General features: G+C 71.6%; 59 protein-coding genes and 2 pseudogenes (2 of these 61 running past the window's edge). 40 read left to right on the forward strand and 21 right to left on the reverse strand.

Annotated features, from left to right (window positions below):
* Positions 1-569, forward strand: partial view of an SDR family NAD(P)-dependent oxidoreductase gene (locus AC5Y43_RS01760; protein WP_499968664.1) — the 3' portion only. 229 nt of this gene lie to the left of the window's left edge; only the last 569 of its 798 coding nucleotides appear in the window; its start codon lies beyond the left edge, outside the window; it ends in the stop codon at positions 567-569.
* Between the two features lie 27 nt (positions 570-596).
* Positions 597-1,367: a sulfite exporter TauE/SafE family protein gene (locus tag AC5Y43_RS01765; RefSeq protein ID WP_499969373.1), complete on the forward strand. Its 771-nt coding sequence runs from the start codon at positions 597-599 to the stop codon at positions 1,365-1,367.
* Here the strand turns inward: AC5Y43_RS01765 and AC5Y43_RS01770 are convergent.
* Both AC5Y43_RS01770 and AC5Y43_RS01775 read right to left on the reverse strand, forming a co-directional pair.
* Complete coding sequence (locus AC5Y43_RS01770; protein WP_499969375.1) at positions 1,354-2,430, reverse strand: glutamate--cysteine ligase; 1,077 nt, start codon at positions 2,428-2,430, stop codon at positions 1,354-1,356. The genes AC5Y43_RS01765 and AC5Y43_RS01770 overlap by 14 nt on opposite strands.
* A 1-nt stretch (position 2,431) precedes the next feature.
* A complete protein-coding gene (locus tag AC5Y43_RS01775; protein WP_499968666.1) occupies positions 2,432-2,845 on the reverse strand; it encodes an anti-sigma factor antagonist in 414 nt (137 codons plus the stop codon).
* A gap of 178 nt (positions 2,846-3,023) precedes the next feature.
* Between AC5Y43_RS01775 and AC5Y43_RS01780 the strand changes: the two genes are divergently transcribed.
* Positions 3,024-3,608, forward strand: a complete 585-nt coding sequence (locus AC5Y43_RS01780; RefSeq protein ID WP_499968668.1) for a TetR/AcrR family transcriptional regulator — start codon at positions 3,024-3,026, stop codon at positions 3,606-3,608.
* A 21-nt stretch (positions 3,609-3,629) separates the two neighbouring features.
* On the opposite strand, the gene AC5Y43_RS01785 is transcribed toward AC5Y43_RS01780, so the two are convergent.
* Positions 3,630-4,295 (reverse strand): DedA family protein, encoded by a 666-nt coding sequence (locus tag AC5Y43_RS01785; protein WP_499968670.1) that lies wholly within the window; start codon positions 4,293-4,295, stop codon positions 3,630-3,632.
* Between the two features lie 50 nt (positions 4,296-4,345).
* On the opposite strand from AC5Y43_RS01785, the gene AC5Y43_RS01790 reads away from it, so the two are divergent.
* Entirely contained in the window at positions 4,346-5,989 is a 1,644-nt protein-coding gene (locus tag AC5Y43_RS01790) for an acyl-CoA synthetase (protein WP_499968672.1), read from the forward strand.
* Here AC5Y43_RS01790 and AC5Y43_RS01795 read toward each other — a convergent pair.
* On the reverse strand, positions 5,986-7,767 hold the full coding sequence (locus AC5Y43_RS01795; RefSeq protein ID WP_499968676.1) for a PPE domain-containing protein: 1,782 nt from the start codon (positions 7,765-7,767) through the stop codon (positions 5,986-5,988). The genes AC5Y43_RS01790 and AC5Y43_RS01795 overlap by 4 nt on opposite strands.
* A gap of 137 nt (positions 7,768-7,904) precedes the next feature.
* Between AC5Y43_RS01795 and AC5Y43_RS01800 the strand changes: the two genes are divergently transcribed.
* Positions 7,905-8,702: an IclR family transcriptional regulator gene (locus AC5Y43_RS01800; RefSeq protein ID WP_499968678.1), complete on the forward strand. Its 798-nt coding sequence runs from the start codon at positions 7,905-7,907 to the stop codon at positions 8,700-8,702.
* Positions 8,703-8,818: 116 nt separating this feature from the next.
* The gene (locus tag AC5Y43_RS01805) at positions 8,819-10,663 is read left to right on the forward strand and encodes a PE family protein (RefSeq protein ID WP_499968681.1); all 1,845 of its coding nucleotides are present in this window, start codon (positions 8,819-8,821) and stop codon (positions 10,661-10,663) included.
* Here the strand turns inward: AC5Y43_RS01805 and phtC are convergent.
* The 5 genes from phtC to AC5Y43_RS01830 are packed head-to-tail and all read right to left on the reverse strand — an operon-like array spanning position 10,651 to position 14,186.
* Positions 10,651-11,370, reverse strand: coding sequence for a 3,4-dihydroxyphthalate decarboxylase (gene phtC / locus AC5Y43_RS01810; RefSeq protein WP_499968683.1), 720 nt, complete (start codon positions 11,368-11,370; stop codon positions 10,651-10,653). The two genes, AC5Y43_RS01805 and phtC, sit on opposite strands and share 13 nt — an antisense overlap.
* Positions 11,367-12,161, reverse strand: a complete 795-nt coding sequence (gene hcaB / locus AC5Y43_RS01815) for a 3-(cis-5,6-dihydroxycyclohexa-1,3-dien-1-yl)propanoate dehydrogenase (protein ID WP_499968685.1) — start codon at positions 12,159-12,161, stop codon at positions 11,367-11,369. Before hcaB ends, phtC begins: the two co-directional genes overlap by 4 nt.
* Entirely contained in the window at positions 12,158-12,388 is a 231-nt protein-coding gene (locus AC5Y43_RS01820) for a dihydrodiol dehydrogenase (protein ID WP_499968687.1), read from the reverse strand. The genes hcaB and AC5Y43_RS01820 overlap by 4 nt, the downstream gene beginning before the upstream one ends.
* Complete coding sequence (locus AC5Y43_RS01825; protein ID WP_499968689.1) at positions 12,385-12,912, reverse strand: 3-phenylpropionate/cinnamic acid dioxygenase subunit beta; 528 nt, start codon at positions 12,910-12,912, stop codon at positions 12,385-12,387. The genes AC5Y43_RS01820 and AC5Y43_RS01825 overlap by 4 nt, the downstream gene beginning before the upstream one ends.
* The gene (locus AC5Y43_RS01830; RefSeq protein ID WP_499969376.1) at positions 12,909-14,186 is read right to left on the reverse strand and encodes an aromatic ring-hydroxylating dioxygenase subunit alpha; all 1,278 of its coding nucleotides are present in this window, start codon (positions 14,184-14,186) and stop codon (positions 12,909-12,911) included. The genes AC5Y43_RS01825 and AC5Y43_RS01830 overlap by 4 nt, the downstream gene beginning before the upstream one ends.
* A 214-nt stretch (positions 14,187-14,400) precedes the next feature.
* On the opposite strand from AC5Y43_RS01830, the gene AC5Y43_RS01835 reads away from it, so the two are divergent.
* From AC5Y43_RS01835 to AC5Y43_RS01855, 5 genes are read left to right on the forward strand one after another with little or no spacing between them, the layout of a single operon-like run.
* On the forward strand, positions 14,401-15,336 hold the full coding sequence (locus AC5Y43_RS01835; protein ID WP_499968692.1) for a Rieske (2Fe-2S) protein: 936 nt from the start codon (positions 14,401-14,403) through the stop codon (positions 15,334-15,336).
* Entirely contained in the window at positions 15,333-15,818 is a 486-nt protein-coding gene (locus AC5Y43_RS01840) for a hemerythrin domain-containing protein (RefSeq protein ID WP_499968694.1), read from the forward strand. Before AC5Y43_RS01835 ends, AC5Y43_RS01840 begins: the two co-directional genes overlap by 4 nt.
* Positions 15,819-15,845: 27 nt before the next feature.
* On the forward strand, positions 15,846-16,592 hold the full coding sequence (gene pcaH / locus AC5Y43_RS01845) for a protocatechuate 3,4-dioxygenase subunit beta (RefSeq protein WP_499968696.1): 747 nt from the start codon (positions 15,846-15,848) through the stop codon (positions 16,590-16,592).
* Positions 16,585-17,121 (forward strand): protocatechuate 3,4-dioxygenase subunit alpha, encoded by a 537-nt coding sequence (gene pcaG, locus AC5Y43_RS01850; RefSeq protein WP_499968698.1) that lies wholly within the window; start codon positions 16,585-16,587, stop codon positions 17,119-17,121. Before pcaH ends, pcaG begins: the two co-directional genes overlap by 8 nt.
* On the forward strand, positions 17,118-18,344 hold the full coding sequence (locus AC5Y43_RS01855) for a lyase family protein (protein ID WP_499968701.1): 1,227 nt from the start codon (positions 17,118-17,120) through the stop codon (positions 18,342-18,344). Before pcaG ends, AC5Y43_RS01855 begins: the two co-directional genes overlap by 4 nt.
* 22 nt (positions 18,345-18,366) lie before the next feature.
* On the opposite strand, the pseudogene AC5Y43_RS01860 reads toward AC5Y43_RS01855, so the two are convergent.
* A pseudogene (locus AC5Y43_RS01860) lies at positions 18,367-18,899 on the reverse strand (oxygenase MpaB family protein).
* A gap of 151 nt (positions 18,900-19,050) precedes the next feature.
* Here AC5Y43_RS01860 and AC5Y43_RS01865 point away from each other — a divergent pair.
* Complete coding sequence (locus AC5Y43_RS01865; protein WP_499969377.1) at positions 19,051-20,271, forward strand: TetR/AcrR family transcriptional regulator; 1,221 nt, start codon at positions 19,051-19,053, stop codon at positions 20,269-20,271.
* A gap of 108 nt (positions 20,272-20,379) precedes the next feature.
* Positions 20,380-20,602, forward strand: a pseudogene (locus AC5Y43_RS01870) (hypothetical protein).
* 332 nt (positions 20,603-20,934) lie between these two features.
* On the opposite strand, the gene AC5Y43_RS01875 reads toward AC5Y43_RS01870, so the two are convergent.
* From AC5Y43_RS01875 to AC5Y43_RS01885, 3 genes are all read right to left on the reverse strand, one after another.
* Positions 20,935-21,156 carry a hypothetical protein gene (locus tag AC5Y43_RS01875; protein WP_499969378.1) on the reverse strand — a complete coding sequence of 74 codons (222 nt, stop codon included), beginning with the start codon at positions 21,154-21,156 and terminating at the stop codon, positions 20,935-20,937.
* Between the two features lie 156 nt (positions 21,157-21,312).
* A complete protein-coding gene (locus AC5Y43_RS01880; RefSeq protein ID WP_499968704.1) occupies positions 21,313-22,134 on the reverse strand; it encodes a class I SAM-dependent methyltransferase in 822 nt (273 codons plus the stop codon).
* A complete protein-coding gene (locus AC5Y43_RS01885) occupies positions 22,134-22,760 on the reverse strand; it encodes a DUF2249 domain-containing protein (RefSeq protein WP_499968706.1) in 627 nt (208 codons plus the stop codon). The genes AC5Y43_RS01880 and AC5Y43_RS01885 overlap by 1 nt, the downstream gene beginning before the upstream one ends.
* A 71-nt stretch (positions 22,761-22,831) precedes the next feature.
* Between AC5Y43_RS01885 and fdxA the strand changes: the two genes are divergently transcribed.
* From fdxA to AC5Y43_RS01910, 5 genes are read left to right on the forward strand one after another with little or no spacing between them, the layout of a single operon-like run.
* The gene (gene fdxA / locus AC5Y43_RS01890; protein ID WP_499968708.1) at positions 22,832-23,188 is read left to right on the forward strand and encodes a ferredoxin; all 357 of its coding nucleotides are present in this window, start codon (positions 22,832-22,834) and stop codon (positions 23,186-23,188) included.
* On the forward strand, positions 23,185-23,862 hold the full coding sequence (locus AC5Y43_RS01895) for a helix-turn-helix transcriptional regulator (protein ID WP_499968711.1): 678 nt from the start codon (positions 23,185-23,187) through the stop codon (positions 23,860-23,862). The genes fdxA and AC5Y43_RS01895 overlap by 4 nt, the downstream gene beginning before the upstream one ends.
* Positions 23,859-24,284, forward strand: a complete 426-nt coding sequence (locus tag AC5Y43_RS01900; RefSeq protein ID WP_499968713.1) for a hypothetical protein — start codon at positions 23,859-23,861, stop codon at positions 24,282-24,284. The genes AC5Y43_RS01895 and AC5Y43_RS01900 overlap by 4 nt, the downstream gene beginning before the upstream one ends.
* 31 nt (positions 24,285-24,315) lie before the next feature.
* Entirely contained in the window at positions 24,316-24,663 is a 348-nt protein-coding gene (locus AC5Y43_RS01905) for a cupin domain-containing protein (protein ID WP_499968715.1), read from the forward strand.
* A gap of 5 nt (positions 24,664-24,668) precedes the next feature.
* Positions 24,669-25,610: an NAD(P)H-dependent flavin oxidoreductase gene (locus AC5Y43_RS01910; protein WP_499968717.1), complete on the forward strand. Its 942-nt coding sequence runs from the start codon at positions 24,669-24,671 to the stop codon at positions 25,608-25,610.
* On the opposite strand, the gene AC5Y43_RS01915 is transcribed toward AC5Y43_RS01910, so the two are convergent.
* The gene (locus AC5Y43_RS01915) at positions 25,591-26,292 is read right to left on the reverse strand and encodes a helix-turn-helix transcriptional regulator (protein WP_499968719.1); all 702 of its coding nucleotides are present in this window, start codon (positions 26,290-26,292) and stop codon (positions 25,591-25,593) included. The genes AC5Y43_RS01910 and AC5Y43_RS01915 overlap by 20 nt on opposite strands.
* A gap of 94 nt (positions 26,293-26,386) precedes the next feature.
* Here AC5Y43_RS01915 and AC5Y43_RS01920 point away from each other — a divergent pair, with 94 nt between their 5' ends.
* Entirely contained in the window at positions 26,387-26,845 is a 459-nt protein-coding gene (locus AC5Y43_RS01920; RefSeq protein WP_499968721.1) for an Rv2617c family stress response/phage resistance protein, read from the forward strand.
* On the opposite strand, the gene AC5Y43_RS01925 is transcribed toward AC5Y43_RS01920, so the two are convergent.
* Positions 26,827-27,339 carry a DUF1990 domain-containing protein gene (locus AC5Y43_RS01925; RefSeq protein ID WP_499968723.1) on the reverse strand — a complete coding sequence of 171 codons (513 nt, stop codon included), beginning with the start codon at positions 27,337-27,339 and terminating at the stop codon, positions 26,827-26,829. The two genes, AC5Y43_RS01920 and AC5Y43_RS01925, sit on opposite strands and share 19 nt — an antisense overlap.
* Positions 27,340-27,396: 57 nt before the next feature.
* Here AC5Y43_RS01925 and AC5Y43_RS01930 point away from each other — a divergent pair, with 57 nt between their 5' ends.
* Positions 27,397-28,275, forward strand: coding sequence for an aldo/keto reductase (locus AC5Y43_RS01930; protein ID WP_499968725.1), 879 nt, complete (start codon positions 27,397-27,399; stop codon positions 28,273-28,275).
* Here AC5Y43_RS01930 and AC5Y43_RS01935 read toward each other — a convergent pair.
* Complete coding sequence (locus tag AC5Y43_RS01935; protein ID WP_499968727.1) at positions 28,272-30,848, reverse strand: ATP-binding protein; 2,577 nt, start codon at positions 30,846-30,848, stop codon at positions 28,272-28,274. The two genes, AC5Y43_RS01930 and AC5Y43_RS01935, sit on opposite strands and share 4 nt — an antisense overlap.
* A gap of 231 nt (positions 30,849-31,079) precedes the next feature.
* Here AC5Y43_RS01935 and AC5Y43_RS01940 point away from each other — a divergent pair, with 231 nt between their 5' ends.
* The 14 genes from AC5Y43_RS01940 (at position 31,080) to AC5Y43_RS02005 (ending at position 47,118) form a co-directional block, all read left to right on the forward strand.
* Positions 31,080-33,323 carry a PE family protein gene (locus AC5Y43_RS01940; protein WP_499968729.1) on the forward strand — a complete coding sequence of 748 codons (2,244 nt, stop codon included), beginning with the start codon at positions 31,080-31,082 and terminating at the stop codon, positions 33,321-33,323.
* A gap of 176 nt (positions 33,324-33,499) precedes the next feature.
* On the forward strand, positions 33,500-35,431 hold the full coding sequence (locus tag AC5Y43_RS01945) for a PE family protein (RefSeq protein WP_499968731.1): 1,932 nt from the start codon (positions 33,500-33,502) through the stop codon (positions 35,429-35,431).
* A gap of 18 nt (positions 35,432-35,449) precedes the next feature.
* A complete protein-coding gene (locus AC5Y43_RS01950) occupies positions 35,450-36,073 on the forward strand; it encodes a PaaI family thioesterase (RefSeq protein ID WP_499968733.1) in 624 nt (207 codons plus the stop codon).
* 65 nt (positions 36,074-36,138) lie between these two features.
* On the forward strand, positions 36,139-38,193 hold the full coding sequence (thrS, locus tag AC5Y43_RS01955) for a threonine--tRNA ligase (RefSeq protein ID WP_499968735.1): 2,055 nt from the start codon (positions 36,139-36,141) through the stop codon (positions 38,191-38,193).
* Positions 38,186-38,761 (forward strand): ATP adenylyltransferase, encoded by a 576-nt coding sequence (locus tag AC5Y43_RS01960; protein ID WP_499968737.1) that lies wholly within the window; start codon positions 38,186-38,188, stop codon positions 38,759-38,761. Before thrS ends, AC5Y43_RS01960 begins: the two co-directional genes overlap by 8 nt.
* On the forward strand, positions 38,758-39,405 hold the full coding sequence (gene pgsA / locus AC5Y43_RS01965; RefSeq protein ID WP_499968739.1) for a phosphatidylinositol phosphate synthase: 648 nt from the start codon (positions 38,758-38,760) through the stop codon (positions 39,403-39,405). Before AC5Y43_RS01960 ends, pgsA begins: the two co-directional genes overlap by 4 nt.
* Positions 39,402-40,322: a phosphatidylinositol mannoside acyltransferase gene (locus AC5Y43_RS01970; RefSeq protein WP_499968741.1), complete on the forward strand. Its 921-nt coding sequence runs from the start codon at positions 39,402-39,404 to the stop codon at positions 40,320-40,322. Before pgsA ends, AC5Y43_RS01970 begins: the two co-directional genes overlap by 4 nt.
* A complete protein-coding gene (locus tag AC5Y43_RS01975; protein WP_499968743.1) occupies positions 40,322-41,446 on the forward strand; it encodes a glycosyltransferase family 4 protein in 1,125 nt (374 codons plus the stop codon). Before AC5Y43_RS01970 ends, AC5Y43_RS01975 begins: the two co-directional genes overlap by 1 nt.
* Positions 41,446-42,474, forward strand: a complete 1,029-nt coding sequence (locus AC5Y43_RS01980) for an NUDIX hydrolase (protein ID WP_499968745.1) — start codon at positions 41,446-41,448, stop codon at positions 42,472-42,474. Before AC5Y43_RS01975 ends, AC5Y43_RS01980 begins: the two co-directional genes overlap by 1 nt.
* A 45-nt stretch (positions 42,475-42,519) precedes the next feature.
* A complete protein-coding gene (gene pdxS, locus AC5Y43_RS01985) occupies positions 42,520-43,443 on the forward strand; it encodes a pyridoxal 5'-phosphate synthase lyase subunit PdxS (RefSeq protein ID WP_499968747.1) in 924 nt (307 codons plus the stop codon).
* 9 nt (positions 43,444-43,452) lie between these two features.
* Positions 43,453-44,289: an acyl-CoA thioesterase II gene (tesB, locus tag AC5Y43_RS01990; protein WP_499968749.1), complete on the forward strand. Its 837-nt coding sequence runs from the start codon at positions 43,453-43,455 to the stop codon at positions 44,287-44,289.
* On the forward strand, positions 44,286-44,879 hold the full coding sequence (gene pdxT / locus AC5Y43_RS01995) for a pyridoxal 5'-phosphate synthase glutaminase subunit PdxT (RefSeq protein ID WP_499968751.1): 594 nt from the start codon (positions 44,286-44,288) through the stop codon (positions 44,877-44,879). The genes tesB and pdxT overlap by 4 nt, the downstream gene beginning before the upstream one ends.
* 92 nt (positions 44,880-44,971) lie before the next feature.
* Positions 44,972-46,321 carry an ABC1 kinase family protein gene (locus AC5Y43_RS02000; RefSeq protein WP_499968753.1) on the forward strand — a complete coding sequence of 450 codons (1,350 nt, stop codon included), beginning with the start codon at positions 44,972-44,974 and terminating at the stop codon, positions 46,319-46,321.
* A 44-nt stretch (positions 46,322-46,365) separates the two neighbouring features.
* Positions 46,366-47,118 (forward strand): YebC/PmpR family DNA-binding transcriptional regulator, encoded by a 753-nt coding sequence (locus tag AC5Y43_RS02005; protein ID WP_499968756.1) that lies wholly within the window; start codon positions 46,366-46,368, stop codon positions 47,116-47,118.
* 134 nt (positions 47,119-47,252) lie between these two features.
* Here AC5Y43_RS02005 and AC5Y43_RS02010 read toward each other — a convergent pair whose 3' ends face one another.
* Genes AC5Y43_RS02010 through AC5Y43_RS02030 form a run of 5 tightly spaced genes read right to left on the reverse strand, consistent with a single transcriptional unit; the run spans position 47,253 to position 50,843 of the window.
* Complete coding sequence (locus AC5Y43_RS02010; RefSeq protein ID WP_499968758.1) at positions 47,253-48,788, reverse strand: polyamine aminopropyltransferase; 1,536 nt, start codon at positions 48,786-48,788, stop codon at positions 47,253-47,255.
* Complete coding sequence (locus AC5Y43_RS02015) at positions 48,785-49,240, reverse strand: DUF350 domain-containing protein (RefSeq protein WP_499968760.1); 456 nt, start codon at positions 49,238-49,240, stop codon at positions 48,785-48,787. The genes AC5Y43_RS02010 and AC5Y43_RS02015 overlap by 4 nt, the downstream gene beginning before the upstream one ends.
* 31 nt (positions 49,241-49,271) lie before the next feature.
* Positions 49,272-49,703, reverse strand: a complete 432-nt coding sequence (locus AC5Y43_RS02020) for a DUF4247 domain-containing protein (RefSeq protein WP_499968762.1) — start codon at positions 49,701-49,703, stop codon at positions 49,272-49,274.
* Entirely contained in the window at positions 49,700-50,212 is a 513-nt protein-coding gene (locus AC5Y43_RS02025; RefSeq protein ID WP_499968765.1) for a DUF2617 family protein, read from the reverse strand. Before AC5Y43_RS02025 ends, AC5Y43_RS02020 begins: the two co-directional genes overlap by 4 nt.
* Positions 50,213-50,231: 19 nt before the next feature.
* A complete protein-coding gene (locus AC5Y43_RS02030) occupies positions 50,232-50,843 on the reverse strand; it encodes a DUF4178 domain-containing protein (protein ID WP_499968767.1) in 612 nt (203 codons plus the stop codon).
* 147 nt (positions 50,844-50,990) lie between these two features.
* Between AC5Y43_RS02030 and ruvC the strand changes: the two genes are divergently transcribed.
* The 6 genes from ruvC to AC5Y43_RS02060 form a co-directional block, all read left to right on the forward strand.
* Positions 50,991-51,545, forward strand: coding sequence for a crossover junction endodeoxyribonuclease RuvC (ruvC, locus tag AC5Y43_RS02035; protein WP_499968769.1), 555 nt, complete (start codon positions 50,991-50,993; stop codon positions 51,543-51,545).
* Positions 51,542-52,132, forward strand: a complete 591-nt coding sequence (ruvA, locus tag AC5Y43_RS02040) for a Holliday junction branch migration protein RuvA (RefSeq protein WP_499968771.1) — start codon at positions 51,542-51,544, stop codon at positions 52,130-52,132. The genes ruvC and ruvA overlap by 4 nt, the downstream gene beginning before the upstream one ends.
* Positions 52,129-53,187 carry a Holliday junction branch migration DNA helicase RuvB gene (gene ruvB, locus AC5Y43_RS02045; protein ID WP_499968773.1) on the forward strand — a complete coding sequence of 353 codons (1,059 nt, stop codon included), beginning with the start codon at positions 52,129-52,131 and terminating at the stop codon, positions 53,185-53,187. The genes ruvA and ruvB overlap by 4 nt, the downstream gene beginning before the upstream one ends.
* Before the next feature lie 150 nt (positions 53,188-53,337).
* Entirely contained in the window at positions 53,338-53,985 is a 648-nt protein-coding gene (locus AC5Y43_RS02050; RefSeq protein ID WP_499968775.1) for a hypothetical protein, read from the forward strand.
* A 50-nt stretch (positions 53,986-54,035) separates the two neighbouring features.
* A complete protein-coding gene (locus tag AC5Y43_RS02055) occupies positions 54,036-54,422 on the forward strand; it encodes a DUF1304 domain-containing protein (RefSeq protein WP_499968777.1) in 387 nt (128 codons plus the stop codon).
* A 90-nt stretch (positions 54,423-54,512) separates the two neighbouring features.
* Positions 54,513-54,901, forward strand: the 5' portion of a protein-coding gene (locus AC5Y43_RS02060) for a hypothetical protein (RefSeq protein ID WP_499968779.1). 343 nt of this gene lie beyond the right edge of the window; only the first 389 of its 732 coding nucleotides appear in the window; it begins with the start codon at positions 54,513-54,515; the stop codon falls past the right edge of the window.

Genomic DNA, 54,901 nt, shown 5'->3' on the forward strand with positions numbered 1-54,901 from the left:
GCCTCGACGGCGTCTTCCACTGTGCCGGTGTCGCCGGCGGCGGCCCCGTCCACCTGCTCGACCGCACCGAATGGGACCGGGTCATCAGCATCAACCTGACCGGCACCTTCCTGGTCGCCAAGGCCGCGCTGGCCAGGATGATCGAACAACCCCGGGTCGACGGCGAACGCGGCTCGATCGTCACCGTCGCCAGCGTCGAGGGCCTGGAAGGCACGGCGGGCGGCAGCTCGTACAACGCGGCCAAGGGCGGCGTCGTGCTGCTCACCAAGAACATCGCCCTCGACTACGGCCCGAGCGGCATCCGGGCCAACGCCATCTGCCCGGGCTTCATCGAAACCCCGATGGCCGAAGGCGTTTTCGGCCTGCCGGGGATGGAAGGCCCGCTGGCCTCCATCACCGAGGAGCACGCCCTGCAACGGCTGGGCCGCGCCGAGGAGGTCGCGGCGATGGCGGCGTTCCTGCTGTCCCCGGACGCCTCGTTCGTCAGCGGTCAGGCGATCGCCGTCGACGGCGGATACACCGCCGGCCGCGATCACGGCGTCGTCAAGCTCTTCGGCTTTCCCGAGTAGGCGCGGCCCTAGGTGCTGGCTTCGCACGTGCTCGTGATCGCCGCGGCGGGATTCGCCGCCGGCACCATCAACGCCCTCGTCGGGTCGGGCACCCTGATCACCTTCCCGACGCTGGTCACCCTGGGCTATCCGCCGGTCACGGCCACCATGTCCAACGCGATCGGCCTGGTCGCGGGCAGCGTGTCGAGCACCTGGGGCTATCGCGCCGAGCTGGCCGGCCAGTGGCGCCGGTTGCGCTGGCAGATCCCGGCGTCGCTGGCCGGGGCGATGCTGGGGGCGTTCCTGCTGCTGCACCTGCCCGCGGCGGTGTTCGGCGAGATCGTGCCGGTGTTGTTGACACTGGCGCTGGTGCTGGTGGTGATCGGGCCGCGACTGCAGGCGTGGGCGGCCAAACGGGCCGAACGAGCGGGCCGCTCCGCCGAACACGTCACCCCGGCGCGGATGGCCGTACTCGTGCTGGGGACGTTCGCCGTCGGGGTCTACGGCGGCTATTTCACTGCGGCGCAGGGCATCCTGCTGGTCGGGGTGATGGGCGCGCTGCTGCCCGAGTCGGTGCAGCGCATGAACGCGGCCAAGAACCTGCTCACGCTCTTGGTGAATGTGGTTGCGGCCGTATGCTATTCGCTGGTTGCCCCCGAGCGGATCAGCTGGCCGGTCGTCGGACTCCTCGCGGTGGGCTCGCTGATCGGTGGTTGGGTCGGGGCGCGTTACGGGCGCCGGCTCTCGTCGACCGCGTTGCGTTCCACCATCGTCGTGGTCGGGCTCATCGGGCTCTACCGGCTGGTCACGCTGGCGTGACGGCGACGACGTCAACGACGTCCCGCACGTCCTCGCGCTCTCGCCACGCCCGCAGCTGGCGCATCGCGCCGTTGCCCTGGGTGGCGATGCGGTCGAGTTCGGCTGTGACGCGGTCGTATTCGCCGAGCGTGTCCAGCGCCGGGCGCACCCGGTGCACCAGCGTGCCCAGCAACTCGCGCGCCGGAATCGCGCCGCGGCCGCCTTCCAGATCGAGCGAGCGTCCCGCCAGCCCGTCGTGGGAGGCCTTCCAGTACGCCGCCCGCAGCGCCCCGGGCGGCAGGCGGACCGGCCGATCGCCGAGCGCGGTCATCACCGCGGCGCGGATCAGCGTCGCCAGCAACACGGTTTCGGCAACGGTCGCCGGCACGTCGGCAACCCGCACCTCGACCGTCGGGAAACTCTCCGACGGGCGCACGTCCCAATAGACCATGTCCCGATCCAGGATCACCCCGGAGTCGACCAGCATCCGCACCGCGCGGTCGTAGTCCTCGAGCGACTCGAAGAACGGCGGCGGCCCGGCCACGGGCCAGCGTCGCCACAGCACGCTGCGCCAGCTCGCGTGGCCGCTGTCGGCGTTGCGATACACCGGCGAATTCGCCGACAGCGCAAGCAAAGACGGCAACCACGGCCGCAGCCAGTTGCTGGCGTGGACGGCGGCCGCGCGGTCGGGCACCTGCACGTGCACGTGGCATCCGCAGATGCCCTGCTCGTGGGCGATCATCCCGAACTCCGCGCCGATGCGACGGTATCGGGGGGTGTCGGTGACGGGAAACTCGTGCGGTGTGGCCGGCGGCAGCCCCGAGGCCAGCAGCCGAACACCCGCGGCCTCGGCGGCCTCGGCCGCCACCCGCCGCAGTCGGGTGAGCTCCGCGGCGAGCTGGTCGCTGGTCGCGGCCACGCTCGAGGTGGTTTCGACCTGGCAGCTGCTCAGTTCCCGTTGCAGTTCGACGCCGCGCCGTTGCGCCTCCTCGGCCACCGCGTCGTTGCGGGGGATGGGTTCGCCGGTGCGCGGGTCGGCGAGGAGGAACTCCTCCTCCGCACCGAACGTGGGAGGGTCGCTCAGCTCACCACCGGGCGGCCGCCGTGAGCGCGGCGTCCGCCGTCGGATAGATGGGCAGGACACTGCTCAGCCCGCAGGCGTCGACGACGCGCGCGACGGACGGCTCGTGGCTCACCAGACGCAACTCGATGCCGCGGTCTCGACACCGGTGCGCCTCGTCGGCCAGGACGGCAAATGCGCAACAACCCATGAAATCCAGCCCCGTGACGTCGACGACCAGAGGTCCGGGCGCCTCGACGACTCCGGCAGCCTCGCTGACCAGCTGCCGCCAGGTGTGCTCGTTGCACGCGTCGACCTCACCGCCGGCGTTGATCAGCACCGCCGCGCCGTTGCGGTCGGTGGTCGCGCGCAGCGTGCTGTGTGGATCGCCCAGCTCGTAGACCAGCCTCGTGCTGAGCATGAAATGTGGGCTGGACATTGGTTCTGCAACAATAACTGGACTCACGGGGACCCCCTAATCGACCGGCGCGACCGCCGGGATGGTTGCCCGTCCTGCTGTCTGAAGACGAATTCTTCGCGGACTGCGAATCTCATTTGTATAACGAGACAGGGCGGTCTGTCTACACGCCCCGGGTAAGAGTACGGTAAGGCGCGGTATGACAAGCCTGGATGTCTCGAAGGCCGCGTCCGCGCGCGATCGCATCCTGACCGCCGCGTACGAGCTCTTCGTCCGGCGCGGTATCCGCGCGGTCGGCACCGACGAGGTGATCGAGCGGGCCGGCGTCGCCAAGGCGACGCTGTACCGGCATTTCCCCACGAAGAACGCCCTCGTGCTGGCCGTGCTGGACCGTCGCGAGCAACTCTGGACCATCGGACTGGTCGAGACGCAATCGCGGCTGCGCGGCGCCGGCCCCGAAGAGCAACTGCTGGCGATCTTCGACGTCTTCCACGATTGGTTCCAAGACCGCGACGGCTTCGAGGGATGCTCGTTCATCAACGTCCTGCTCGAGCTGGGCACCGATCACCCCGCGGGGCAGGCCAGCGTCACCTATCTGGACAACATCCGCGATATCGTGCGCCAGCGCGCCGAAGCGGCCGGGCTTGCCGACGTCGACAACTTCGCCCGGTCCTGGCACATCCTGATGAAGGGCGCCATCATCTCCGCCGCGGAAGGCGATTTGGACGCCGCGCGGCGTGCCCAGCAGATGGCGCGCGCGCTCATCGGCCAGCATCGGCCGTAACGGCCGGAACCACAGGGGATTTCACACGGCGTCGGGCGCGGCGGTGCTGGTCTTGCGGTAGTGCTCGGCCTCGAGCTCGGCGACCGCGCGCGACGTGCGTTCCCGCAGCAGGATCGCGGCGGTGATCCCGCACACGACCGCGATGACCAGGCCGATCCAGGAGAACCGCTCCATCCAGTGCTCGGCGGCCATGCCCGCGAAATAGACGAGCGCGGTGGTGCCGCCGGCCCAACAGATGGCGCCCGACACGTTGGCCGCCAGGAAACGCGGATAGTGCATCTTCAGGGCGCCGGCGAGGGGCCCGGCGAATATCCGCAGCAGCGCGATGAAGCGGCCGAGGAAGACCGCCCGGACTCCCCAGCGGTTGAACAACTTTTCGGCAAGGGCGACGTGTCCGGGACCGAAGTGCTTGGGGAAGCGCCGGCCGAGCCGGTCGAACAGCGGCAGGCCGAACCGGCGCCCGATCGCGTAGCCGATCGAGTCGCCGACCACGGCGCCGATCACCGCGGCCACGCCGACGCCGACCGGGCTGACGGCCAGGTCGTGGTGCGACGACAGCAGCGCGGCACTGACCAGCACGATCTCCCCGGGAAGGGGGATGCCGAGGCTTTCCATCCCGACCACGCCGCAGACCACGAGGTAGACGGCGAGCGGCGGGATCGCCTGCAGCAGGGCATCGACATGCATGGGTCAAGGATGCCTGACCACCGGCCGGGCCGCGCCGTAATGTCCTGTGCGTGGCGGACCAAGAATTCAACCTTGCCCAGGTGTTCGGTGCGGTCGCGGCGGCCAACCCCGACCGGGATTGCATCGTGTTCGGCGATCGGCGCTTCACGTTCGCGCAGACCGCCGCGCGCGCCCGGCGATTCGCCCGCGCGCTGCACGGGTGGGGGCTGGGCGCCCACCGGGAGCGCGCCGAGCTGGCGCCGCACGAGTCGGGGCAAAGCCACCTCGGGCTGTACCTGGCCAACTGCAACGAGTACCTCGAGGCGATGCTCGGCGCGTACGGGGCGCGGGTCGCGCCGTTCAACATCAACTACCGCTACGTCGCCGACGAGCTGGTGTACCTGCTCGGCAACTCCGGCGCCGACGCCGTGGTCTATCACGCCCGGTTCGCCCCGACGCTGGCCGAGGCGCTGGAGGAGTTGCCGTCGCGGCCGCGGCTGATCCACGTCGACGACGGGTCGGGCAACGATCCGTTGCCGGGCGCGGTGCGCTTCGAGGACCTGCTGGCCTCGGTGTCCGACGAGCCGCTGGACCTGACGCCGTCGCCCGACGACCTGTACGTGCTCTACACCGGCGGCACCACCGGCATGCCGAAGGGCGTGCTGTGGCGCCAGCACGACATCTACATGAACACCATGGGCGGGCAGGTGATGGGCACGAGGGTGGGCAGCATCGAGGAGATCGTCGAGCGGTCGCGGCCGGCGGGACCGGGCTCGATGACCGTCGCGCCGCTGATGCACGGGGCCGCGCAGTGGGCGGCCTTCATCTGCCTGTGCGGCGGGCGGCCGTTCGTGATGCCCGGGACCACCACCCATTTCGATCCGGCCGAGGCGCTGGCGCTGGCCGCCCGCGAGCGGGTGATGTCGCTGTCGATGGTCGGCGACGCCTTCGGCCGGCCGCTGGCCGACGAGCTCGCGGCCGGCGACTACGACCTGTCGGCGCTGTTCGTGCTGGTCACCGGCGGGGCGGCGCTCAGCGCGCGGCTCAAGGAGCGGTTCGTCGAGCTGTTGCCGCACCTGACGATCATGGACGCGGGCGGGTCGTCGGAATCCGGGGCGCAGATGTTCCAGATGTCCAGTCGCGCGCAGCGCCTGTCGGGCCGGTTCGCCCCGAACCCCGGCGCCGTGGTGATCAGCGAGGACATGACCCGGGTCCTGGCGCCGGGCGACGACGAGATCGGCTGGCTGGCCCAGCGGGACCTGATCCCGCTGGGGTACCTGGGCGACCCGGAGAAGACGGCGCGGACGTTCCCGGTCATCGACGGCGTCCGGCATTCGGTGCCCGGCGACCGGGCCCGCTGGGACGCCGACGGCCAGATCGAGCTGCTGGGCCGCGATTCGGTGACCATCAACTCCGGCGGCGAGAAGATCTTCGCCGAGGAGGTCGAGGCCGCGATCGTGGGGCACCCGGCCGTCTACGACGTCGTGGTGACGAGCCGGCCCAGCGCCCGGTGGGGCAACGAGGTCGTCGCGCTCGTCCAATTGACCGACGGCGCGCCGCGAGAAGGGTTGGCCGACAGCATCATCGACGAGGCGGCCCGCCACATCGCGCGCTACAAGCTGCCGAAGCAGATCGTGTTCTGCGACCGGGTGCAGCGCTCACCGTCGGGCAAGGCCGACTACCGGTGGGCGAAAGCCCAAGTGGCGCAGGGCTAGTGGAAGAACCCGGACTGGTTGTCGCCGGTGTTGTAGCCGCCCGAGCTCCCGTCGCCGGAGTTGGCCACGCCGGAGCTGTAGCTGCCCGTGTTGTTGATCCCCGTGTTGTAGAGACCCGTGTTGCCCCAGCCCGACAGCGCGAAGCCCGAGTTGTAGAAGCCCACGTTGCCCCTGCCGTCGGTGTTGTGGAAGCCCGAGGTGTAGCCGTAGGCGTCCGGGGTCACGTTGTAGTAGCCCGACGAGTCGCTGCCGGTGTTGTAGAAGCCGGACAGGTTGCTGCCGACGTTGCCGAAACCGGAGTTCGCGTCGGGCTGGGTCATCCAGTTACCGCTGCCGGTGTTGACGCTGCCCGAGTTGAACAGGCCGGTGTTGGTGTTACCGGAGTTGAACAGCCCGGTGTTCCAGTAGCCGGAGTTGAAGAAGCCCGTGTTGGTCCCGTAATCGGCCGAGTTGAACATGCCGGTGTTGCCGGAGCCGGCGTTGCCGAAGCCGACGTTGTCGTAGAAAGCGTTGCCGCCGCCCATGTTTCCGTAACCGGCGTTGCCGAAGCCGAAGTTGGTGTCGCCGCCGTTGCCGAACCCGGTGTTGAGGTAACCGGCGTTCCACGAGCCGGTGTTGGTGGCGCCGGCGTTGCCGACGCCGAAGTTTCCGCTGCCGGAGTTGAAGAACCCGACGTTGTTGTCGCCGGAGTTGAAGAACCCGACGTTGTTGTTGCCCGAGTTGCCGAAGCCCAGGTTGTTGAGGCCGGCATTCAGCCCGCCGATGCCGACTTGGTTGTCGCCGGTGAGGTTGAAGCCGACGTTGTTGTTGCCATGGTTGCCGAACCCGACGTTGAAGCTGCCGAGGTTGCCGAACCCGACGTTGGAGTCGCCGTTGTTGCCGCCGCCCAGGTTGTAGGAGCCGGCGTTGCCGCTGCCGAAGTTCTGCGAGCCGATATTGCCGCCGCCGCGGTTCCCGTCGCCGACGTTGCCGGAGCCGAGGTTCCCGTTGCCCTGGTTTCCGCTGCCCAGGTTGAGGTTGCCGAAGTTGCCGCTGCCGAAGTTGGTGCTGCCCCAGTTGCCGCTGCCGAGGTTGGCGTTGCCGGTGTTGCCGCTGCCCAGGTTGGCGTTGCCGATGTTGCCGCTGCCCAGGTTCGCGTTGCCGATGTTGCCGCTGCCGGGGTTCGAGTTGCCGGTGTTGCCGCTGCCGGGGTTGTTGTTGCCCTGGTTGCCGATGCCCAGGTTCCACACGCCGTTGTTGTTGAAGCCGGTGTTCAGGCTCGCCAGCGACTGCTGCCAGGACGCCAGCTGCGACGCGGCGGCCGACGCCCCCGCGTGATAGCCGGCCATCGCGGTGACGTCCTGCGCCCACATCTGTTCGTAGACGCTCTCGGCGGCCGCGATCGCAGGTGCGTTCTGGCCGAACAGGTTTGACAACACCAGCTGCACGAACCCGTTGCGGTTGGCCGCCACCGCGGCCGGGTGAACGGTGGCCGCCTGCGCGGCCTCGAACGCTGCCGCCACCGCGCCGGCCTGCCCGCCCGCCTCGGTGGCGTGGCCCGCCGCCGCGCTCAGCCAGCCGGTGTACGGGGCGGCCGCCGCGGCCATGGCCGTCGATGCGGGGCCCTGCCAGGCCTGCGCCGCCAGTCCCGTGGTCACCGAGGCGAACGAGCCCGCCGCCGATCCCAGCTCGTCGGCCAGCGCCTGCCAGGCCGCCGCCGCCTCCAGCATCGGCGCCGACCCGGCACCGACGAACATCCGCAGCGAATTGATCTCCGGTGGTAGCACCAAGAAGGACATGACAGCCCCGCATTCTCAGAGTTCTACGACTCTGGTTATTCCATACTTGAAGACGGTATATGGCGGTTAAAAGAAAATCTCGGTTTCAGCGAACTCGCGCCGGATTGGGGGGTCCCTTCCTCGGTACGGTCACTGTCATGCGGAAAAACGCAGAGCAGCCCCTGCCGGGGGGCGACGCGGCTGCGCCGCAGTACCCGATCGAGTCGGTGGACAACGCGCTGAAGCTGCTGCTGTTGCTGGGGGAGCGGCCCGAGATCCGGCTCAGCGAGGCGACCCGGTATTTGGGCGTCGCGTCGTCGACGGCGCACCGGCTGCTGGCGATGCTGGCCTACCGCGGCTTCGTCCGGCAGGACCCGGTGTCCAAGGCGTACCTGCCCGGGCCCTCGCTGACCGGGGTGGCGTTCGCGATCTTCGGCCGCATCGACATTCAGCGATCGGCCATCCCGATTATGCGCAGCCTCGGCGAGCAACTGCGGGAATCGATTCACGTCGGCATGCTCGACGGCGCAAACGTGCGTTTCGTCGCCGCCGTCGAGGGCCCGGCGGCGGTGCGGGTGGCGTCCCGGCTGGGCCGTTCGATGCCCGCGCACTGCACCTCCACGGGAAAGGTTCTGCTCGCCCAGCTATCGGAAACCGAACTGCGCCAGGCGATTCCGCGCGACGAGCTGGAGCGCATCACGCCCCGCTCGATCGGCAGCCGCACCGAGCTGGAGGCCGAGCTGGCGCGCATCCGTGAGCGTGGCTACGCCGTCAATCGCGAGGAGAGCGAAGAGGGCGTCGCCTCGGTCGCGGTCCCCATCCCGACGCGGGCGCCGGGCCTGCGGCTCGCGCTCAACGCCGCCGCGCCCCAGAACCGCCTCGACGACTCGAGGTACCCGGCGGTGGCCGCCGCACTTGTCAAGGCGGCCAAAGAAATTGGCGATCAGCTGGGCTAGGGGCCGGAACGCGGCCGGCGGCCGAGCCTGTGACTTGACTGCTGAAATCGGCGTTTGGCGATATAAGCGGCGCAGTGAGAATACGGTTTTTCGATCGGCGATTGATCGGAGGCGTCATGTCCTTTCTCATTGCGATCCCGGAGGCGGTCTCGGCGGCCGCCAACGATCTGGCGGGCATCGGCTCGGGGCTCACTGCGGCCAGCGCGACCGCGGCGGCCACGACGACGGAGCTGTTGCCGGCGGCGGCCGACGAGGTGTCGGCGGCCATCGCCGCGGTCTTCGGCCGTCACGCCCAGGCCTACCAGGCGGCCAGCGCGCAGGTGGCGGCCTTCCACGATCAGTTTGTCCAGGCCCTCGGCGGCGGTGCCGGTGCCTACGTTTCCGCGGAGGTGACCAACGCGCAGCAGGCCGCGCTGGGTGCGATCAACGCGCCCGCCCAGGCGTTGGTGGGGCGCCCGCTGTTCGGCGACGGCGCCAACGCCGCCGCGGGCAGCGGCGCCAACGGCGGCGCCGGCGGGCTGCTGTGGGGCAACGGTGGCAATGGCGGCTCCGGCGGCGCCGGGCAGGCCGGCGGCAACGGCGGCAGCGCGGGGCTGATCGGCAACGGCGGCCCCGGCGGCGCGGGCGGCGCCGGCGCGTCCGGCGGCAACGGGGGTGCCGGCGGCTGGCTGAACGGCAACGGCGGGATGGGCGGGCAAGGTGGCGCCGCGACGGCGGCCGTCAACGCCGGCCTGCCCGGGCGCGGGGGCGACGGCGGCAGCGCCTACCTGTTCGGCGCCGGTGGTGCCGGCGGCCAGGGCGGCACCGGGCTGGCCGGGGCGGCCGGCGTCAACCCCGTGATCACCGGGCAGGCCGCGACCGGCAGTGCCGGCAACAGCATCTTCAGCAGCACGGATCGTAATTCCTTCGGCTTCAATGGCGGCGACGGCGCCGACGGCGGATTGGGCACCACCGGAGGAACCGGTGGTGCCGGCGGCGCGGCGGCCGGAGGGGCGGGCGCCACGGGGGTCGGCGGCAACGGCGGCGCCGGTGGCGCCGGCGGCAACGGGGGCGCCGGCGGCGACGGCGGAAACGCGTCGGCAGGCGGCGCGTCGCTGACCTTTGCCGCGGCCACCGGCGGCGACGGCGGCAACGGGACCAACGCTTCGGCCCCCGGCGGTACGGGCGGCGCCGGCGGTATCGGCGGGGCGGCCACCGGCTTCGGTACCAGTGCGATCGCCCAGTCGGGGGCAGGTGGCAACGGCGGCGGTGGCGCCGCCGGCGCCTCGGGCGGAACGGGTGGCAGCGGGGGCGCCGGCGGCGACGGCGGCCATGGCGGGCTGCTGTCCGGCGCCGGCGGCGCCGGTGGCGCGGGCGGTACCGGCGGCGTCGGGGGCCTCGGAGCCGACGGCGGCCAGGGCGGCGAGGGAGGCCGCGCGGCGTTTGCCGGCACCACAGTGGGCGGTTTCCAGTCCGTCGGGGGCGCGGGTGGCGCCGGCGGCGACGGCGGCTTCGGCGGCACCGGCGGCACCGGCGGGACCGGTGGGGCCGGCGGCCACGGTGGGGCCGGCGGGCTCTTCGGCGATGGCGGCGTCGGTGGCAACGCCGGCGTCGGAGGCCAAGGCGGTCAGGGCGGCAACGGTGCCCTCGGCGGTGCCGGCGGCGACGGTGGTAACACCCCCACCAACGGCCTGTCCGCGACAACCGTTGGCGGTAACGCCGGCAATGGCGGCGACGGCGGAAACGGCGGAAACGGCGGAAACGGCGGCGGCAGCGGCGTCGGCGGCCTCGGCGGTTCCGGTGGTCTGTTCGGCGAGGCGGGCACTAACGGCACCGGCGGTGCCGGCGGTACCGGAGGCGACGGCGGCAGCGGGGTCAGCGGCGGAGGCGCCGGCACGCCCGGCGTGGGACTGACCAGCGACGGAGACGCCGGCAACGCCGGCGGCCACGGAGCGGACGGTGCGCAGGGTCAGGACGGCTGATCGCCCAGCCCGGCGACCTCGTGCCGCCAGGCTGCGTCGGTGTTGAAGCCGGATCCCAAGTCCGGCAGGTCATTCCAATCGCGTGCGTCGATCTCGCGCAGCGTGCCGCCGGCCGAGACCACGCGCAGCGACATCCGCGCCAGCTCGTCGAGGCTGATCGCTTGCAGCACGGCCTGCTGAACGGTGTTGGCGGCGCTGGTGATTCCATGTCCGCGCAGGATCACCACCGGGCTGCCGCCCATCGCGGCCACCATTTCCTTGCCCAGCGCCGAATTTCGGATGAGCACGGCGCGCTCGTAGACCGGCACGCCGCCGCGCGCCAGCCACACTCCGGGGATGTCGTAGGCGCCGTAGATCGGCCGCAGCGTGATGCCGGCGAGGTCGGCGGCGACGACGGCGGGCGGGTGCAGGTGCGCGACGGCGCCGTGTCCCGCGTGCAGGGTCTCCACGTGGATGGGCAGTTCGTTGGGGACGCGGTAACCGTCGAGTTCGCCTGCGGCGCCGGCAGTTCCGTCGAACCTGATCAACCGGATGTCGCTGGGTCGCGTGTACGCGACGCCGGTATCGGTGTCGCTGCGGCAACGCACCAGCAGGCGCTCGTCGTCGACGCGAAGGCTCAGGTGGCCGAGGATGCCGTCGACCAAACCGCGGGCCGCGGCGACCCGGCAGGCCTGGGCCACCAGGGTGCGCTGCTCGTCGAGCGTCATGACCGTGCCCCGGTGCCGAAACCGCCGTCGGGGTGGACGGTTTCGGCGGTGATGCCGCGGGACCGGTCGGAGGCCAAAAACACGTAACTCCACGCGTGGTCCGCGCCGGTGAGCGCGACATTCAGCGGGGTGCGCGCCGCCAGATCTTGCGCCCGGCCGGGGCTGTCGTCGAGTCGCACGTCGTCGAGCCCGAGGCTGGCCAGGCCGCGCAGGTCGGTGTGCAGCGTGCCGCCCGGCGCCACTCCGTTGACCCGGATCTGGGGCGCGAGTTCGTGCGCCAGCGCCGAAACCAGGCCGCGCACCGCGAATTTCGACGACACGTACAGCGCGCCGCCGCGCCCGGGCTGGTAGGACGACGTGGATTCGGTCAGCACGATCGACGGCCCGGCGCCGGCCCGCAGCGCGGGCAGGGCCGCCTTCACGGAATGCAGGTGGCTGAGCACATTGGTGCGGAACATCTCGTCGAACGCATCGGAGAGGGCGTCGGCGTCGATGTCGCCGAGGCCCTTGTAGAAGTCGAAGACACCCACGCAGTTGACCAGGGTGTCCAGGCCACCGAAGGCGTCGGCGGCGGCGGCGACGGCGCGGTCGTTGGCCTCGCGGGTGACGGCGTCGCCCTCGACCACCGGTACGTCGGGCAACTCCTGCCGTAAGCGATCGCACTTGCCGGAATCACGTTCCAGGACCGCCACTTCGGCGCCCTGGCCGCGGAACGCGTCGACGACGGCGCGGCCGATCCCCGAACCCGCGCCCACGACCAGCGCGCGCTTGTCCTCCAGCCAGCCCGTCACGGCGCCGGATCCTCGTCGGGCAGCAGCGGGCCGTCGATGTTGCCGACCATGGCCGCCAGCGTACGGGTGTTCTGCCGCGTCAGCGCCTCGACCTCGAGCGCGTCCAGGCTGATCGACCGTCCGGATTTGGGTGCGGTGATCAGCAGGCGCGACCCGTTGCGGGTGTCGACGCGGCGCACCTCGACCTCGGCGAACTCGTTGGCGATCGTGATCGGTTCGTCGCTCAAAGGAACACCGCCAGGTTCTGCATCCGCAGCACCGATTCGTCGACGAAGATGGTGCGGCGAGCCAATTTCCAGCGATCTGTACTCCAGCGCAGCAGGTCCTCCCGTCCGCACGACACCAGCGCGGCGTCGTTGACGTCGCCGCGGCTGCGGAACAGCAGCTCGGCGGACTCGACGATCAGGTCCTCGGAGTCGTCGGACTCGAACGCGCGCACGTTGGTGATGAAGTGCCGCAGCCGCGATGGCGGGTCCTCGGTCCAGGCGTGCTCGGTGGCGAAGCGCGCGACGCGCTGGGTCAGCGAGTACTTGTCCTCGTCGAAGTGCGCCATGCCCGGTGACGTGTCGAACCCGGCGCCGCGCGCGGTGGTGACCCGGACCGGCATCACATAACGGATGTCGTCGGTCAGCGTGTCCAGCCACGCGGCGTAGTCCTGGGCGTCCAGCAGGTAGGCCTCGTCGACCAGGAACTGGTGGGCCTGCAGGTGGCGAATGTCACTAAATGGCAAGCACGGCAGCGGCTTTCTCATGAGAGGTAGTCCGCCCACAACGTGAGCAGCGCGCGCTGGTTGTGCTCGTTGTAGCCCACCTGGGCGCGACCCGGCCCGTGGAACAACTCGGGCGGCAGCGCCTCGACGACGGGGCGGTCGTCGGGCAGCAGGCCCATCCGGCTGTTGAGCAGCAGCCGCCGCGCCATCGACCCGCCCGCGGTGGTGGTCAGCGACACCCAGTTCTCCACGTCGTCCTGTTCGAACATGCCGGTCGAGCCGAAGCACATCAGATACGCCTGGTACGAATCCTTTTTGTACTGCGCGGGAGCCGCGGAGTCCACCGCGAACCACGAGCACACCTCGGTCTCGGCCTCGCTGATCGGCTGCCACAGCCGGATCGAGATGAATGGGAGAACCTGCTCGCCGCCGGGCAGCTTGGGCCAGTTGTGCACGAAGCTGAGGTTCGGGAAGCAGGTGGCCGCCGAGATCATGAACCCGTCCTCCCCGACCACCCGCTGCTGCTCGGGCGACCAGGCCTCCTTGATCCGGCCGATCATCTCGTCGGGATAGCCGACGTAGCGCATCCGCTCGTCGAAGCCGCCCGGCGGCAGCTTGTAGGTGGTGCCGCCGCCGCGGCCCGCCCAGTAGGTGGCTCCGTCCTTGCGTTTCTGGGCTTTTGGCTCGCGGAACAGGCCGATGTCGACGATCGACGCGTGCGTGTGCGGCGTGTGGTACATGTCGCCGGCGAAATTCTCGGCGCCGATCTTCCAGTTCGCCTTGATCCGCCAGCGCTGCGGCCCCCGCAGCTCGATGCCCCCGGCGCTCTGCTTGGTGTAGAAGTCCAGATAGAAGCGGAAGTCGCCCAGAAAGTCCTGCAGCGGTTCGGCGTTCGGGTCCAGGCTGACGAACAACAACCCGTTGTAGCTGGCGAAATTCGGTGCGGGAAGCAGACTTTGGGCGCCGCGGGGCAGCCCCTCGTCGCCGCCGTAGGCCTCGCGGTGAAACGGCAGGCCGGTGAGCCGCCCGTCGTTGCGGTACGACCAGCCGTGATACGGGCAGCGGAAGTTCGACGCGTTGCCCATTTCCGCGCGGCACACCTGCATGCCGCGGTGCAGGCACATGTTGAACAGGGCGCGGATCTCGCGGCCGCACCGGGTGACGATGAACGAATCGTCGAGCACGCGGCGCACCACGTAGTCGCCGTCGTGCGGAATCTCCGACTCGTGGCCGACGAACGTCCACGCCCGGGCGAACAGGCGCTCGCGCTCCAGCGCGAACAGGTCCGCGTCGTTGTAGATGTGGGCGGGGATCATCCCGCGCCGGACGTTGTCGAAAACGTCCCCGAGATCGGCCAATCCAGATCCTCTGCTCTACAGAAAACAATTCCGCTGAATAGAATCTCGCACCTGGCCGCGTTGGTCAACGGCGGACGCCCTCTGGCGCCCGCGTGCGACGCAATGTGCGTACTATTTCCGATATTGCGTTTATTCAAGCTTGATATATCTGTATCTGAGGAAGGATGGTGTCATGGGTGGTCGGTCCCGTAGGGCCGGTCGGTTGCGGGAGCTCGGGCCGCGGGTGGTCTCCGCGATCGGGCGGCAGGAGTGGCTGGACCGCCCGAGCTATCGGCTCGAACACCTGCTCAGCTTCGGCTACAACGCGCTGGGCGGGGCGCGCAACACGGTCACCAACGCGCTGCACGGCGTCTGGCTCGGGCATCCCGTCCATCCGCCGCTGGCGTCGCTGACGAGCGGGGCGCTCGGCACTACGGTGGCGCTGGACGCGCTGAGCCTGCTGCCGGGCCGGCCGGCGACCGAGGTCCGCGACGCGTCGCGGTTCGCCACCCGGGCGCTGGGGGTGGGGATCCTGGCGAGCATCGGCTCGGCGATCACCGGCACCACCGACTGGCAGCACACCCACGAGGCCGACCGCCGTGTCGGGCTGGTGCACGGGCTGGTGAACCTGGCCGCCACCGCGCTCTACGCACAGTCCTGGTGGGACCGCCGCCGCGGTCGCCACGGCCGCGGCATCGCGCTGACCGCCCTGGGCTACGGCATCACCGTCGGCGGCAGTTACCTGGGCGGGGCGCTGGTGTTCGAGTCCGGCATCGGACTCGACCGGTCGGGCGAGCGGCTGCGCACCACGCAGTGGACGGCGGTGCTGCCCGCGAGCTCGCTGAACGGCAAGCCGGTGCGCGTCGAGGTCGACGGCGTCGGGCTGGTGGTGTGTCAGACCTCGCCCGGCGAGGTGTCGGCGTTCGGCGAGTTCTGCCCGCACCTGGCCGCCCCGATGGCCGACGGCTGGGTCGACCGCGGCCGGGTCGTGTGCCCCTGGCACGGCTCGTGGTTCGAGGCGGAGTCCGGGCAGGTGCTGCGCGGGCCCGCCGCGGCCCCGCTGCCGTGCTACGAGGCCCGGCTGGTCGACGGAATGGTCGAGGTGCGCGCCGAGGAGGTAGCGAAGTGAACGCGTACGACGTGTTGAAGGACCACCACATCGTGATCAAGGGCCTGGGCCGCAAGATCAGCGAGGCGCCGGTGAACAGCGAAGAGCGCCATGCCCTTTTCGACGACCTGCTCATCGAGCTCGACATCCACTTCCGCATCGAGGACGACCTGTACTACCCGGCGCTGAAGGATGCCAGCAGGCTGATCGCGATCGCCCATGCCGAGCATCGTCAGGTGGTCGACCAGCTTTCGGTGTTGCTCAAGACGCCGCAGAGCGCGCCGGGCTACGAGGACGAGTGGAACTCGTTCAAGACGGTCCTCGAGGCGCACGCCGACGAGGAGGAGCGGGACATGATCCCGGCCCCGCCGGAGGTGACGATCACCGACGCCGAGCTCGAGGCGCTGGGCGAGGCGATGAGCGCCAGGATGGAGCAATACCGCGGCTCGGCCCTGCACCGGATCCGGACGAAGGGACGCGCGGCGCTGGTGCGGGGTCTATAGCGCGATCGCGGAGTAGCGTCACGGCTCATGAACGCCGAGCGTGTCGCCTCCCAGGCCGACATCACGGCGGAGATCGCCGCCCTGCGGCGCTCGGGCCCGGCTGGCGCGCACCCGCGGCTGGACTACCCGCCCTACCGCAGCACCGCGCTGCGCCACCCGAAACAGCCGCTGCTGCTTGTGGATCCCGAGGAGATCGAACTCTGCGGGCCCTGCTTCGGTGACCGGGACGTCGACCCGATCGACGCCGACCTGACGGCCGGCCACCCGGGTGAGCCGCTGGGGGAGCGCATCGTGGTGGCCGGGCGGGTGCTCGACCGATCCGGTGACCCGGTGGCAGGCCAGCTGATCGAGATCTGGCAGGCCAACGCGAGCGGCCGCTACCGCCACGAGCGCGACCAGCACCCGGCGCCGCTCGACCCGAACTTCACCGGCGCCGGGCGCTGCCTCACCGGGCCCGACGGCTCATACCGCTTCACGACGATCAAGCCCGGCCCGTATCCGTGGCGCAACCACCACAACGCCTGGCGCCCCGCGCACATCCACTTCTCGTTATTCGGAACGGCTTTCACGCAGCGGCTGGTCACCCAGATGTACTTCCCGGGCGACCCGCTGTTCGACCTCGACCCGATCTTTCAGTCGATCCCCGAACCCGCCGCCCGGGGGCGCCTGATCGCCCGCTACGACCACGAGCTCACCGAACCGGAGTACGCGACCGGCTACCGCTGGGACATCGTCATCTGCGGCGGCCGCCGAACCTGGACCGAGCATGGCTGAATTGGCTTGCACCCCAGGGCAAACCGTGGGCCCGTTCCTCGGGCTCGGACTGCCGTACCCCGGGGACAGCGACCTGGTCGGCGCCGGGGATCCGGCGGCCGTCCGGTTGCACGGCACCGTCTTCGACGGCGCCGGCGCCCCGGTGCCCGACGCCCTGGTCGAACTCTGGCAGCCCGACGGCACCGGCGGGATAGCGCGACGGGCCGGCTCGCTGCGGCGCGACGGCGCGACGTTCACCGGGTGGGGCCGCTGCGCGACCGACGCCGCCGGGCGCTACGGGTTCACCACGGTGGCACCGGGTTCGGTGGCCGGGCGGCCGCCGTTCTTTGCGATCGCGGTGTTCGCGCGGGGGCTGCTCGATCGGTTGTTCACCCGAGCCTACCTGCCCCACGACGACGTGAACGCCGATCCCGCGTTGGCCACCCTGTTGTGCATCGCCGAAAGTGGCTGCAGCGCATACCGTTTCGACATCCACCTGCAAGGGCCCGGCCAGACGGTGTTTTTGGAGTACCGGGACGGCGGGCGATGACCAACCTGCTGTGGCCCGGCGACCAGCGGGCGGGCCAACACCTGACCGATCGGGCGCTGCTGGCGGAGATGGCCGCCATGGAGTCCGCCTGGCTGGACGCCCTGGCCGCCGCCGGTTTGGCGCCCGCCGAATGCGCCGGAGCGGACCTGTCGAGCCTGCTGCGCGACGAGGACTGCGAGGCCCTCGCGGTGGCCGCCGAGGGCGGCGGCAACCCCGTCATCGGCCTGGTCGAACTTCTGCGCGAGCGGGCCGCGCCGGCCGTCGCGCCGTGGATCCACCGCGGACTCACCAGCCAGGACGTGCTGGACACCGCCCTGATGCTGGGGGTGCGCGGCGCCGTCGCGGAGCTCAGAGCGCGGCTCGCGCACCAGGTCTCGACGCTCGTCGCCCTCGCCGCGGCGCACCGCGCCACGCCGATGGTGGCCCGCACCCTGACCCAGCACGCGGCCCCCACCACCTTCGGCGCCAAGGCGGCCGGCTGGCTGAACGGGGTCGTCGACGCCCTCGAGCGGCTCGACGCGCTGGACACCCCGATCCAGATCGGCGGCGCCGCCGGGACGCGGGCAGCCAGCACGGAATTGGCGGCGCTGCGCGCGGGCGCGGCCGACCCGGTGCAGGTTTCCGAGCGCCTGGTACACAGCGCCGCAACCGCTTTGGGGCTGCCCGCCCGGTCGCCGTGGCACACCACCCGGACGCCGGTCACCGCGGCCGCCGACGCCCTCGTCGCCTGCACCGACGCCTTGGGGCGCATCGCCTCTGACGTCGTCACCCTGGCCCGTCCCGAGATCGGCGAGCTGGACGAGCCCGCGGGCGAAGGCCGCGGCGGTTCCTCGTCGATGCCGCACAAGCGAAACCCCGTGCTGTCCATCCTGATCCGGCGCGCCGCTATTGCGGCGCCCCAACTGGCGGCCACGCTGCACACCGCCGCGGCGCTGGCCAACGACGAGCGGCCCGACGGCGCGTGGCACGCCGAATGGGACGCGCTGCGCACCCTGGCGCGGCGGACGCTCGTCGCGGCGTCCCAGTGCGCCGAGCTGCTGGCCGGGCTGCGGGTGCATGCCGAGCGGATGGCCGAAAACCTGCGCACCACCGACGTTTACGGCGAACAGCGGGCGATCGCCGAGCTGGCGGGCAGGGCCCCCTCGGAGACCTATTTCGGCGCCGCCGACCGTATGGTCGACGCGAGCCTGGAGCGCGCCCGGCGCGCGCTCGACCGACTTTAGCTCAGGGCAGCGCGCCAGGGGGTTACACCAGTGGCTTGCCGCGTCGCAGCCGCCGGCGTACGTCGGCCCGCAACACGTAACTGCCGCCCCGCCGGATGGACCCCGGAAGGAACCGGTTCACGAACGCCACCAACAGGAAAAGCCATTCGGAGCGGCCTTGCCGGGCGGCGCTCCAGCCGATGCCCGGGGCGTCGCGGAACGGCGGAGCCAAGAACCCGGCCGTGAGGAATTTGAGCAACCGGCGAAATGGCCACGCCAGCACGCGGCCACCCACATCTGCAGACCGGGTTCAAAGGCGTTGTACCGCACCGGACTTTGCCGGCCCGACTTGACCGGCCGGTGTGCACCGCTGACCGCCTCGGCGGAAGGCAGGTTGCCGGAGTCGACCGTGCTTTCCGCCACGCCGTAACCGACCTCGGGCCACGACAGCTGCATGATCACGTCGGCAGCGGCGCCCGGAAACGACCAAAAGTCCACCGCGCCAGCCAGGCTCACCGGCGTGTCGGACCAGCGTGCGGTGCGCCGGGCGGGATGGATGCGGGTTGCGACGGACATCTCGCGGCCTGGCCGCCGCGACGCCGCTGCCCCGCGCGCGGCGAACCGCCTCGTCGTCTCCGGCAGAACTCCTCGACAACGGCCCGCCGGCACCGCGCGAGCGGCTACGGTGATTGCTATGTCTGCGGCCGGCCGCTCGTCAGTGGACCAGGTGAAGCGGCGCCCGAAAGACCGCAAGGTACAGATCGCCCGCGCCGCCACCGACGCCTTCAGCGAACTGGGCTACCACGCGGTCAGCATGGAGAACATCGCGGCCCGGGTCGGGATCTCGGCCGCCGCCCTGTACCGGCATTCGCAGGGCAAGTACGACCTGTTCCGCGACGTCCTGCTGGCGCTCGGCCAGCAGCTGGTCGACGCGACCGCCTTCGCCGACGCGATGCCCGCCGACACCGACCCCGCGGAAGCGCTCACCGCGGTGATTCGCGCACTGATCGACGCGACGATCGTCAACCGCACGACCGGCGGGCTGTACCGCTGGGAGGCCCGTTATCTGCGCGGCGACGACCAGTGCGCGCTCGGTGAACAGATCAAGCTGCTCAACCGGCGCCTGCAGCGGCCCCTGATCAAGCTTCGGCCCAAGCTGACGTCGCGGCAGCGCTGGACGCTGTCGGCGGCGGCGTTGAGCGTGATCGGCAGCATCACCGACCACCGTTCCCGGCTCGGCAACGCCGCCATCCGGCGCACCCTGCACGACATCGTCCTGGCGGTGCTGAACGCCGACCTGCCGCGGCGCACCGGCGGGCCGGAGGCGCCGCGGGCCCCCGCGATCGCGGCCGCCGCCGGCAGCTACGAACTGCTGCTGCACGAATCGATGCGCTTGTTCAACGAGCGCGGCTACCGCGAAACCGGGATGGAGGACATCGCCGCCGCCGTCGGCATACCGGTTGCCGGCATCTATCAATACTTCCCGGGCAAGGCCGCCATGCTGGCCGTCTCCTACCGGCGCGCCGCCGACCAACTCTCCGGCGACCTGTCGACCATCCTGGCCACCAGCGGCGACCCCGAGCAGGCGCTCGCGCAACTCATCGACGCCTACGTCACGCGGTCGTTCGCCAGCCCCGAACTGGCCTGCGTGTACTACACCGAGCGGCACAACCTGGCCGAGACCGACGCGGTGCTGCTGTACAACATCCAGCGCTCGACCGTCGAGTCCTGGGCCCGGCTCGCGGTGGCGGCGCGACCGGACCTGACGCTGGGCCGCGCGCGCTACGCCGTGCACGCCGCCTTCGCCCTTGCCGTCGACGTCGGGCGGCTGGTGCGGCCCAGCACCGGCCAGTCCGCCCGCACGACGGTGCGCCGCCTGATGGAGATCACCGTGCTGGGGCGGGCGGCGCAGACGCCACCCCGCACCGGCGCCGGCGGGCGCCGGTGAGCTAATCGGCTTCTCGGACAACGTGCTGCGGGGTCGGCGAACACTACCTTTTGCGGCGAATGGCTATTTACCTAGCTCGCAACTGATCCGCGCGGAAAGGCCCGCCTCATGCTCGGCAGACGTCGCCAACTGCAGGACTACGAGATGACGATCGCGAATTGATCGGCCTGCCCGTGCTGCTGGGCACGCCCTACCTGATCGTCGGGACGATCTGGTCGTGCACCCACACGCAACATCTGCGCACCATGCAGGGGCCGACTTGGTGGTGTCGTTTCTGGGCTCGATCGTCTCATGGCCCGCGCTGTTGTTCGCCAGCGTGTGTATGGCTTAACGGCAAAGACGTTGCAGGGGAAGTGGATTCGGTGACTGCCCGGACGCGTCTGGTAAAGGCGTCTGCCGCTGATCCCGCTGGCGCACAACCGATTCGAGGCGGGAAACCCACCCAAGATTCCGCCCCCGACGCCGGCGCCGGGGGCGGCTAGGTCCGCGGCTAGCTGCGATCGGCTGTGAACTGATGGCTTTCAGTGTGCGCTCCGGGATTCGAGTGTGCTTCAGCGGCGGGAATTGGGCCCTTTTTCCCGCCCACGATTCACGCCCGAAGCCCAGGATTCACAACCGAACCCAACCGCGTCGCGAACTTGGCCCGTCGGCTAGCCCGCCGGCTCAGTGATGCGCGACCTGGTCCATGATGCGGTCCAGGACGATGGTGGACAGGTCGCCGTCGTCGGCGACGCGGGAGAAGCCGCTGCGCCGCAGGAAGGTGTCCAGCCGGCGGTCGGGCGACCAACCGGCATAGACGGAGCCGAGATAGCGGGAGCGCAGGAATTCGCGCGCGAGGTCATCGACGTCAGCATCGCTCAATAACAACGGTGGGTTGGCACCCATAACCGTCATGCTCCTTTGTTCAGCCGCAACAGCCGCAGCCAAGTTACGTCAGACAAAGTCATTATCGCGTAACGCGCAGATTGCGGAAAGGGGCCAAAGCCATCGAATTCAGGAGAATTCGCCTCGAATTCGGCCCGGGTTCGGCCCCCCGTTCCGTTACCCGGCGGCCGCGGGCTTGCGGGCGACGATCGCCACCGCGGCGAGTTGCCTGCGATGCCGGCGGAAGGTGCGGCGCATCGTCAGCACGCGCTTGCGGGCGTCGCGGTGGACGAGCACGTTCCTAACGAACCGCAACGCCCCGAGCACCCCTTCGTCGGCGACGAGCCGGCGCGGTTCCAGCAGGGCCATCGGCGCCGTGGCGACCTGGTCGACCACCAGCCCGTGGTCGGCGAGCAGCCGCGACCACTCCGCGACCGTCAGCGGCCGGGCGTTCACCTTGATCGCGCGGGCCAGCGACTGCCGGATGTCGGTGCTGACCTCCTCCGACACGGTGTCGGGCGTGAGGGCCAGCTCGTGGATCGCGTAGCGTCCGTTGGGCCGCAGCACCCGCGCCGCCTCGGCGACGATGGCGTGCTTGGCCGTATCGCCCTGCATGCTCAGCATCGCCTCGCCGACCACCACGTCGCCGCTGGCGTCGGCCAGTCCGGTGGCCGCGGCGTCGGCGACCCGCACGGTGCCGTTCGCGGCGCCCAGTCCAGTGAGCACGCCGCGGACCACGTTGGCCGCGTCGGGGTCGGCCTCGGCCCCGACGTAGGACCGCGGACCGCGGGCCAGGATCTCGGTGGCCGTGCGGCCCAGCCCCGGTGCGAGCTCGACCACGTCGGAACCGGCGACCCCGGCGTCCGCCAGCAGCGTGCGCGTGAGTTCGATGCCGCCGGGGCGAAGGACCCGCTTGCCCAGCCGTGCCAGCAGCCAGTGGCCCGCCACGTCGTCGGCGGACCGGCCGGACGCCGGCAGCGTCGTCTTCTGGCCGGACATCAGACCGCCTGCGGCACAGCGGAATCCGTGGGCTGCAGTAATAACGCCTGGCGCCGCTTGTGCACGGTGAGGTAGCGCAGCCCGTCGGGGCCGGCGGCGAACTGCCGCCGGGAGCGCCGCGGCAACCACAGCAGGGCGCCGGGGAAGAGGTCGACGCTGCCCGTCTCGGTGGTCAGCCGGCCCCCGCCGGACAGCACGTGGATCAGGACGTCGAGGTCCGGCCCGGTGTGGGCGTCGATGCAGCCGCCCGCGGGCAGCGCGATGACGTTCGAATCCAGGTCGCGGTCCTTGGCCTCGAGCTTCCACACCGCGCCGGTCGCGTCGGGCTCGGCATCGCCCGAGGAGGAGCGGGGGATGAAAGCCTTGGTGTCGGCCAGGACCCGGGGCAGCGGGGTCGACGTCAGCTTGGTGATCCTGATCTTCCAGACCTTGGGACCTTTCTCGACGTATTCCCAGCCGTAGCTGCCGGGGTGGTCGGCGTCGAATTCGTCGTGCAGATGTTTGGGGTCGTGGTTGTTCACCAACACGAACGACTCGCCGACGGCGAGGCCGGCGTACGCGGCGAAGATTGTCGGGTGCTTGTCGGGCTTGCGCAACTCGCGTACGTCAAGTTCACTGTCGGCCATCGACTTTCCCCAACTCTCTGAGTTTCCCGTTAGCGTGGTTTTTCCAATAGGTGTTGTGTAAACTCTAGCGCATGACGTACGTGATCGGGAAGCCATGCATCGACGTGATGGATCGGTCTTGTGTGGAAGAGTGTCCGGTGGACTGCATCTACGAGGGCGGCCGGGCGCTGTATATCCACCCCGACGAATGCGTGGACTGCGGCGCGTGCGAGCCGGTGTGCCCGGTGGAGGCCATCTACTACGAAGACGACCTGCCCGACGAGCTCACGCCCTACCTGGCCGATAATGGGGCGTTCTTCTCCGACGTGCTGCCCGGCCGCGACGAGCCGCTGGGGTCGCCCGGCGGGGCCGCCAAGATCGGTCCCCTCGGCGTCGACACCCCACTGGTCGCCGGGGCACCCCGGGCCGCAGAGACCGAAGGAGCGTGAGCGGAATTTCGTCAGCTGGAGAAACCACCGGCCGCCGGCGCCGTGAGGTGCTGCGGCTGTTGCGGTCGTCGCCCGAGCCGATGAGCATCGTCGAGATCGCCGAGGAACTCGGGGTGCACCCCAACACGGTGCGTTTCCACCTCGAGAGCCTGGTCGCCGACGGGCAGGTGGAGCACGTCGCGCACGGCCGCAAGGGGCCCGGCCGCCCACCGCTGATGTTCGCCGCCATCAAGCAGATGGATCGCGGCGGAACGCGCCAGTACCGGATGCTCGCCGAGATCCTGACCATAGCGCTTGCCGCCGATCGCGATCCCCGTCCCAAGGCGATGGCCGCCGGCCGCGCGTGGGGGCGAAGCCTGGAACCCGCGCTGCAGGCGCCGGCGGAGCCCGCGAGCGCCGAGGCGGCCATCGACCAGCTGGTCGAGGTGCTCGACGACCTCGGGTTCGCGCCCGAGCGACGGACGTCCGACGGGGAGCAGCTGGTCGGCCTGCGGCACTGCCCGTTTCTGGAACTGGCCGAAACCGGTGGCTCCGTCGTGTGCCCCATCCACCTCGGGCTGATGCAGGGCGCCCTGGAGTCGTGGGAGGCGCCGGTCTCCGTCGACCGGCTCGACGCGTTCGTCGAACCGGACCTGTGCCTGGCCCACCTGAGCCCGGCCGGGGCCGCCGGGTGAGCACCGGCCCGGCGATCGCAGTCGCGGTCACCTTCGTCTGGCTCGGCATGGTGCTGGCGATCTCGTTCCTCGAGGCCCCCCTCAAATTCCGCGCACCCAACGTGACTCTGCAGATCGGGCTCGGCATCGGGCGCCTGGTGTTCCGCGCGCTCAACACCGTCGAGGTCGTCTTCGCGCTCGTCGTCGCGGCGATCATGGTGTCGGGCCCGGCGCCGGGGCGAGTCGGCGCGGCCTTCGCCGTCGCCATCGCCGCGCTGGCGATCCAGCTGGTGGCGGTGCGCCCCCGGCTGATCCGCCGCTCCGATCGCGTGCTTGCCGGCGCCGGAGGCCCGCGCTCGAACGCTCACTATGTCTATGTCGGCTTCGAGGCGGTCAAGATCGCGGCGCTGCTCGTGGCGGGGATACTGCTATTGACCGTCTGACCCGTGCGCTTCCCGACCGAAAGGGCCGATTATGGAATCCATCTCGCTGACCAGCCTCGCCTCCGAAAAGCTGGCCGAGGCGGGACAGTCGCACAGCGGGCGCGCCGCACACACGATCCACGGCGGCCACACTCACGAGCTGCGGCAGACGGTGCTGGCCCTGCTCGCCGGTCACGACCTGTCCGAGCACGACAGCCCCGGCGAGGCGACGCTGCAGGTGCTGCGGGGTCACGTGCGCCTGACCACCGGCGGCGCCACCTGGGACGGCACGGCCGGTGACTACGTCGTGATCCCCCCGGAGCGGCACGCCCTGCACGCGGTCGAGGATTCCGTCGTCATGCTGACCGTGCTCAAGAGCCAGCCCGGCGCCGCCCACTGACGTCGATGCTGTCCACACCGTGGTCGCTGAGTTTCGGGCTGCGGGTGCCGATCGTCAACGCCCCGATGGGCGGGGTCGCCGGGGGCCGGCTGGCCACCGCCGTCACCGCCGCCGGCGGACTGGGCATGGTCGGGATGGGCAGCGACGGCACCCGCGAGGCGTTGCGCACCCAGCTGCGGCACGTGCGCGGCAGGTTCGGCATCGGGCTGGTGGACTGGGTGATGCGCAGCCAGGCGGGCCTGCTGGAGGACGCGCTGGCCGCCGGTCCCGCCCTGCTGTCAGTGAGCTTCGGCACCGACTGGTCGTGGGTCGCACAAGCGCGCGACGCCGGAATCCCCACCGTCACGCAGGTTTACGACGGGCCGGATGCGCGACGGGCGGTTGACGCCGGCGTCGACGTCGTGGTCGCGCGCGGCGCCGAGGGCGGCGGACACGGCGCGGTGCGGCTCGGCACGCTGCCGCTGCTCGACGCCGTGCTGGACGCGGTGTCGGTGCCGGTGCTCGCGGGCGGCGGCATCGCGTCGCCGCGCGGCCTGGCCGCGGTGCTGGCCGCCGGCGCGAGTGGGGCGTGGGTGGGCACCCGCCTGGCCGCCTGCCCGGAGGCGCTCACCGGCGCCGGCAGCCGGCGCGCGCTGATCGCCGCGGAGGCCACCGACACGGCCGTCACCCGGGTCTACGACGTCGCCAAGGGGCTGCCCTGGCCGGCGCGGTTTCCGTCGCGCGTGCTGGCCAACGACTTCGTCGCGCGCTGGACGGGCCACGAGGACGCACTCGACCCGCCGGCGCGCGAGGAACTGGCCGCCGCGATCGCGGGCGACGATCGCCGCACCGCGCCGGTGGACGCCGGCGAGGGCGTCGGGATGATCCGCGACGACGCGACGGTGGGCGAGGTCATCGACCAGATGTGCGCGGGCGCAGCGGATTTGCTCAGCCGCTGGGGGCGCTGAGCACCACGCAACAGCGATCGGGGCCGGGGCACAACCGCGCGTCGGGTCCGTGCGGCGTCAGCGCGTCTGCCACGCCGGCGATCAGCGCGTGGTTCATCGTGCAGGCCAGCTCCGTCTGTTCCTGCGCGAGCGCATGGAACGGGCAGTTGGCGAGCTCAACCTCGCCGTGACCGAAACGCGGCTCGTAGCCGTAGCGGCTCAGCACCGCGACCGCGCGCTGCAGCGCGGCGGCCGGGTCCTCGGGCGGCGGGCCGGTCCCGGCGCCGATCGTCCGGCCGTAATCGCGCGCGATCCGGTTCAGCACCTCGGCGACGAGCTCGCCGGTTTCCGCCGACCGGGCGATGGCCGCCGCCATCAGGCGCCCGGCCAGCGCGTACTCGCGCTGCGGAAGGCTGACCGCGATGTCGCGGCGGGCCCGGCGGTACAGCTTGGCGGTGCGCCCGGCACCGGGTCCGGAGCGGCCCGTCACGCGCGCGTAGTCGCTTTCCAGCAGGCCCTCGGCGGTGAGCCGGTCCAGGTGGAACTTGGCCCGGTGGTGGGGGACGCCGACGGCGTCGGCCGCCTGGTCGCGGCCCACCGGCCCCGGCTGGGCGCACACGAATTCGTAGAGACGGCGGCGCACCGGGTCGGCGAGCGCGCCGATGCCCGCCGCGTCCCGCGGGAGGGCGTCGTTGTCGTCCACTCGGCCCCGCCTCTTTCTAACAGATAAAATCCTTGACGATACAGTCTAGGCGATCTACCGTACACATTATTATCCGTTAGAAATGGAGGCAACCATGACCACCGCCCACCTCAACCCCACCGACCCCGCCCCGGCCTTCGCCCAACAGCTGCGCGACCCCGCCTACTCGGCCTACCTCGCGCTTCGCACCGTCTTCACGATCGCGCCCATCGTGATGGGGCTGGACAAGTTCTTCAACGTGCTGACCCACCCGCACCACTGGAGCATGTACCTGGCCGGCTGGATCGACAATCTGGTGCCCGGCACCGCCGACCAGTGCATGTACATGGTCGGGGCGATCGAGATCGTGGCCGGCATCCTGGTGGCGTTCGCGCCGCGCTTCGGCGCCTGGGTGGTGGTGGCCTGGCTGGCCGGGATCATCCTCGACCTGGTCACCGGACCCGGCTTCTACGACGTCGCGCTGCGCGACTTCGGCCTGCTGGTCGGCGCCGTCGCGCTGGCCCGCCTGGCGCAGGGCGTGCATGACGGCAGCATTCACACCGCCCGCAGGTAGCGCCGGGCGATGACCCGCTGGGCCGCCCGAACCAGCGGCCCGCCGGCCCTGGCCCACCACGCCGCCGGTCGCGAGAACGCCGACACCTCCGCGTACACCGCGGAGGTGCTCGGGTCGCGGCGTACGACGAAGCGTTCCTCGCCGGACTCCGGGTGGCCGGGCAGGGTGCCGTAGGCGAACCCGCGGATGTCGGGTTCGTCGACGACGTACACGACGCGGCACGGCGCGGGCAAAAAGCCCATCCGCACCACCAGCACGGCATCGACGACGGCGACCTCGGAGCTGGCCTGCACCCGCAGGCCCGACCCGCGTTGCATGCCCCAGCGCATGACGGCGTCGGCGGCCCGCTCGAAACGCTCGTCGCCCCTGCCTATTTGGCGCTCGGCATGTTGGTGGTCGTATCCGGCGGGCAGCCCGTCGGCGTTGGGAAAATGCAGGGTCGCGCCCACCTCGCGGTAGGTCAGCGGCAGCTCCCTGAGCGCATCGAGGTCCACCGGCTCAGCTTGCCACGCCGGGATGCGCGATCGCGGTCGCGGCGTACGGTCGTAGAAGTGACCGCACAAAACACCGTTGCCCAAGCGTCCGGAACGTTCACACTCGGCGGCGACCTGACCGTCAACCGACTCGGTTTCGGCGCCATGCGCATCACCGGCAAGGGCGTGTGGGGCCCGCCCGCCGACCGCGCCGAGTGCGTCCGGGTCCTGCGGCGCGCCGTCGAGCTGGGCGTGAACTTCATCGACACCGCGGACTCCTACGGCCCGTATTTCTCCGAGGAGATCATTCACGAGGCGCTGCACCCCTATGACGGGCTGGTGATCGCGACCAAGGCCGGGCTGCTGCGCACCGGTCCCGACATCTGGATCCCGCTGGGCAATCCCAGCTACCTGCGCCAGGAATGCGAGATGAGCCTGCGCCGCCTCGGCGTCGACACCATCGACCTGTTCCAGCTGCACCGCATCGACCGCAACTTCCCGCTGGAAGACCAGGTGGGCGAGCTGCTCGCCCTGAAGAACGAGGGCAAGATCCGCCACATCGGGCTGTCCGAGATCGACGTCGACCAGCTCACAGCGGCCCAGCAGGTGACCGAGATCGTGTCGGTGCAGAACATGTACAACCTGGCGTCGCGGGGCGCCGAACCGCTGCTGGACGCCGCCACCACCCAGGGCATCGGTTTCATCCCGTGGTTCCCGCTGGCGGCCGGGCCGCTGGCCGACCCGGACGGCCCGCTGCAGCGCATCGCCGCCGAACACGACGCGACGGCGTCGCAGCTGGCGCTGGCCTGGCTGCTGAAACGTTCGCCGGTGATGCTGCCGATACCGGGCACCTCCAGCGTCGCGCACCTGGAGGAGAACGTGGCGGCCGCCGAGATCACACTGAGCGACGACGAGTTCGAGACGCTCGCGACCGCCGGGGCGCAGAAGACGGTCTAGGAGACGCCGGGGGCCACGTGTCGCCGGGCGCGCGCCGCGGCCTGGGTGCGGTTCGCCACGCCGAGCTTGAGCAGGATCGAACTGACATGGGAGCCCACGGTTTTGGGGCTGATGTGCAGGGTGGCGGCGATCTGGGCGTCGCTTCGCCCGCCGGCGAGCAGCTCGAGCACCTCGCGTTCGCGGCGGGTCAGCCCGTCCGGGTCGGCCAGGGTGTCGGCGCGCCGCCCGCGGTGGGCTGGACCGCGCAGGACGGCCAGGCGCTCGCGGGCGCGGCGGGCAGCCGGCCGCGCGCTGAGGCGGCGAAACGTCTGCAGCGCCGATTCCACCGCGACGACGTCTCCGCCCAAGTGGGCGATCGCCGCTTCGTAGGGGCGCTCGCGCGCCCACGCCGCGTCGGCGTTCGCGGCGTCATCGCCGGTCTCCGGCGCGCCGCCGGCCAGGCGCAGCCACCAGCGCAGGGACTCGACCAACCACGAATCATCCCGGCCCGGGCGGGCTTTCAGCCCGGCGCGGGCTTCGGCGCGGGCGGCGGCGTCGTCACCGGCCAGCCACGCCGCCTCGGCGCGCGCCGCGAAGACCAGCAGCCGCACCACGTTGCCCGCGGTGTGCTCGAGGGCCTCGTCGAGTAGACGGCCGGGTGGTTCGCCACGGCGCGCGCGGATCAGCGCGAGCACGATCAGCGGCAGCACCCGGTGCTGCGGGCTCAGGGCCGTGCGGGTCAGGACCTGCTCGGCGAGCAGCGCGGCGCGGGCCCAATCGCCGCGGTACAGCCCCGTCAGCGCGTCCGCCCCGGCCACCAGCGCGGCGAACATGCCCATGTCGTGGGCTTCGAAGAACGCGGCCGCCCGCGCGAGGTAGGCCTCGGCGCGGTCGAGCTCGCAGTGCAGGGCGGCCGCCCAGCACGCCAGCACGCCCAGCACCGCGGCGTGCTCCGTCAGTCCCGGGTCGGCCAGCGCGTCTCCCCACGCCGCCTCCAGCTGGTCCCAGCCCGTCCCGGTGCGGAAGATGGCGGCCATCGCCTGGTAGCCGCGGGCCCGGACGACGACGGCGGGGTTGTCGATCAGGGTGCCGAGTTCCCCCGCGCGCGTCGCGAAGTGGGCCGCGGCGCATGGGTCGTAACCGACCGTGGTGCAGGAGTGCGCCATGTTGATCAGCGACCACGCCAGCTGCGGGGAGGGCCCGAGATCCTCGAGCAGCCGCAGCGACGCGCGCCCCGCCTCGATGGCCTCTTCGGTGCGGCCCAGCGGCTCCAGCAGGTGCGCCAGCCAGCGCAGGTCGTCGCCCTCTTCGAGGCGATGGCCGAGCCGGTGGCGAAGATCGATGGCCGCACGCCACGACGACGTCGACGCCGCGGCGCGCCCGCACAGGTAGCTTTCGAACGCGTGCCGTTCCAGCCAGTGCGCCTCCTGCTGCTGCGGGGCGCCCCCACTATGCCGCAACATCAAGCCGTACAGATCGGCGGCCTCGGCGTGCGCCCCCAGCGCCGCGGCGTGCTCGGCCGCGGCGGGGCCATGGTAGATCACGGCGTCGTCGTCGCCGGCCTGGTGGGCGTGAAACACTAACGGCGACAATATATCCGGGCTCACCGGTGGTTCGGCCAGCACCGCCAGCGCGCGCTTGTGCAACAGCCGGCGCTGGTGGTCGAGGATGCGATCCAGTGTGGCGCGTCGGGCCAGTTCGTGGCGAAATCGCACCACCTCGCCCTCGGCGATCAGCACGCCCGCATCGAGGCAATCGCTGAGCGCGGAGTCCGCCGCCGGGCACACCGCACGCACCAGCGCCGCGTCGGCCCGCGGCCCGCAGACCGCCGCCGCCTGCGCGGTCTCCCGCGCGGGCGCCGACAGTCGGCCCAGCCGCCCCGACACCGCCTCGGAAACGCTGCGCGGCAATGCATCACGGCCCAGCACATCGGCACCGCCGGCCAGCACCTCGGTGACATAAAACGGGTTTCCGCCGGTCAGTTCGTGCAAGTCGTCGGCGTTGACGCCGGTGCCGGCAGCAAGCACCGCTACCGCGGCACGGCTCAGCGGCTGCAGCCCGATGCGGCTGACGGCAGCGCAGGTGGCGATGTCGCCCAGCGCGATCGACAGTGGGTGCTGCTGATCGAGTTCGTCGTCGCGGTAGGACACCACCAGCAGCAACGGCAGCGCGTCGATGCGCCGGGCGAGGAATCGGATCAGGTCCAGGGTGGCCCCGTCGGCCCAGTGGACATCCTCGATCAGCCAGACCCAGCGGTGGCCGTCGCGCAGCACCGCGAGCAGTCGCCGGTACAGCGCGCCGGTGTCGCCGGATTCGATGGCGGCGCCCAAAGCGCCGGCGGCCGCGGGGCTCAGGCCGGCCAGCGCGTCGAGCAGCGGGCCCAACGGGCGCGGCGCGGCCAGCGGGTCACACCAGCCCGTCAGCACCCGCACCCGGTCGTCGAGGGCGGCGGTGAACCGGGTGACGACCGCGGTCTTGCCGACACCGGCCTCCCCGCGCAGCAACACGACGCGCCCCGAGCCGCCGCGACGCACCGCGTGCGCCAGGCCGCCCAGCTCGGCCAGCGCCGCGTGGCGCTCCAGCAAACTCTCCAACAGCCGTCCGCTCCCGCTCGACCTCTCCGGTGCAGTCACGAACCGATGTCGCGAAAATAGGGAAAATTCCCGATCAATCGAAGCCGCCCCCCGACGCAGACTTACCCTGCGAGCGCTCCGGGCGGCGACACGACTGCACAACCGCAACACTGGGACATGATGCGGACCTCACTGTAGCCGTGGCGCCGCCCGGACGCTCCCAATACGGCGGCTTTCCGGCGAAGGGGCGACATGTCGTTCGTGGTGGTGGCCCCGGAGTTGTTGACCTCGGCGACGGCGGACCTGTGGGGTATCGGATCGGCGCTGAACGCGGCGCACGCGGCGGCGGCCGGGGCGACGACCGAGGTGCTGGCCGCGGCCGGCGACGAAGTCTCGGCGGCGATCGCGGCAGTGTTCAGCGGGCACGGCCAGAGCTATCAGGCGCTCAATACCCAGGCCGCGGCATTTCATCAGCAGTTCGTGCAGGCCCTCGGCGGCGGCGCGAGCGCGTATGGCCTGACCGAGGCGGCCAACGCCTCCCCCTTGCAGACGCTCGAGGCCGACGTCCTGGGGGTGATCAACGCGCCCACCGAAGTGCTGCTGGGACGCCCATTGATCGGCGACGGCGCCGGCGGCGCGCCGGGGACCGGGCAGGCCGGCGGCGCGGGCGGGATCTTGTGGGGCAATGGCGGCAACGGCGGGTCCGGAGTCGCCGGCAGCGGGGCCGGCGTCGCCGGCGGCCCCGGCGGCGCGGGCGGACCCGCGGGGCTGTTCGGCAACGGCGGCGTCGGCGGGGCCGGTGGGGTGGGCGGGGCCGGCGCGGTCGGCGGCGCGGGCGGCACCGGTGGTGTCGGCGGTGTGCTGGGCGGCTTCGGCGGGACCGGCGGGCTCGGCGGCGCCGGAGGTTCCGGCGTCGGTTTGGGCCTGGCCGGCGGCAACGGCGGGGCCGGGGGCGTCGGTGGCGCCACCGGAACGCTGTTCGGCTGGGCCGCGGGACAAGGCGGGACCGGCGGGGCCGGTGGCGCCGGGGACGTCGGCGCGTCGGGCAGCGGTATCGCCGGCGGGACCGGCCACCAGGGATTTGCCGGCGGTGTCGGCGGCGACGGCGGGGCGGGCGGGTCCAGCTCCGCGCTCTTGGGTTCCGGCGGCGCCGGCGGGGTCGGTGGTCACGGCGGCCAGGGCGGCAGCGGCGGCGGCGGCACCACCTCGATCATCAGCGGCCCCGGCCACGCCGGCGGCACCGGCGGCACGGGCGGCAACGCGGGCGCCGGCGGTTCCGGCGGGTCCGGTGGGCTGTTCGGCGCCCGGGGCGCCGACGCCGGGGCCGGTATCGGCGGGACCGGCGGGACCGGCGGGACCGGTAGCACCGGCACCGCGGCGCTGACCGTCGGCGGCACCGGCTTCGCCGGCGGCGCCGGGGGCGCCGGCGGGCAGGGCGGCAACGCCGGCGCCGGCGGCATCAACGGCGCCGGCGGCGACGGGGGGCAGGGCGGCGGGGGCGGCGCCGGCTACGGCTACACCGCCGGCAACGGCAGCGGCGGCAACGGCGGCAACGGCGGCCAGGGCGGGGCCGGCGGGGACGCCGGCGCGGCCGGCACGGGCAGCGGTTTCGCGGGCCAGGGCGGCCACGGCGGCACCGGCGGACGGGGCGGCGCGGGCGGCGGCGCCGACAGCGGCGCGAACGGTTCGGGCGGCTCGTTCAGCGTCGGCGGCCAGGGCGGCAACGGCGGCCGGGGCGGCAACGGCGGCGCCGGCGGCGGCACCCCCCACGGCGGCATCAACGGCGACGGCGGCGACGGCGGCGCCGGCGGCGGCGGGGGCAACGGCGGCAACAACTCCACGTCGGTGAACTCGCCCTACAGCGTTGCCGGTGGCGGAGGTGGCGGCGGCGGCGCGGGCGGGTTCGGCGGTAACGCCGGCACCGGCAGCGGCACGGGCGGCGCCGGCGGGCACGGCGGTGCCGGCTGGTTCGGCGGCGACGGCGGGACGGGCGCCACCTCGGGGACCGGGGCGGCCACCGGCTTCGGCGGCCAAAGCGGCCAAGGCGGAAGCGGTGAGAGCGGGGCGGGCGGCGTCGGCGGTCACGGCGGCGCCGGCGGCGGCGGGGGTGCGGGCGGTGTCGCGGGAGGCTCGGCGGCCATTTCCGGCGGGGGCGGCGGCGGTGGTGGCGGCGGCGGCCTCAACGCCACCGGCGGCACCGGGGGCGATGGCGGCCGCGCCGTCAGCCCGACCGTCACGTATCTCGGCGGCGTTGCCGGCAGCGGCAGCACCGGCATCGGCGGCGGTGGCGGCGGCGGGGCCAACGCCAACGGCACCTCCAACGGCGCCGGTGTCAACGGCTCGAGTGGGGCATCCGGCGGGGCGGGCGGCCCGGGCGCCCACAACGACATCGCCGGCAACAGCGGCGGCAACGGCGGCCTGTACGACGCCGGCGGGGGCGGCGGCCTGGGTTACAGCCTCTTCGACTGCAACGGCAGCGCCGGCCAGGACGCGTAAAAGATAGGGAAATCTCCCCATGAACCGCGCCCACTCGCCGGCGCACACTACGCAGGAGGCGTTCCGGGCAGCCAATGCGGCGACGCCGACGGCGAGACTGGCACGTTGGCGGTTTCGCGGTGGCCGCGACGCTCCCCGGACGCGCCCGAAACTGCTGCAACGCCGGGAGGGGCGAAATGTCGTTTGTGGTTGTGGCTCCGGACATGTTGGCATCCGCCGCGGCGGACTGGCAGAACATCGGGTCTGCGCTGGCTGAGGCCCAGGCGGCGGCGGTCGACTCGACGACCCAGGTGCTGACGGCCGCGGGGGACGAAGTCTCGGCGGCCATCGCGGCGCTGTTCAGCGAGCATGGTCAGGCCTTTCAAGCGCTCAGCGCGCGGGCGGCGGCGTTTCATCAGCAGTTTGTGCAGGCGCTGACCGACGGTTCGGGATCCTATGCGCTGACCGAGGCGGCCAACGCCTCGCCGCTGCAAACTCTCGAGGACGACGTCCTCGGTGCGATCAACACACCGACCCAACTGCTGCTGGGACGCCCGCTGATCGGCGACGGCAGCAACGGCGCGTCGGGGACCGGGCAGGCCGGCGGGGCGGGCGGCATCTTGTGGGGTAACGGCGGCAACGGCGGGTCCGGCGCGGCGGGCCAGGCCGGCGGTCGGGGCGGTGACGCCGGGCTGTGGGGCAACGGCGGCCAGGGCGGGGCGGGCGGGGTGGGCACCACCGGCGCCACGGGCAACGCCGGCACCTTCACCAAGGGCGGCATCGGCGGGTTGGGCGGCAACGGCGGGGCCGGCGGTACCGGCGGGCTGTTGCACGGCGACGGCGGTGCCGGCGGCATCGGCGGCGCGGGCGGGGTCGGTGGGACCGGCGGGGCCGGCGCCGCCGGCACCGGCGGATTCGGCAACGGCGGCAACGGCACCGACGGCGGCGCGGGCGGCAGTGGCGGCCAGGGTGGGGCGGGCGGACAGGGCTCGGCCCTGTTTGGCCATGCCGGCGCCAACGGCGGCGGCGGGCAGGGCGGCAACGGCGGCCAGGGCGGCCAGGGCGGTCTCGGCGCCGCCGACGTGGGCGGCGGAGCCGGCCACGGCGGCAACGGCGGCAACGGCGGCGCCGCCGGCTCGGGTGGCGGCGCGGGCGGCACCGGCGCCAGCGCGGGTGCCGCGGGCAACGGCGGCAACGGCGGAACCGGCGGCAACGGCGGCGCCGCGACAACCACGGCCTTCGGCACGCCCGGCGACGGCGGCAACGGCGGCAACGGCGGCAACAGCGCCGGCGGAGGCGGCGGCCAGGGAGGCCTCGGCGGCAACGGCGGCGACAGGACCTACACCGCCAGCGCCGCCGCCGTTTCGGGCACCGGCGGCCTCGGCGGCAACGGCGGCAATGGCGGCACCGGCGTCACCGGCGGCACGGGCGGCACCGGCGGCACCGGCGGCAACGTCAGCGTCCTGAACAACAACGCCTTCGGCGTCGCCAGCGCCAGCGGTGGTGGTGGTGGCGGCGGCGGTGCCGGCGGGGCCAGCGCCGCCGGCGGCAGCGCCGGACCGGGCGGCAACGGCGGCGCCGGCGGCAACGCGACGGCCTCCGTCTTCCTCGGAAGCTCCGTCACCGGCACCGGGGGCGGCGGTGGCGGCGGCGCCCACGGCACCTCCGGGGGCCCCGGCGGTGGTGGCGGCGGCGGCGGGGCCGCCGCGATCGGCAACACATTTGCCGACGGCGTATCCGGCTCCGACGGTGCCTCACTCGGCAATTCCTACGCCGGCGGTCAGGGGGCGCACGGCGGCTTCATCAACCAAGCCGCCGGGGTCGCCGGCGCCGGCGGTGGTGGCGGTGGCGGCGGTGGCGTGTCCGGCAGCGCCGGCGGCGGCGGCGGCCAAGGCGGCAGCGCCAGCAATACGCCAGGCGGTCCGGGCGGGGCCGGCGGGACCGGCCAGACCATCGGCGGCGCCGGTGGTGACGGTGTGGCGGGCGGCTTGTCCGCCGCCGCCGCCACCGTTACCGCCGGTGACGGAGGCCAGGCCAGCATCGGAGGCGGCGGTGGTGGCGGTGCCGCCTACGCCAGTGCCGGCGGCAACGCCGTTGGCGGCCAAGGCGGCCAGGGAGGTGGCCCCTAGCGCCGATACGGTGTCCTGGTGGCCGGCGACCATCACCAACACCCCGGCGGGGGATTCAACCCGCCCGACCCCACGACCCAGGGCGGCCCCGACTACGGCCGCTTCGTCGACGCGGTGCGCAAACTGCAGGACCACGCCCGCGCCGTCGACGCGCCGGATGGGGTGATCACCGAGGCGGCGGACCTGCTGGAGAAGGTGTCTTTGCTACTCAGCCCGTTCGACGCCGACGAGTGGCACTCGCCGTCGGGGCGACGGATGGACCTGCCGATGCGGGGCAACATCCTGAGCATCCCGATGAAGGCCGGCAAGGGTGCCGACGGCCGCATCCACGGCTGGGCCCGCTTCGCCCGATTTCACTTGGGCCGCAACGGCGCCGTGCACGGCGGGGCGCTGGGGATGCTGTTCGACAGCGTGCTCGGCCTGACGTCGGCGGTGCTTACCGGCGGGCCCTATCAGCGCACCGCTTATCTCAAGATCGACTACCGCCACATCGTGCCGATCGAGAAGGAGCTGCAGTTCGACGCGGGCATCGACCGGGTCGACGGGCGCAAGATCTTCGTGTCGGGCCGGCTGAGCGACGGCGACACGCTGCTGACCGAGGCCGACGCGCTGTTCGTGCGGCTCAAGCCTGGCCAGCCCTGAGCGACGCCCACCCCGATAGCATTGCTGACGAATCAGGATCACCCACGACCGTTGGAGCCCAACCGATGAGCGCCGCCGCAAACCCCGTTCCAGCAGCCCCGATCCGGGTGCCTGGCGGAACGACGGCGGCCGCCGCGGTGGGGGAGGCGGGGCTGCCGCGGCGCGGTGCGCCCGACGCGATCGTGGTGGTGCGCGACGCCGAGGGCAAGCTGCGCGACCTGAGCTGGGTGCCCGACGGCGACGCCGAGGTGATCCCGGTGGCCGCCAACACCGACGAGGGCCGCAGCGTCATCCGGCATTCCACCGCGCACGTGCTGGCCCAGGCCGTCCAGGACCTGTTCCCGCACGCCAAATTGGGCATCGGGCCGCCGATCACCGACGGCTTCTACTACGACTTCGACGTCGCCGAGCCGTTCACGCCCGAAGACCTGGCGGCGCTGGAAAAGCGGATGCGCCAGATCGTCAAGGAGGGCCAGCTGTTCGACCGGCGGGTCTATGCGTCCAAGGACCAGGCGCGCGCCGAGCTGGCCGGCGAGCCGTACAAGCTCGAGCTCGTGGACGACAAGTCCGGCGACCCTGACGTGATGGAGGTGGGCGGTGACGAGCTGACCGCCTACGACAACCTCAATCCCCGCTCCCGCGAACGGGTCTGGGGCGACCTGTGTCGCGGACCGCACATCCCCACCACCAAGCACATCCCGGCGTTCAAGCTGACCCGAAGCTCGGCCGCCTACTGGCGGGGCGACCAGAAAAACACCAGCCTGCAACGCATTTACGGCACCGCGTGGGAGTCGCAGGAGGCGCTCGACGCCCACCTGGAGCTGATCGAGGAGGCCCAGCGCCGCGACCACCGCCGGCTCGGCGTCGAGCTGGATCTGTTCAGCTTCCCCGACGAAATCGGTTCGGGCCTCGCGGTTTTCCACCCCAAGGGGGGGATCGTGCGCGCCGAGCTCGAGGACTACTCGAGGCGCAAGCACCTCGAGGCCGGCTACGAATTCGTCAACACCCCGCACATCACCAAGGAGCAGCTCTACATCACGTCGGGGCACCTCGAGTGGTACGCCGACGGCATGTTCCCGCCGATGCACATCGACGCGGAGTTCAACGAGGACGGCACGGTGCGCAAGCCCGGGCAGGACTACTACCTCAAGCCGATGAACTGCCCGATGCACCACCTGATCTACCGCTCGCGGGGGCGCTCGTACCGCGAACTTCCGTTGCGGCTCTTCGAGTTCGGCAGCGTCTACCGCTACGAGAAGTCCGGCGTGGTGCACGGCCTGACCCGGGTGCGCGGCATGACCCAGGATGACGCGCACATCTACTGCACCCGTGAGCAGATGCGCGACGAGCTGGCCTCGTTGCTGCGGTTTGTGCTCGACCTGCTGGCCGACTACGGGCTGGACGACTTCTATCTCGAGCTGTCCACCAAGGACCCGGAGAAGTCCGTCGGCCCCGACGAGATGTGGGACGAGGCCACCGAGGTGCTGCGCCAGGTCGGCGAGGCCTCCGGGCTGCACCTGGTACCCGATCCCGGCGGTGCGGCGTTCTACGGCCCCAAGATCTCGGTGCAGGTCAAGGACGCGCTGGGCCGCAACTGGCAGATGTCGACCATCCAGCTGGACTTCAACATGCCCGAGCGCTTCGACCTCGAGTACACGGCCAGCGACGGTTCGCGGCAGCGGCCGGTGTTGATCCACCGCGCGCTGTTCGGTTCGATCGAGCGGTTCTTCGGCGTGCTGACCGAGCACTACGCGGGCGCGTTCCCGGCGTGGCTGGCGCCGGTGCAGGTGGTCGGCATCCCGGTCGCCGACGAGCACGTCGCCTACCTGGAAAATGTTGCCGCGCAACTCAAGTCGCACGGCGTGCGGGTCGAGGTGGATTCCAGCGACGATCGGATGGCCAAGAAGATCGTCCACCACACCGCCCAGAAGGTGCCGTTCATGCTGCTGGCCGGCGACCGCGACGTGCAGGCCGGTGCGGTGAGCTTCCGCTTCGGTGACCGCACCCAGATCAACGGGGTGCCCCGCGACCGCGCCGTCGACGCCATCCTCCAATGGATCGCCGACCGCGAAAATGCCGTCCCCACAGCGGAATTGGTGAAGGTCGTCGGCAGTGGCTGACCGGGAGAGGGCCGAGGATCGCGCCGACGAAACCATCCTGGACACGGGCGTCGGCGAGCAGGACCACCTGCAGCGGTTGTGGACGCCGTACCGGATGAACTACCTGGCCGAGTCGCCGCTGAAACGCGATAACGGCAAGACCGACCAGCCGTTCAGCGAGATCCCGCAGCTGTCCGACGAGGACGGCCTGGTGGTGGCCCGCGGCGCGCTGGTCTACGCCGTGCTCAACCTCTACCCCTACAACCCCGGGCACCTGATGGTGGTGCCCTACCGGCGGGTGTCCGAGCTCGAGGACCTGACCGAGGCGGAGAGCGCCGAGCTGATGGCCTTCACCCAGAAGGCGATTCGCGTCATCAAGAACGTGTCGCGGCCGCACGGCTTCAACGTCGGGCTGAACCTGGGCACGTCGGCGGGCGGCTCGCTGGCCGAGCATCTGCACGTGCACGTGGTGCCGCGCTGGGGCGGCGACGCGAACTTCATCACGATCATCGGCGGATCCAAGGTGATCCCGCAGTTGCTGCGCGAAACGCGGCAGCTGCTGGCGACGGAGTGGACTCGGCAGTCATGAGCAGAATGCCGTTCCTGTCGCGGGCGGCGTTCGCGCGGCTCACCGCTCCGACCGCCCGGGCCTGCCTGCGGCTGGGGCTGACGCCGGACGCCGTCACCGTGCTGGGCACCGTCGTGGCGGTGGCGGGGGCGCTCACGCTGTTCCCGATGGGCAAGCTGTTCGCCGGCGCGTGCGTCGTGTGGTTCTTCGTGCTCTTCGACATGCTCGACGGCGCGATGGCCCGGGAGCGCGGCGGCGGCACCCGATTCGGCGCGGTGCTGGACGCCACGTGCGACCGCGTCAGCGACGGCGCGGTGTTCTGCGGGCTGCTGTGGTGGATCGCGTTCGGCATGCACGACGAACCGCTCGTCGTCGCGACCCTGATCTGCCTGGTCACCTCGCAGGTGATCTCCTACATCAAGGCCCGCGCGGAGGCCAGCGGGCTGCGCGGCGACGGGGGCCTGATCGAGCGGCCCGAGCGGCTGATCATCGTGCTGGTGGGCGCCGGCGTGTCGGACTTTCCGGTGGTGTCCTGGCCGCCCGCGCTGCCGGTCGCGATGTGGGTGCTGGCCGCGGCCAGCATCGTCACCTGCGCGCAGCGGCTGCACGCGGTGCGGACCTCGCCCGGCGCCGCAGATCCCATGACGGCGACGGGCGAGCCGTGATCCCGGGCCTCAACGCGGTCGGGGCCCACGCGACCGACTGGACCTACGCGGCCGGCTGGCTGGCCGTGCGGACGATGCCGGAATTCGCCGCCCGCACCGCCTTTGACACCGGGGCGCGCTACGCCGCCCGACGCGGCGGGCCCGAGCAGCTGCGCAAGAACCTCGCCCGGGTCATCGGTGTGGCGCCCCACGACGTGCCGGGTTCGCTGATGCGCGCCTCGCTGGGCTCCTACGCCCGTTACTGGCGGGAGGCGTTCCGCCTGCCGACCATGGACCTGCCCGCGCTGGCCGGCCGGCTCGACGACTCGGTCCTCGGCAAGGACAACCTGGACGCGGCCCTGGCCGCGGGCCGCGGGGCGGTGGTCGCCCTGCCGCACAGCGGCAACTGGGACATGGCGGGGGTGTGGCTGGCGCAGACCCGCGGCAGGTTCACCACCGTCGCGGAGCGACTCAAACCCGAGTCGCTGTACCGGCGTTTCATCGACTACCGCGAGGGCCTCGGCTTCGAGGTGCTGCCGCTGTCCGGCGGCGAACGGCCGCCGTTCGAGGTGCTGTGCGAGCGGCTGCGCGACAACCGGGTGGTCTGCCTGATGGCCGAGCGCGACCTCAGCCGCACCGGGGTCGAGGTCGAGTTCTTCGGCGAGGCGACCCGGATGCCGGCCGGCCCGGCGAAGCTGGCCATCGCGACCGGGGCGGCCCTGCTGCCGACGCACTGCTGGTTCGACGGCGACGGCTGGATCGCCTCGATACAGCCCCCGCTGGACTGCACCGTCGGCGAGGTGCGCGCCGTCACGCAGGCGCTGGCCGGCCAATTCGCCACGAACATCGCCGCCCACCCCGAGGACTGGCACATGATGCAGCCGCAGTGGCTGGCCGACCTGCCCGCCGAGCGGCGCGCGAGGCTGAGGGAAGCCTGATGCGGATCGGGATGGTCTGCCCCTACTCGTTCGACGTGCCGGGCGGGGTGCAGTCGCACGTCCTGCAACTGGCCGCGGTGATGGACGGCCGCGGCCACGAGGTGAGCGTGCTCGCGCCGGTGTCGCCGCACACCGTGTTGCCCGACTACGTCGTCTCCGCCGGCAAGGCCGTCCCGATTCCGTACAACGGGTCGGTGGCCCGGCTGCGGTTCGGCCCGGCCACCCACCGCAAGGTGAAAAGGTGGCTGGCCGAAGGGGGCTTCGACGTCCTGCACCTGCACGAGCCCAACGCGCCCAGCCTGTCGATGCTGGCCCTGAACATCGCCGAGGGCCCGATCGTGGCGACGTTTCACACGTCGACCACCAAGTCGCTGACCCTGACCGTCTTCCAGGGCATCCTGCGGCCGATGCACGAGAAGATCGTCGGCCGGATCGCGGTGTCCGACCTGGCGCGCCGCTGGCAGATGGAGGCCCTGGGCACCGACGCCGTCGAGATCCCCAACGGTGTCGACGTCGATTCGTTCGCGCGCGCGCCGCGACTGGACGGGTATCCGCGGCCGGACAAGACCGTGCTGTTCCTGGGCCGCTACGACGAGCCCCGCAAGGGCATGGCGGTGCTGCTGGCCGCGCTGCCGCGGGTGGTCGAGCGCCACCCCGATCTGCAGTTGCTGATCGTCGGTCGCGGCGACGAGGACGAATTGCGAAGCCAGGCAGGCGAATTGGTGACGAATTTGCGCTTTCTGGGCCAGGTGGACGACGCCGGGAAGGCGTCGGCGATGCGCAGCGCCGACGTCTACTGCGCGCCCAACACCGGCGGGGAGAGTTTCGGGATCGTGCTGGTCGAGGCGATGGCCGCCGGCACCCCGGTGGTGGCCAGCGACCTGGATGCCTTCCGCCGCGTGTTGTGCGACGGTGACTGCGGGCGGCTGGTGGCGGTCGACGACGCGGCCGCGCTGGGCGACGCGCTGATCGAGGTGCTGGACGACACGACGCTGCGGCGGCGCTACGTCGCGGCGGCGTCGGAGGCGGTGCACCGCTACGACTGGTCGGTGGTGGCCAACCAGATCACCCGGGTGTACGAGACGGTCGCCGCGTCCGGCGCCAAGGTGCAGGTGGCCAGCTGATGATCTGGCTGGTCATCGCGATCGTGGTGGCGCTCGTCGCGGTGTTCGCGCTGGCCGCGGGCTGGGCGTACCGCACCGCCCACCGGCTGGACCGCCTGCATGTGCGCTACGACCTGTCGTGGCAGGCCCTCGACGGCGCGCTGGCGCGGCGCGCGGTGGTGGCCCGCGCCGTCGCGATCGACGGGTATGGCAGCTCCGCGGAGGGCCGCCGGCTGGCGGGGCTGGCCGACGCCGCCGAGCGTGCGCCCCGGCCCGCGCGCGAGTCGTGCGAGAACGAGCTCTCGGCCGCGCTGGCGACCGTCGACCCGGCGTCGCTGCCGGCGGGCCTGATCGCCGAGCTGGCCGACGCCGAGGCCCGTGTGGTGCTGGCCCGCCGGTTTCACAACGACGCGGTCCGGGACACCCTCGCGCTGGCCGAACGACGCCTGGTGCGCGCCTTTCGGCTCGGCGGAAGGGCCGCGCTGCCAAGCTATTTCGAGATCGTCGAGCGCCCGCAGGCGTTGGCGCACGAGCGCGGGGTGCCCAACCACCGCACCTCGGCGCGGGTGGTGTTGCTCGACGAAACGGGCGCCGTGCTGCTGCTGTGCGGATCGGACCCGGCGATTACCGACGGCACCGCGCCGCGCTGGTGGTTCACCGTGGGCGGCGAGGTGGGCAGCGGCGAGCGGCTGGCCGAGGCCGCCGCGCGGGAGCTGGCCGAGGAGACCGGCCTGCGCGTCGTCCCGGCCGACATGGTCGGGCCCGTCTGGCGGCGCGACGAGGTGTTTGAGTTCAACGGTTCGTTGATCGAGAGCGAGGAGTTCTACCTGGTGCACCGCACCCGCCGGTTCGAGCCGTCCCTGGGCGGGCGCACCGCGCTGGAACGCAGCTACATCCACGGGGCCCGCTGGTGTGACGCGAACGACATCGCCGAGCTGACCGCGTCCGGAGAGCAGGTGTACCCGCGGCAGCTGGGCGAATTGTTGCCGGCGGCCGGCCGGCTGGTCGATGACGCCCGCAACCCCGGCGTTCTCGAGTCGATCCGCTGATCGCGGGGAAACTCGCTTGTCCCGGGCGATTAGAGTGGAAGCGCAATGTCTGAGGAACAGAAGAAGCCAGTGAACTCGCACCAGGCCAACCAGACCGGCACCGCGCGGGTCAAGCGCGGCATGGCCGAGATGCTCAAGGGCGGCGTCATCATGGACGTCGTCACGCCCGAGCAGGCCCGCGTCGCCGAAGGCGCCGGCGCCGTCGCGGTGATGGCGCTGGAGCGGGTGCCCGCCGACATCCGCGCCCAAGGCGGGGTGTCGCGGATGAGCGACCCCGACATGATCGAGGGCATCATCGCCGCGGTGACCATCCCGGTGATGGCCAAGGCACGCATCGGGCATTTCGTGGAGGCGCAGATCCTGCAGAGCCTCGGGGTCGACTACGTCGACGAGTCGGAGGTGCTGACCCCCGCCGACTACACCCACCACATCGACAAGTGGAAGTTCACCGTGCCGTTCGTGTGCGGCGCGACCAACCTCGGCGAGGCGCTGCGACGCATCAGCGAGGGCGCGGCCATGATCCGCTCCAAGGGCGAGGCCGGTACCGGTGACGTCTCCAACGCCACCACCCACATGCGCGCCGTCGGCGGCGAGATCCGCCGGCTGACGTCGCTGTCCGAGGACGAATTGTTCGTCGCGGCAAAGGAATTGCAGGCACCCTACGAGCTCGTCGTCGAGGTGGCCCGGGCGGGCAAGCTGCCGGTCACGCTGTTCACCGCGGGCGGCATCGCCACCCCCGCCGACGCGGCGATGATGATGCAGCTCGGCGCCGAGGGTGTGTTCGTCGGCTCGGGCATCTTCAAATCCGGCGACCCCGCGGCACGCGCCGCCGCGATCGTCAAGGCCACCACCTTCTACGACGACCCCGACGTGCTGGCGAAGGTGTCGCGCGGGCTGGGCGAACCGATGGTGGGCATCAACGTCGAGCAGATCGCGCAGCCCCACCGGCTGGCCGAACGCGGCTGGTAAAGACGGCACGTGGCGATCGAAGAGATCCTTGATCTCGAGCAACTCGAGATCAACATCTACCGCGGCAGCGTCTTCAGCCCGGAGTCGGGATTTCTGCAGCGCACTTTCGGCGGCCACGTCGCCGGCCAGTCGCTGGTGTCCGCGGTGCGCACCGTGGATCCGCGCTACCAGGTGCATTCGCTGCACGGTTACTTCCTGCGGCCCGGCGACGCCAAGGAGCGCACGGTTTTCCTCGTCGAGCGCACCCGCGATGGCGGATCGTTCGCCACCCGGCGCGTCAACGCCATCCAGCACGGCGAGATCATCTTCAGCATGGGGGCGTCCTTCCAGGCCGACCAGGAGGGCATCCACCACCAGGATGTCATGCCGGAGGCGGCCCCGCCCGACGGTCTGCCCGGCCTGGATTCGATCAAGGTGTTCGATGACGCGGGCTTCAAGCAGTTCGAGGAGTGGGACGTCTGCATCGTGCCCCGCGAGAAGCTGCGCCTGTCGCCGGGCAAGGCCTCCCAGCAGCAGGTGTGGTTCCGCCACCGCGACCCGCTGCCCGACGATCCGGTGCTGCACATCTGCGCGCTGGCCTACATGAGCGACCTCACACTGCTGGGGTCGGCGCAGGTCAACCACCTCGACGTGCGTCAGCACCTGCAGGTGGCGTCGCTGGACCACGCGATGTGGTTCATGCGGGCGTTCCGTGCCGACGAGTGGCTGCTCTACGACCAGTCCTCGCCGTCGGCCCACGGCGGCCGCTCGCTGTGTCAGGGCAAGATCTTCACCCAGTCGGGGGAGATGGTCGCCGCCGTCATGCAGGAGGGGCTGACCCGCTTCAAGCGGGGACATCAGCAGTGAGCTCGCCGCGGATCGGGGTCCTGGCGCTGCAGGGCGACACCCGGGAACACCTGGCGGCGCTGCGCGAGGCCGGGGCCGAGTCGATGCCGGTGCGCCGCCGCGCCGAGCTGGACGCGGTCGACGGGCTGGTGATCCCCGGCGGCGAGTCGACCACGATGAGCCACCTGCTGCTGGATCTGGATCTGCTCGAGCCGCTGCGCCGTCGGCTGACCGAGGGGCTTCCGGCCTATGGCGCGTGCGCCGGCATGATCCTGCTGGCCAGCGAGATCCTCGACGCCGGCGCCCGCGGCCGGCAGGCGCTGCCGTTGCGCGCGATCGATATGACGGTGCGGCGCAACGCGTTTGGGCGCCAGGTCGACTCGTTCGAGGGCGACATCGAGTTCGCGGGTCTCGACGGCCCGGTGCGCGCGGTGTTCATCCGCGCTCCGTGGGTCGAGCGCGCGGGTGACGGTGTGGAGGTGCTGGCGCGCGCGGCCGGGCACGTCGTCGCGGTGCGGCAGGGCGCGGTGCTGGCGACCGCGTTTCACCCCGAGGTGACGGGCGATCGCCGCATCCACCACCTGTTCGTCGACATGGTCACCGGCGGCTAGCACGACGAGACTGCGTCCAGTGCGTGCCCGACGCCCTCCTCCGCGCGCTGTGTGCAGTCTCGGCGTAATTCGAGACCGGGCATGATGTGCGGATGGCCGACATCGTGCGGGGCGGATTGGGGCGCGTCGCGAAGCTCGCGAGCTTCCCCGCGGGGGTGGCCGGGCGCGCCGCGCTGGGCGTCGGCAAGCGCATGACCGGCAAGTCCAAGGACGAGGTCAACGCGGAGCTGCTGGAGAAGGCCGCCGACGAGCTGTTCCAGGTGCTGGGCGAGCTCAAGGGCGGCGCCATGAAAGTCGGCCAGGCGCTGTCGGTGATGGAGGCCGCGATTCCGCCGCAGTTCGCCGACCCGTTCCGGGATGCGTTGATCAAGCTGCAAACCGAGGCCCCGCCGCTTCCGGCGGCCAAGGTGCACCGGGTGCTCGACGCCCAGCTCGGCACCAAATGGCGCGAACGCTTCGAGTCCTTCGACGACACCCCCGTCGCCTCCGCGAGCATCGGACAGGTCCACAAGGGCACCTGGAACGACGGGCGCGAGGTCGCCGTCAAAGTGCAGTACCCCGGCGCCGACGAGGCGCTGCGCGCGGATCTGAAGCTGATCAAGCGGTTCTCCTGGGTCGCCAAGCAGGTCGTGCCGCGGGCGGACGTGGACCGAATCGTGTCCGAGGTCAGCGACCGCATCGAAGCCGAGCTGGACTACCGCCTCGAAGCCGAATATCAGCGCGCCTTCGCGAAAGCCTTCGCGGGCGACCCGAAGTTCGCCGTCCCGGCGGTGGTCGCCAGCGCGCCGAAGGTCGTCATCTCGGAATGGATGCAGGGCCGCCGCCTGTCGGCGATCATCGCCCACGGCGCCCAAGACGAACGAGATGCGGTGTGCGCCTTGCTGCTTGAGTTCGCGCTGAGCTCACCGGCGCGGGTCGGGCTGGTGCACGCCGACCCCCATCCCGGCAACTTCATGGTGCTGGCGGACGGGCGCCTGGGGGTGATCGATTTCGGCGCCGTGGCCGAGCATCCCGGCGGTGTGCCCGCCGACTTCGGTGAATTGCTGTGCTGGGCGCGCGACGAACGGTGGGACGAAGCGATCCGGTTGCTGAAGAAGCTCGGGTTCATGCCGGCCGACTACCAGTTGACCGCCGAGCAACTGATCGAATACCTGGGACCGCTGTGGGCCTACATCGACCCGCTGCGCGCCGGGGAGTTTCATTTCACCCGCGAGTGGTTCCAGAAGTCGGCGCTGGTCACCAGCGACCCGCTCGCGGAAGGCTTCGGGGACCGGTTCAAACTCGCCCGCCAGATGACCATCCCGCCCGGCTACGTGATGTTGCTGCGCACGCTCGGCGGCCTCCTCGGGGTCGCCGTGCAGCTCGACGCGCAGGTGGCGTACGCCGCGCTGATCGAGCGATGGGTGCCGGGATTCTTCGGGCCCGGTGCGGGCCCCACGTAGACTCGTCTGGCGAACTCGAGGAGCAACAGAAGAGGTATTACCCGATGAGCGGCCATTCCAAGTGGGCCACCACCAAGCACAAGAAGGCCGTCATCGACGCCCGCCGCGGCAAGAACTTCGCCCGTCTGATCAAGAACGTCGAGGTCGCGGCCCGCGTCGGCGGCGGTGACCCGGCCGGCAACCCCACCCTCTACGACGCCATCCAGAAGGCGAAGAAGAACTCGGTGCCCAACGACAACATCGAGCGCGCCCGCAAGCGCGGGGCCGGCGAGGAGGCCGGCGGCGCCGATTACCAGAGCATCACCTACGAGGGCTACGGGCCCAACGGGGTGGCGGTGCTCGTCGAGTGCCTGACCGACAACCGCAACCGCGCCGCCAGCGAGGTGCGGGTGGCGATGACGCGCAACGGCGGCACCATGGCCGACCCGGGCTCGGTGGCCTACCTGTTCTCGCGCAAGGGCGTGGTGACGCTGGAAAAGAACGACCTGACCGAGGACGACGTGCTGACCGCGGTGCTGGAGGCCGGCGCGGAGGATGTCAGCGACCTCGGCGACAGCTTCGAGATCATCTCCGAGCCGGGCGACCTGGTCGCGGTGCGCACCGCGTTGCAGGACGCCGGCATCGACTACGACTCCGCCGAGGCGGGCTTCCAGCCGTCGGTGACCGTTCCGCTGGACGCCGACGGCGCCCAGAAGGTGATGCGGCTGGTCGACGCGCTCGAAGACAGCGACGACGTCCAGGACGTCTACACCAACGCCGACATCCCCGACGAGATCCTGGCCCAGATCGAGGAGTAAATCAGCCCGTTCGGGCGCCGAGTGTGAATCGTCGGCTTTCGTTGTGAGCCTGGGGCGGGATCTGGGCGGAGTCGTCGCCCTGGGTGCACCCCCGAAGCCCTGAGCTCACACTCAGTTGCGCCGCCGAGGAATAGTCAGTCGTAGCCGTGCCGCATGTCGTCGACGACGCGCGGATTGTCCAGCGTCGACGGCTCCAATGGTCGCGGCCCGACGTCGCCGGAGAACACGGTGGCCGCGTCCAGCACCGGCTGGTTGAGGAAGCGCAGCGGCGGCGCGTCGGGGGGCACCTTCGCGACGGGTGCGGTCCCGGAGCGCTGCGCCAGGACGAAGCCCCAGTCGCCGAACGTGGGCACGTGCACGTGATACGGCGTCACCGCGTAGCCGGCGGCCCGGATCGTCGCGACCGTGCGCCAGAACGCCGTCGGGGTCGAGAACGGGCTGCCCGCCTGCACCACCATCAGCCCGCCGGGGGCCAGCGCCCGGGCGGCCAGCGCGTAGAACTCGGTCGAGTACAGCCGGCCCAGCGTGGGGGTGTCGGGGTCGGGCAGGTCGACGATCACGGCGTCGAAAAGGCCCGAGCCCGGCCCGCGCAGCCACTTCATCGCGTCCGCGGTCACCACGGTCACCCGCGGGTTGTCCAGCGAACCGCCGTTGGCCTCGCGCATGGTGGTGCGCGCCAGCTCGATCACCGCGGGGTCGAGCTCGACCTGGACGATCCGCTGAATCCCCGGCTGGCGCAACAACTCTCGGGCCGCGAGTCCGTCGCCGCCGCCGAGCACCAGCACCGAGCGCGCGCCGTTCCCCAGCGCCGGGTAGACCAGGCTTTCGGTGTAGCGGTATTCGTCGCGGGTGGAGAACTGCAGGCCGCCGTCGAGGTACAGACGCGTGTCGTTGCCGCGCCGGGTGACCACGATCTCCTGATAGACCGTGTGCCGGTAGGCGATGATCGGATCGGCGTAAAGCCTTTGGCGGCTTGTCGTTTCGATGTCGGCCGACCGCACCAGCAGCGTGCCGAGCAGCCCCAGCGCCGCGGCCAGCGCACACAGCGCCGTCGCCAGCTGACGCGGCGACACGACGGGGCGCAGCACGAACAGCGCCACCACCGCGGCCGCCGCCAGGTTGATGATGCCGGTGGCCGCCGCGCCGCGGATCATCCCCAGGTGCGGCAGCAGCAGGAACGGCCACACCAGCCCGCCCAGCAGCGCGCCCAGGTAGTCGGCGGCGGTGAGGTTGGCCAGCGTGCGCCCGGCGTCGGCGGGGCCCGCCACCCGGCCGCGCTGCAGCAGCGTCATCAACAGCGGCACCTCGGCGCCCACCAGTCCGCCGATCAGCGCCGTGCCCGCGGCCAGAACCCACGTCGACCCGACCGAGCCGTCCAGAAACGCGAACACCACGTACAGGGCCGCCGCCGACAGGCCGCCGACGATGCCCAGCAGCGCCTCGACGGCGACGAACGTGATCGCCGCGTGCCCCAGCAGCGGCTTGACCAGCAACGCGCCCGCGCCCAGCGCCGCGATGTAGCCCGCGACGATCAGCGATGTGGCCACGATGCCGCCGCCGTTGAGGCTGGCCGACAGCGTCAGCAGCGCCAGCTCGTAGATGATGCCGCAGGCCGCGCAGGCCGCCACCGCCGCCAACAGCACGGCGCGCCAGCGCCGGTGGGGCGTCATGACACCGCCGCGGCGGTCACTCCTCCCACCGCCAGCAGCATCAGCGCGACCGCGAACGAGCCCGGGTGCAGCTCCGGTTCCTCGACGTGTTCGTGGAAGCTCCCCGGTATCACCAGGTGCAGCGTCAGCAGCGCGACGCCCAGCAGCACCACCCCCATGAGCCCGTACACCGCCACGCCGACGAGCCCCTGACCCAGCTGGCTGTAGCTGTTGGTGATGGCGCTGATGATCACGGTGGTGAGCGCGATGTACATCGCGCCGGCGACGACGACGGCGTTGGGCCGGCGGTCGACGAACACCAGCTGGCGCAGCTTGCCGGGGGTCAGCACGTCGACCATGTAGAACCCCACGACGAGCACCGCCATGCCGACCGCGAAGTACAAAATCGTCGCGACGACGCCCTTCAGAACCGGGTTGAGGTCGATGGTTCCGATCTCGACGGCGAGGTACATGGTTGTCTCCTTTGCTCGAACCGCTAAGACATCACTTGGTCCCGCCCGGGCCGCCGGGTGAGCCGCCGGCGCCGCCCGACGGGGATCCGGGGAAGAACCCGGGGCCGAGGAAGATGAACGCGCCGTGGCTGTATCCGGCGCTGAGCGGCTCGACGCGGATGCTGCACGGGTAGCCGCCGTCGGGGCCGACGATCACGATGTCGTGGCTGTAGCGCAGGTATTGGCTGGTGCCGTTGGCGGCGCGCGCCTCGGGGGCCGCGTAGTTGGCCAGCGTGTTGGCGACCTGCTCGGGCGGACCGGTGCAGGAGTAGCGCGTCCCGTTCGCGTCGCGCGCGTACTCGTGATAGTGCTTCGCGATGTAGGACCCAATGTCCTTGTGCAGCAACGTAAGTCCGAAGATCAGCGACACGACGGCGGCGACGGCCAGCGCGCCCGAGGTCAAAAACAGCCGATTGCGGCTCATGGTCGCCACCGGCTGGACGTGTGGACCACCACGCCGCCCGACCCCACCGGGGTGCGCGGGTACAGGTGCCAGGTCTGCCATCGCCAGCCCGCGCCGTCGGGTTCGGCGGCCAGGGCGGTCAGCGCGGCGTCGTCGCCGGGAAAGGTGCCCCCGAGCCACCCCGGTCGCCGGGCACACCGGTCGCGCAGCTCGCTCGCCAGCCGGCGGAAGCTGGCCTCGTCGTGCGTTGCGGTGCGCGATCGCAGGCTGTAGCCGGGCGCGTCGGTCTGGTCGGGCAGGTCCATCCCGGCACCGCGGGCGGTGCACGAAACCTGTTCGGAGAAGCGGCCTTTAACGTGTTCGACCGCGACGACGTGCGAGGCACCGAGGACGCCGAGCAGTAGCGCGCCCCCGCCGGGGTGGGGTAGGGAACTGGTGGCCAGCGGCACCGGCGCGGGCGCGTTGAGTGCGAGCCCCAGCCGTTCGCCGGACACGTCCGCCGGCGTCACGGCGAGCTGATGCAGGGGCACCGGCGGGGCTCCTCTGGCGCTAAGGGGACGAAGGCGGGGGCGCGGGGTAAACGGTGAGCTCGCCGGGCAGCACCGGTTTGCCCGTCGAGATCTCCCACGGCATGTCGGCGGCCCAGCGCTCGAACGACAGCAGGGCGCTCTCGTCGGCGTTGGCACAGTCGACGAATTCCATCTCGCCGCCGGCCGGCAGCCCGGTGGTGCCTTCGGTGGTGTAGGAGGCCCGGCCGCGCTCGGACTCGTGAAACGTCACGCCGTCGACGGCGTACGGGCCGCCGGGCTGCAGCGCGAGGTCCTTGCGGGTGACCCACATCGCCAGCTCCAGGCGCCCGTCGTCGTCTTCGACGCTGAACCAGATCGGCTGGTCCCCGCCCTCCAGCAGGTGCTCCCACCACACGAACGGGCCCTCGCGAAAGGTGACCGACCCGCGGACCACGTAGTCGACGCCGCCATAGCTGACGATGGCGCCGGGCCCGAGCTGGCGGGGCCCGAATTGGGGCATCGCGTTGAAGGACAGCGGATCCTGGCGCCCACCCGGCGCCGCCGGCTGCCGGGGCCGCCGCAAAGCGATGACGAGGACCACGATCGACGCAATGAACAGCACAATCGCCACGAGGACCAGGACAGTTCCCACGTCACACCTTCCGTTGCCGCAGTGCTCGAGCGAACGTCGGCTTTAAGTTAACAGCTTTTGGGGCCTCCGGCGCCGCGTGTCCTACCGGGGCCCGTCGGCACCGACCGTTAGGCTATCGAACAGCTGTTCGTACGAAGGAGCGGGGCAATGCGGGTAATGGGCGTCGACCCCGGGCTGACGCGCTGCGGGCTGTCGGTCGTGGAAAGCGGGCGCGGGCGCAGCGTCGTCGCCCTCGACGTCGACGTGGTGCGCACCGCGTCGGACGCGCGCCTGCCCGAGCGGCTGCTGGCCATCAGCGACGCCGTCGAGCACTGGCTGGCCACCCACCGGCCCGAGGTGGTGGCCATCGAGCGGGTGTTCTCCCAGCACAACGTGACCACCGTGATGGGCACCGCGCAGGCCGGCGGGGTGGTCGCGCTGGCGGCGGCCCGGCGCGGCATCGACGTGCACTTCCACACCCCCAGCGAGGTGAAGGCGGCGGTCACCGGCAACGGCGCCGCCGACAAGGCGCAGGTTACCGCGATGGTCACCAGAATCCTTGGGCTGCAAGCCAAACCGACACCGGCCGACGCCGCCGACGCGCTCGCGCTGGCCATCTGCCATTGCTGGCGGGCGCCGATGATCGCCCGGATGGCCGCCGCCGAAGCGCTGGCCGCCCAGCAGCGACACGCTTATCTGGCCAAGCTGAAGGCCGCCCGATGATCGCCGCGGTGCGCGGCGAGGTGCTCGAGGTGGCCCTCGACCACGCGGTGATCGAGGCGGCCGGCGTCGGCTACCGGGTCAACGCCACGCCGTCGACGCTGGCGACGCTGCGGTGCGGGAGCGAGGCCCGGCTGATCACCGCGATGATCGTGCGCGAGGATTCGATGACGCTGTATGGGTTCTCCGACAACGAAACCCGCGACCTGTTCCTGACGCTGATGTCGGTGTCGGGGGTCGGGCCCCGGCTGGCGATGGCGACGCTGGCCGTGCACGACGCCGCGACCCTGCGGCAGGCGCTGCACGACGGCGACGTCGCCGCGCTGACCCGGGTGCCCGGCATCGGCAAACGCGGCGCCGAACGCATGGTGTTGGAGTTGCGCGACAAGGTGGGTGTGGCGGCCGCCGTCGGAGCACCCGCCGGGCTGAACGGCCACGCGGTGCGAAACCCGGTGGTGGAAGCCCTGATTGGGCTCGGCTTCGCGGCCAAGCAGGCCGAGGAGGCCACCGACAAGGTGCTGGCCGACGAGCCCGAGGCCAGCCGGTCCGGCGCGCTGCGCGCGGCGCTGTCCATGTTGGGTAAGAAATGAGCGACGACGACTTCTCCGATCGCGACGTCCGCGAAGTTTCGGGGGCGCTGGTGTCTGGTGAGGGCGACATCGACGTCAGCCTGCGGCCCCGCACGCTGGGGGAGTTCATCGGCCAGCCTCGGGTGCGCGAACAGCTGCAGCTGGTCATCGAGGGAGCCAAAAACCGCGGCGGCACACCGGATCACATCCTGCTGTCCGGCCCCCCGGGGCTGGGCAAGACGTCGCTGGCGATGATCATCGCCGCCGAGCTCGGCTCGTCGTTGCGGGTGACGTCGGGCCCCGCGCTGGAACGCGCCGGCGACCTGGCCGCGATGCTGTCCAACCTGGTCGAGCACGACGTGTTGTTCATCGACGAGATCCACCGCATCGCGCGGCCCGCCGAGGAGATGCTCTACCTGGCCATGGAGGACTTCCGCGTCGACGTCGTGGTCGGGAAAGGCCCCGGGGCGACGTCGATTCCGCTGGAGGTGGCGCCGTTCACCCTGGTCGGCGCGACCACCCGGTCGGGCGCGCTGACCGGCCCGCTGCGCGACCGGTTCGGCTTCACCGCGCACATGGACTTCTACGAGCCCGCCGAGCTGGAGCGGGTGCTGGCGCGCTCGGCCGGGATTCTCGGCATCGAGCTGGGCACCGAGGCCGGCACCGAGATCGCGCGCCGCTCGCGCGGGACCCCGCGCATCGCAAACCGGCTGTTGCGCCGGGTCCGCGACTTCGCCGAGGTCCGCGCCGACGGCGTGATCACCCGCGACGTCGCCAAGTCCGCGCTGGCGGTCTACGACGTCGACGAGCTGGGCCTGGACCGCCTGGACCGGGCGGTGCTGTCGGCGCTGACCCGCGGCTTCGGCGGCGGCCCGGTCGGGGTGTCGACGCTGGCGGTGGCGGTGGGCGAGGAGGCCGCCACCGTCGAGGAGGTGTGCGAGCCGTTCCTGGTGCGGGCCGGCATGGTCGCGCGCACCCCGCGCGGCCGGGTGGCCACCGCGCAGGCCTGGACACACCTGGGCCTGGTGCCGCCGGCCGGGGCGGCGGGCCTGGGTCAGCCGGGCCTGTTCGACTGAGCGCTTTGCGCGCGTCGAGACTGCAAGCAGCGCGTCGATTCGGCCGGAATCGCGATCTGAGCGCAGGTTCGACTGGCCCGGCCTGGGTTACGAAACCGCCGATCGGGTATCCGTGCGGGTAGCTGAAACTACCTGTTGGAGGCGATTCAGATGACGCACACGGCTGCCGGCTACGAAAACTCCCGCGCGGCGTACATGCCACGCTCCCGCGGCGCGGTGCTCGGGCTGGCCCTGATCCTGCTGGGCGCGTGGGGCGCGCTGGTCCCGTTCTTCGGGCCCAACATCGACTGGGCGTACACGGCCGACCCGGCGTGGACGTGGACGGCGCCCAAGGGCTGGCTGGAGGTCTTCCCCGGGGTCGTCACCGCAGTGGGCGGTCTGATGCTGCTGATCTCCGGAAGCCGCGCCAGGGCCATGGTCGGCGGCTGGCTTGCGGTGCTCGGCGGCGCCTGGTTCGTGGTCGGCCGGGCGTTCGCGTCGACGCTGCACATCGGGGACGTCGGCCAGCCGGTGGCGGCGGCCGACCTGAAGCGGGCCCTGCTCGACGTCACCTACTTCACCGGCCTGGGCGCGCTGATCGTGTTCCTGGGCGGGGCCGCCCTGGCGCGGGTGGCGGTGCGGCACGCGCGCGACGTCGTCGCGACCGAGCCGGCGCCGCTGACGACCGCGCAAGCCGGGGAACCGGCCCTCTACAACGAGTCGGCCGAGCCGGCGCCGCGTGAGCGCACCCGCGCCGGCCTGTTCCGCCGGCGCGCCGGGGGCGGGCTCTTCCACCGACGTCACCACGCAGGCGTCTAGGGATCTATATTCTTCTCGCGGGGCCAGCGGGGCCCCGGCGAGGAGGGCCGATGAAAACCGCCGGGTTGGTCTTCACGGCGCTGGCAGCCCTGCTGCACGTCTACATCTTCACGATGGAGTCGTTCACCTGGACCTCCGAACGCACCCGGGCCCGGTTCGGGCTGACCGCCGAAGAGGCCGAGACCACCAAGCTGCTCGCCTTCAACCAGGGCTTCTACAACCTGTTCCTGGCGATCGTCAGCGGCCTCGGCATTCCCGCGGTGGTTCTCGGCGACACGGCGGTCGGGGTCGCGCTGATCTTTGCCGGCCTGGGGTCCATGGTCGCCGCCGCGGCGGTGCTTCTGCTGTCCGCGCCGGACAAGGCCCGGGCGGCGCTGGTCCAGGGCGTCGTGCCGCTGATCGCCGTCGTCCTGCTGGCCATCGGCCTGCGCCCGTAACGCGCCGGGTCCTTCAGCGGTTACTTCCCACGAGCTCGGGTATCCCAGCCGGGGCCGGAAACGGGACCGGTTCGCGAAAAGGGGGAGAAGATGACACACGCAGATAGGGACCATCCGGGCGCGCTGACCATGCCGCGCTCCCGCGGAACGGTGAGCGGGTTGATCCTGGTGCTCCTGGGCGTATGGGGCGCGTTGATCCCGTTCGTGGGCCCGCGTTTCAACTTCGCCTACACGCCCGACAAGGACTGGGCGTGGTCGTCGGCGCGCGGCTGGCTCGAGGTGCTTCCGGGGGCCGCCACCGTGATCGGTGGCCTGCTGCTGATTCTGGCCGGAAACCGCGTCGCGGCGATGCTGGGCGGCTGGCTCGCGGTGCTGGCCGGAGCGTGGTTCGTGGTCGGCGGGCAGGTCGCCCCGCTGCTGGGCATCGGATCCGCCGGCGACCCGATCGCGGCGACGGATCGCAAGCGGGCCGCGCTCGA

This window comes from Mycobacterium sp. NGS57 (assembly GCF_059812405.1).

Coding starts and splice junctions, on each gene's coding strand:
- AC5Y43_RS01775 (WP_499968666.1), bottom strand. CDS start 2,845: ATGTCCAGCCCACATTTCATGCTCAGCACGAGGCTGGTCTACGAGCTG.
- AC5Y43_RS01780 (WP_499968668.1), top strand. CDS start 3,024: ATGACAAGCCTGGATGTCTCGAAGGCCGCGTCCGCGCGCGATCGCATC.
- AC5Y43_RS01785 (WP_499968670.1), bottom strand. CDS start 4,295: ATGCATGTCGATGCCCTGCTGCAGGCGATCCCGCCGCTCGCCGTCTAC.
- AC5Y43_RS01795 (WP_499968676.1), bottom strand. CDS start 7,767: ATGTCCTTCTTGGTGCTACCACCGGAGATCAATTCGCTGCGGATGTTC.
- AC5Y43_RS01800 (WP_499968678.1), top strand. CDS start 7,905: ATGCGGAAAAACGCAGAGCAGCCCCTGCCGGGGGGCGACGCGGCTGCG.
- AC5Y43_RS01805 (WP_499968681.1), top strand. CDS start 8,819: ATGTCCTTTCTCATTGCGATCCCGGAGGCGGTCTCGGCGGCCGCCAAC.
- phtC (WP_499968683.1), bottom strand. CDS start 11,370: ATGACGCTCGACGAGCAGCGCACCCTGGTGGCCCAGGCCTGCCGGGTC.
- AC5Y43_RS01825 (WP_499968689.1), bottom strand. CDS start 12,912: ATGAGAAAGCCGCTGCCGTGCTTGCCATTTAGTGACATTCGCCACCTG.
- AC5Y43_RS01830 (WP_499969376.1), bottom strand. CDS start 14,186: ATGATCCCCGCCCACATCTACAACGACGCGGACCTGTTCGCGCTGGAG.
- AC5Y43_RS01835 (WP_499968692.1), top strand. CDS start 14,401: ATGGGTGGTCGGTCCCGTAGGGCCGGTCGGTTGCGGGAGCTCGGGCCG.
- pcaH (WP_499968696.1), top strand. CDS start 15,846: ATGAACGCCGAGCGTGTCGCCTCCCAGGCCGACATCACGGCGGAGATC.
- pcaG (WP_499968698.1), top strand. CDS start 16,585: ATGGCTGAATTGGCTTGCACCCCAGGGCAAACCGTGGGCCCGTTCCTC.
- AC5Y43_RS01855 (WP_499968701.1), top strand. CDS start 17,118: ATGACCAACCTGCTGTGGCCCGGCGACCAGCGGGCGGGCCAACACCTG.
- AC5Y43_RS01875 (WP_499969378.1), bottom strand. CDS start 21,156: ATGGGTGCCAACCCACCGTTGTTATTGAGCGATGCTGACGTCGATGAC.
- AC5Y43_RS01880 (WP_499968704.1), bottom strand. CDS start 22,134: ATGTCCGGCCAGAAGACGACGCTGCCGGCGTCCGGCCGGTCCGCCGAC.
- AC5Y43_RS01885 (WP_499968706.1), bottom strand. CDS start 22,760: ATGGCCGACAGTGAACTTGACGTACGCGAGTTGCGCAAGCCCGACAAG.
- fdxA (WP_499968708.1), top strand. CDS start 22,832: ATGACGTACGTGATCGGGAAGCCATGCATCGACGTGATGGATCGGTCT.
- AC5Y43_RS01905 (WP_499968715.1), top strand. CDS start 24,316: ATGGAATCCATCTCGCTGACCAGCCTCGCCTCCGAAAAGCTGGCCGAG.
- AC5Y43_RS01910 (WP_499968717.1), top strand. CDS start 24,669: ATGCTGTCCACACCGTGGTCGCTGAGTTTCGGGCTGCGGGTGCCGATC.
- AC5Y43_RS01920 (WP_499968721.1), top strand. CDS start 26,387: ATGACCACCGCCCACCTCAACCCCACCGACCCCGCCCCGGCCTTCGCC.
- AC5Y43_RS01940 (WP_499968729.1), top strand. CDS start 31,080: ATGTCGTTCGTGGTGGTGGCCCCGGAGTTGTTGACCTCGGCGACGGCG.
- AC5Y43_RS01945 (WP_499968731.1), top strand. CDS start 33,500: ATGTCGTTTGTGGTTGTGGCTCCGGACATGTTGGCATCCGCCGCGGCG.
- thrS (WP_499968735.1), top strand. CDS start 36,139: ATGAGCGCCGCCGCAAACCCCGTTCCAGCAGCCCCGATCCGGGTGCCT.
- pgsA (WP_499968739.1), top strand. CDS start 38,758: ATGAGCAGAATGCCGTTCCTGTCGCGGGCGGCGTTCGCGCGGCTCACC.
- AC5Y43_RS01975 (WP_499968743.1), top strand. CDS start 40,322: ATGCGGATCGGGATGGTCTGCCCCTACTCGTTCGACGTGCCGGGCGGG.
- AC5Y43_RS01980 (WP_499968745.1), top strand. CDS start 41,446: ATGATCTGGCTGGTCATCGCGATCGTGGTGGCGCTCGTCGCGGTGTTC.
- pdxS (WP_499968747.1), top strand. CDS start 42,520: ATGTCTGAGGAACAGAAGAAGCCAGTGAACTCGCACCAGGCCAACCAG.
- AC5Y43_RS02000 (WP_499968753.1), top strand. CDS start 44,972: ATGGCCGACATCGTGCGGGGCGGATTGGGGCGCGTCGCGAAGCTCGCG.
- AC5Y43_RS02005 (WP_499968756.1), top strand. CDS start 46,366: ATGAGCGGCCATTCCAAGTGGGCCACCACCAAGCACAAGAAGGCCGTC.
- AC5Y43_RS02010 (WP_499968758.1), bottom strand. CDS start 48,788: ATGACGCCCCACCGGCGCTGGCGCGCCGTGCTGTTGGCGGCGGTGGCG.
- AC5Y43_RS02015 (WP_499968760.1), bottom strand. CDS start 49,240: ATGTACCTCGCCGTCGAGATCGGAACCATCGACCTCAACCCGGTTCTG.
- AC5Y43_RS02020 (WP_499968762.1), bottom strand. CDS start 49,703: ATGAGCCGCAATCGGCTGTTTTTGACCTCGGGCGCGCTGGCCGTCGCC.
- ruvC (WP_499968769.1), top strand. CDS start 50,991: ATGCGGGTAATGGGCGTCGACCCCGGGCTGACGCGCTGCGGGCTGTCG.
- ruvA (WP_499968771.1), top strand. CDS start 51,542: ATGATCGCCGCGGTGCGCGGCGAGGTGCTCGAGGTGGCCCTCGACCAC.
- ruvB (WP_499968773.1), top strand. CDS start 52,129: ATGAGCGACGACGACTTCTCCGATCGCGACGTCCGCGAAGTTTCGGGG.
- AC5Y43_RS02050 (WP_499968775.1), top strand. CDS start 53,338: ATGACGCACACGGCTGCCGGCTACGAAAACTCCCGCGCGGCGTACATG.
- AC5Y43_RS02055 (WP_499968777.1), top strand. CDS start 54,036: ATGAAAACCGCCGGGTTGGTCTTCACGGCGCTGGCAGCCCTGCTGCAC.